The organism is Streptomyces sp. NPDC048461, assembly GCF_055587105.1.
In genome coordinates, this window is sequence record NZ_JBVJGW010000013.1 from 170,800 (window position 1) to 228,470 (window position 57,671).

Annotated in this window: 44 protein-coding genes (2 of these 44 only partly in view); 20 read left to right on the top strand and 24 right to left on the bottom strand. The window is 74.0% G+C overall.

The genetic code is table 11. The features are described from left to right. From ACZ6S8_RS23280 to sbnA, 7 genes are all read right to left on the bottom strand, one after another. Window positions 1–448, bottom strand: the beginning of a protein-coding gene (locus ACZ6S8_RS23280; RefSeq protein WP_469458620.1) for a GHMP family kinase ATP-binding protein. The gene continues 494 nt to the left of window position 1, outside the view; only the first 448 of its 942 coding nucleotides appear in the window; the start codon lies at window positions 446–448; its stop codon lies beyond the left edge, outside the window. After that, window positions 445–1,992 (bottom strand): lyase family protein, encoded by a 1,548-nt coding sequence (locus ACZ6S8_RS23285; RefSeq protein ID WP_469458621.1) that lies wholly within the window; start codon window positions 1,990–1,992, stop codon window positions 445–447. Before ACZ6S8_RS23285 ends, ACZ6S8_RS23280 begins: the two co-directional genes overlap by 4 nt. A gap of 107 nt (window positions 1,993–2,099) precedes the next feature. After that, entirely contained in the window at window positions 2,100–8,663 is a 6,564-nt protein-coding gene (locus ACZ6S8_RS23290) for an amino acid adenylation domain-containing protein (RefSeq protein ID WP_469458623.1), read from the bottom strand. A 119-nt stretch (window positions 8,664–8,782) separates the two neighbouring features. Further along, entirely contained in the window at window positions 8,783–9,640 is an 858-nt protein-coding gene (locus tag ACZ6S8_RS23295) for an AzlC family ABC transporter permease (protein ID WP_469458625.1), read from the bottom strand. 37 nt (window positions 9,641–9,677) lie between these two features. After that, a complete protein-coding gene (locus ACZ6S8_RS23300) occupies window positions 9,678–9,992 on the bottom strand; it encodes an AzlD domain-containing protein (RefSeq protein WP_469458627.1) in 315 nt (104 codons plus the stop codon). Window positions 9,993–10,008: 16 nt separating this feature from the next. Further along, a complete protein-coding gene (locus ACZ6S8_RS23305) occupies window positions 10,009–13,140 on the bottom strand; it encodes an amino acid adenylation domain-containing protein (RefSeq protein ID WP_469458629.1) in 3,132 nt (1,043 codons plus the stop codon). Between the two features lie 10 nt (window positions 13,141–13,150). After that, window positions 13,151–14,179, bottom strand: a complete 1,029-nt coding sequence (gene sbnA / locus ACZ6S8_RS23310) for a 2,3-diaminopropionate biosynthesis protein SbnA (protein ID WP_469458630.1) — start codon at window positions 14,177–14,179, stop codon at window positions 13,151–13,153. 838 nt (window positions 14,180–15,017) lie between these two features. Here sbnA and ACZ6S8_RS23315 point away from each other — a divergent pair. From ACZ6S8_RS23315 to ACZ6S8_RS23345, 7 genes are all read left to right on the top strand, one after another. Continuing rightward, window positions 15,018–15,314 (top strand): DUF2087 domain-containing protein, encoded by a 297-nt coding sequence (locus tag ACZ6S8_RS23315; protein ID WP_469458632.1) that lies wholly within the window; start codon window positions 15,018–15,020, stop codon window positions 15,312–15,314. A gap of 552 nt (window positions 15,315–15,866) precedes the next feature. Then, window positions 15,867–16,916, top strand: a complete 1,050-nt coding sequence (locus ACZ6S8_RS23320; protein ID WP_469458634.1) for a beta-ketoacyl-ACP synthase 3 — start codon at window positions 15,867–15,869, stop codon at window positions 16,914–16,916. 106 nt (window positions 16,917–17,022) lie between these two features. After that, complete coding sequence (locus tag ACZ6S8_RS23325) at window positions 17,023–17,271, top strand: phosphopantetheine-binding protein (RefSeq protein ID WP_469458636.1); 249 nt, start codon at window positions 17,023–17,025, stop codon at window positions 17,269–17,271. Further along, window positions 17,268–18,515, top strand: coding sequence for a beta-ketoacyl-[acyl-carrier-protein] synthase family protein (locus tag ACZ6S8_RS23330; RefSeq protein ID WP_469458638.1), 1,248 nt, complete (start codon window positions 17,268–17,270; stop codon window positions 18,513–18,515). Before ACZ6S8_RS23325 ends, ACZ6S8_RS23330 begins: the two co-directional genes overlap by 4 nt. A gap of 51 nt (window positions 18,516–18,566) precedes the next feature. Beyond that, a complete protein-coding gene (locus ACZ6S8_RS23335) occupies window positions 18,567–19,562 on the top strand; it encodes a 3-oxoacyl-ACP synthase III family protein (protein WP_469458640.1) in 996 nt (331 codons plus the stop codon). Between the two features lie 178 nt (window positions 19,563–19,740). Then, complete coding sequence (locus tag ACZ6S8_RS23340; RefSeq protein WP_469458642.1) at window positions 19,741–20,271, top strand: carboxymuconolactone decarboxylase family protein; 531 nt, start codon at window positions 19,741–19,743, stop codon at window positions 20,269–20,271. Between the two features lie 11 nt (window positions 20,272–20,282). After that, complete coding sequence (locus ACZ6S8_RS23345) at window positions 20,283–21,506, top strand: cytochrome P450 (protein ID WP_469458644.1); 1,224 nt, start codon at window positions 20,283–20,285, stop codon at window positions 21,504–21,506. Between the two features lie 19 nt (window positions 21,507–21,525). On the opposite strand, the gene ACZ6S8_RS23350 is transcribed toward ACZ6S8_RS23345, so the two are convergent. After that, window positions 21,526–23,451, bottom strand: a complete 1,926-nt coding sequence (locus tag ACZ6S8_RS23350; protein ID WP_469458645.1) for a hypothetical protein — start codon at window positions 23,449–23,451, stop codon at window positions 21,526–21,528. Between the two features lie 70 nt (window positions 23,452–23,521). Further along, the gene (locus ACZ6S8_RS23355; protein ID WP_469458647.1) at window positions 23,522–24,058 is read right to left on the bottom strand and encodes a hypothetical protein; all 537 of its coding nucleotides are present in this window, start codon (window positions 24,056–24,058) and stop codon (window positions 23,522–23,524) included. 302 nt (window positions 24,059–24,360) lie between these two features. Here ACZ6S8_RS23355 and ACZ6S8_RS23360 point away from each other — a divergent pair, with 302 nt between their 5' ends. Continuing rightward, window positions 24,361–26,256, top strand: a complete 1,896-nt coding sequence (locus ACZ6S8_RS23360; protein ID WP_469458649.1) for a PAS domain S-box protein — start codon at window positions 24,361–24,363, stop codon at window positions 26,254–26,256. A gap of 34 nt (window positions 26,257–26,290) precedes the next feature. Here the strand turns inward: ACZ6S8_RS23360 and ACZ6S8_RS23365 are convergent, their stop codons facing one another. From ACZ6S8_RS23365 to ACZ6S8_RS23385, 5 genes are all read right to left on the bottom strand, one after another. Next, window positions 26,291–27,718, bottom strand: coding sequence for a dihydrolipoyl dehydrogenase family protein (locus ACZ6S8_RS23365; protein WP_469458651.1), 1,428 nt, complete (start codon window positions 27,716–27,718; stop codon window positions 26,291–26,293). Window positions 27,719–27,759: 41 nt separating this feature from the next. Continuing rightward, window positions 27,760–28,176 carry a thioredoxin family protein gene (locus ACZ6S8_RS23370; protein WP_469458653.1) on the bottom strand — a complete coding sequence of 139 codons (417 nt, stop codon included), beginning with the start codon at window positions 28,174–28,176 and terminating at the stop codon, window positions 27,760–27,762. A gap of 83 nt (window positions 28,177–28,259) precedes the next feature. Then, on the bottom strand, window positions 28,260–29,699 hold the full coding sequence (locus ACZ6S8_RS23375; protein WP_469458655.1) for an aldehyde dehydrogenase family protein: 1,440 nt from the start codon (window positions 29,697–29,699) through the stop codon (window positions 28,260–28,262). Between the two features lie 272 nt (window positions 29,700–29,971). Continuing rightward, a complete protein-coding gene (locus ACZ6S8_RS23380) occupies window positions 29,972–31,171 on the bottom strand; it encodes a thiolase family protein (RefSeq protein ID WP_469458657.1) in 1,200 nt (399 codons plus the stop codon). A 264-nt stretch (window positions 31,172–31,435) separates the two neighbouring features. Further along, on the bottom strand, window positions 31,436–32,485 hold the full coding sequence (locus tag ACZ6S8_RS23385; protein ID WP_469458659.1) for a LacI family DNA-binding transcriptional regulator: 1,050 nt from the start codon (window positions 32,483–32,485) through the stop codon (window positions 31,436–31,438). 664 nt (window positions 32,486–33,149) lie between these two features. Between ACZ6S8_RS23385 and ACZ6S8_RS23390 the strand changes: the two genes are divergently transcribed. The 4 genes from ACZ6S8_RS23390 (at window position 33,150) to ACZ6S8_RS23405 (ending at window position 37,308) form a co-directional block, all read left to right on the top strand. Then, a complete protein-coding gene (locus ACZ6S8_RS23390; protein ID WP_469458660.1) occupies window positions 33,150–34,424 on the top strand; it encodes an MFS transporter in 1,275 nt (424 codons plus the stop codon). Between the two features lie 120 nt (window positions 34,425–34,544). Further along, on the top strand, window positions 34,545–35,240 hold the full coding sequence (locus ACZ6S8_RS23395) for an alpha/beta fold hydrolase (RefSeq protein ID WP_469458662.1): 696 nt from the start codon (window positions 34,545–34,547) through the stop codon (window positions 35,238–35,240). Window positions 35,241–35,332: 92 nt separating this feature from the next. After that, complete coding sequence (locus ACZ6S8_RS23400; protein WP_469458664.1) at window positions 35,333–36,727, top strand: amidase; 1,395 nt, start codon at window positions 35,333–35,335, stop codon at window positions 36,725–36,727. A 116-nt stretch (window positions 36,728–36,843) separates the two neighbouring features. Continuing rightward, window positions 36,844–37,308: a type II toxin-antitoxin system PemK/MazF family toxin gene (locus tag ACZ6S8_RS23405; RefSeq protein WP_469458666.1), complete on the top strand. Its 465-nt coding sequence runs from the start codon at window positions 36,844–36,846 to the stop codon at window positions 37,306–37,308. Between the two features lie 38 nt (window positions 37,309–37,346). Here ACZ6S8_RS23405 and ACZ6S8_RS23410 read toward each other — a convergent pair whose 3' ends face one another. Next, window positions 37,347–38,171, bottom strand: coding sequence for a TIGR02452 family protein (locus tag ACZ6S8_RS23410; protein ID WP_469458668.1), 825 nt, complete (start codon window positions 38,169–38,171; stop codon window positions 37,347–37,349). A gap of 106 nt (window positions 38,172–38,277) precedes the next feature. Between ACZ6S8_RS23410 and egtA the strand changes: the two genes are divergently transcribed. From egtA to egtD, 4 genes are read left to right on the top strand one after another with little or no spacing between them, the layout of a single operon-like run. Then, window positions 38,278–39,600: an ergothioneine biosynthesis glutamate--cysteine ligase EgtA gene (gene egtA, locus ACZ6S8_RS23415; protein ID WP_469458670.1), complete on the top strand. Its 1,323-nt coding sequence runs from the start codon at window positions 38,278–38,280 to the stop codon at window positions 39,598–39,600. Then, the gene (gene egtB / locus ACZ6S8_RS23420) at window positions 39,597–40,919 is read left to right on the top strand and encodes an ergothioneine biosynthesis protein EgtB (RefSeq protein WP_469458672.1); all 1,323 of its coding nucleotides are present in this window, start codon (window positions 39,597–39,599) and stop codon (window positions 40,917–40,919) included. The genes egtA and egtB overlap by 4 nt, the downstream gene beginning before the upstream one ends. Continuing rightward, window positions 40,919–41,695, top strand: coding sequence for an ergothioneine biosynthesis protein EgtC (egtC, locus tag ACZ6S8_RS23425; RefSeq protein ID WP_469458674.1), 777 nt, complete (start codon window positions 40,919–40,921; stop codon window positions 41,693–41,695). Before egtB ends, egtC begins: the two co-directional genes overlap by 1 nt. Beyond that, window positions 41,692–42,666, top strand: a complete 975-nt coding sequence (egtD, locus tag ACZ6S8_RS23430) for an L-histidine N(alpha)-methyltransferase (protein WP_469458676.1) — start codon at window positions 41,692–41,694, stop codon at window positions 42,664–42,666. The genes egtC and egtD overlap by 4 nt, the downstream gene beginning before the upstream one ends. On the opposite strand, the gene ACZ6S8_RS23435 is transcribed toward egtD, so the two are convergent. The 3 genes from ACZ6S8_RS23435 to ACZ6S8_RS23445 form a co-directional block, all read right to left on the bottom strand. Beyond that, window positions 42,549–43,487: a lysophospholipid acyltransferase family protein gene (locus tag ACZ6S8_RS23435; protein ID WP_469458678.1), complete on the bottom strand. Its 939-nt coding sequence runs from the start codon at window positions 43,485–43,487 to the stop codon at window positions 42,549–42,551. The two genes, egtD and ACZ6S8_RS23435, sit on opposite strands and share 118 nt — an antisense overlap. Continuing rightward, window positions 43,484–44,296: a GNAT family N-acetyltransferase gene (locus tag ACZ6S8_RS23440; RefSeq protein WP_469458680.1), complete on the bottom strand. Its 813-nt coding sequence runs from the start codon at window positions 44,294–44,296 to the stop codon at window positions 43,484–43,486. Before ACZ6S8_RS23440 ends, ACZ6S8_RS23435 begins: the two co-directional genes overlap by 4 nt. 199 nt (window positions 44,297–44,495) lie before the next feature. Beyond that, complete coding sequence (locus ACZ6S8_RS23445) at window positions 44,496–45,758, bottom strand: extracellular solute-binding protein (RefSeq protein WP_469458681.1); 1,263 nt, start codon at window positions 45,756–45,758, stop codon at window positions 44,496–44,498. A 165-nt stretch (window positions 45,759–45,923) separates the two neighbouring features. Between ACZ6S8_RS23445 and ACZ6S8_RS23450 the strand changes: the two genes are divergently transcribed. After that, complete coding sequence (locus tag ACZ6S8_RS23450; RefSeq protein ID WP_469458683.1) at window positions 45,924–46,139, top strand: dodecin; 216 nt, start codon at window positions 45,924–45,926, stop codon at window positions 46,137–46,139. A gap of 279 nt (window positions 46,140–46,418) precedes the next feature. Here the strand turns inward: ACZ6S8_RS23450 and ACZ6S8_RS23455 are convergent, their stop codons facing one another. Continuing rightward, a complete protein-coding gene (locus tag ACZ6S8_RS23455; protein ID WP_469458685.1) occupies window positions 46,419–46,910 on the bottom strand; it encodes a phosphatase domain-containing protein in 492 nt (163 codons plus the stop codon). Window positions 46,911–47,028: 118 nt separating this feature from the next. On the opposite strand from ACZ6S8_RS23455, the gene ACZ6S8_RS23460 reads away from it, so the two are divergent. Together ACZ6S8_RS23460 and ACZ6S8_RS23465 are read left to right on the top strand one after the other, a co-directional pair. Then, window positions 47,029–48,018: an MsnO8 family LLM class oxidoreductase gene (locus ACZ6S8_RS23460; protein WP_469458687.1), complete on the top strand. Its 990-nt coding sequence runs from the start codon at window positions 47,029–47,031 to the stop codon at window positions 48,016–48,018. A gap of 10 nt (window positions 48,019–48,028) precedes the next feature. After that, window positions 48,029–50,575 carry an excinuclease ABC subunit UvrA gene (locus ACZ6S8_RS23465; RefSeq protein WP_469458689.1) on the top strand — a complete coding sequence of 849 codons (2,547 nt, stop codon included), beginning with the start codon at window positions 48,029–48,031 and terminating at the stop codon, window positions 50,573–50,575. Between the two features lie 37 nt (window positions 50,576–50,612). Here the strand turns inward: ACZ6S8_RS23465 and ACZ6S8_RS23470 are convergent, their stop codons facing one another. The 5 genes from ACZ6S8_RS23470 to ACZ6S8_RS23490 all read right to left on the bottom strand — a co-directional run bounded on the left by ACZ6S8_RS23470 (window position 50,613) and on the right by ACZ6S8_RS23490 (window position 56,939). Continuing rightward, window positions 50,613–51,260, bottom strand: coding sequence for a hypothetical protein (locus tag ACZ6S8_RS23470; RefSeq protein WP_469458691.1), 648 nt, complete (start codon window positions 51,258–51,260; stop codon window positions 50,613–50,615). A gap of 63 nt (window positions 51,261–51,323) precedes the next feature. Next, entirely contained in the window at window positions 51,324–53,315 is a 1,992-nt protein-coding gene (locus tag ACZ6S8_RS23475) for a Stealth CR1 domain-containing protein (RefSeq protein WP_469458692.1), read from the bottom strand. 218 nt (window positions 53,316–53,533) lie between these two features. Then, entirely contained in the window at window positions 53,534–54,280 is a 747-nt protein-coding gene (locus ACZ6S8_RS23480) for a succinate dehydrogenase/fumarate reductase iron-sulfur subunit (protein WP_469458694.1), read from the bottom strand. After that, entirely contained in the window at window positions 54,277–56,232 is a 1,956-nt protein-coding gene (locus ACZ6S8_RS23485; RefSeq protein WP_469458696.1) for a fumarate reductase/succinate dehydrogenase flavoprotein subunit, read from the bottom strand. Before ACZ6S8_RS23485 ends, ACZ6S8_RS23480 begins: the two co-directional genes overlap by 4 nt. Window positions 56,233–56,234: 2 nt before the next feature. Next, on the bottom strand, window positions 56,235–56,939 hold the full coding sequence (locus tag ACZ6S8_RS23490) for a succinate dehydrogenase (RefSeq protein ID WP_469458698.1): 705 nt from the start codon (window positions 56,937–56,939) through the stop codon (window positions 56,235–56,237). Window positions 56,940–57,034: 95 nt separating this feature from the next. Between ACZ6S8_RS23490 and ACZ6S8_RS23495 the strand changes: the two genes are divergently transcribed. Then, window positions 57,035–57,671 carry the 5' portion of a LysR family transcriptional regulator gene (locus ACZ6S8_RS23495; RefSeq protein WP_469458700.1) on the top strand. The gene runs 251 nt beyond the window's last position, so 637 of the gene's 888 nt are visible here — the first part of the coding sequence; its start codon is at window positions 57,035–57,037; its stop codon lies beyond the right edge, outside the window.

The window sequence follows — 57,671 nt, forward strand, 5'->3', positions numbered from 1 at the left end:
GGTACATCACGCCGTCGGTGGGTTCGATCTGGCGCAGGAAGAACTCGATGGCCGCGCAGTCCGCCGTGCGCCCGAGGGCGTCGGCGACCGCCCGGGCGGTGGCGACCAGGTCCGCGGAGGAGCTGGCCAGCCCCTTGCCCTCGGGGAGTTCGCCGCGCAGGTCGAGGTGGCCGCCGCCCGGGACGCCGTACTCGCGCAGCATGAGCTGGACGAGCCGGCGGGAGCGGTGCTTGCGCGGCGGGAACACGGAGACGTCCGTGGCGTCCGGGTCGGCCGCGAAGGCGGCCGCCGCGCCCCGGTCGATGGGCAGGGTCACGAGGAAGTCGAGCTGCTCGGCCGACGTGGCCCCCTGGAGCAGCTCCCCGAAGGTGCCCGGTGCCCGGCCGGTGCCGACCCGCGCCGGGTCGGCGGCCCGGGCGGCCGGGGCCGTGCTGTCGGCGCGGGTCACGGCGAGGCCTCCTCGCGGACCGCCGTGCCGCCGAGGCCGAGGAGGGCGTCGACGCGCTTCAGGCCGGTCTCGACGGTGTCCCGGCGCGTGGCCCAGGCCGTGTCGAGGGACCGGTGCAGGGCGTCCTGGTCGTCGAGCAGGGCGCGCACCCGGTCGGGGTGGGCCGATCCGTCGGACGTCTTGCGGTACAGCTCGCCGTCCCCCTGGAAGGCCGTCGCGAGCAGGTCCTCGGGGGCCCGGAGGGTGAAGCCCTGCTCGGCCGCCGCGGTCCGCAGCAGTTCCGGTGCGCACCGGCGGGGCGGGAGGCCGGCGGCGTCGGCCGCGACGACGTAACGGCCGGCGATGACCTGGGCCTTGCGCCACGGCACCGACTCCCGGAGGGTCAGCTCGTTGGCGAGGGTGAATCCGCCGAGGAACTCCCGGTCGACGGCCTCGCGCATCCGCTCGGCGTCGAAGTCGAGGTTCTCGACCACCGCGGTGAACAGCCGCAGCGTGGTGCCGAGGGTGGTGAACATCGGCAGCAGGTTGGCTCCGGCCTCCTTCGAGACCTCGACCATGTTGCTGAAGGGCGTGGCGCGTTGGGCGAGGAGCATGTCGAAGTAGTAGGCGCTCAGGTGCGCGGACTTGCCCCGGATCCGTTCCAGGACGGGGTAGTTCTTCTTCTGCGGCATGGCCGACGAGATGCCGGACAGTTCGTCGGGCAGCACGATGAAGCCGTACGGGCCGCTGCCCCAGGTCATCAGGTCGCTGATGAACCGGCTCAACGAGGATCCGAGGAGGGATAGTTCGGCGGCGGTCTCCAGGACCCAGGCCCGCGAGGCCACGCCGGTCAGCGCGTGCGGCTGGGGGGCCACGCACCCGAGCAGCCCGGCCATCGCGTCGCGGTCCCAGGGCAGGTCCTGTCCCGTCATGGCGCCGGAGCCGAGCGGGCAGAGGTTGATCCCGTCGTACGTGGACAGCAGCCGGCCCAGGGTGTGCAGCATCTGCTGGGAGACGGCCGCCAGGTAGAAGCCGGGGGTGATGGTCTGGGCCGCCTGGAGGTGGGTCTGCCCGACCATCGGCAGGTCGGCGGTGCGTGCGGCGAGCCGGTGTACGGCGCGGGTGAAGGTGAGGAGGGCGCGGGCTCCGTCGTGCAGCAGCCCCCGCCCGAAGAGGAGTTGGGCGGTCGCCTGCATGTCGTTGCGGCTGCGGTCGACGTGCCAGGCGGTGACGGGCCGGCTCAGGCCCTGTTCGACGTACTGCTCCAGGGCGAACGCGATGTCGGACATGTTGGTCCGCGCGTCTGCGGTGATGCGGTCGCGGGTCGCGCGGTGCAGCAGCCGGCCTATCTCGGCGGCCTGCGGCTCCGTGATCAGGCCCATGCGGCGGTACTCGATCGCGAAGACCTTCTCGATCGTGGTGTACCAGGGCAGGAGGTGCTCGGCCTCGTAGCGGAACTGGGGCTCCAGCACCTCCTCGTGGAGCAGCAGGCTGGGGGTGCCGCTGATTCTGCCCGTGAGCCGGGCGGCCTCTCCCACCGGCGCCTGGTCGTGGGAAGGACTCATGTCTTCTCTCCGGTTTCTCAGGTGGGGGTTCCCGTTCGGGCGGTCGGACAGGATCCCCTGCCGCCGGGCGGGGCGGCGGGCTCCGCGGAGCCCGCCGCCCCGTGCGTTCAGCTGGTGCGCTCCAGGGCGGCCAGGTCCTGGCGGACCGTCTCGGCGAGGAGTTCCGGGCGGCTGGTGTTGAGGTAGTGGCCGCCGTGGTCGGTGACGACGAGGCGGCACTGCGGCACGAACCGCTCCCAGTTGCCGACGGCCGCGGTGTGGTCGCCCATCAGTGCGTCGTCGGTGGACAGGACCACGGTGGCGGGCGCCTTGAGGGCGGCGCGGCCGGGGTCCGAGAGCGCGAGGTGGAACCCGTGGGTGGCCTCGACCGTGTCGTAGCGGAACGACCTGGCGAGGTCGGTGCGCTCGGTCGCGGACAGCCGGTGGACCTCGTCGAGTCCGGTGTTGTCCGCCATCCAGTCCATGATCTCCTGCTCGCTCATGTGCACCACCTCGTTGGCGGCGTGGTCGGCCGGGTCCGTGGACCGCAGCAGCTTCGCCACGATCAGCAGCCGCCCGACGGGGTGGCCCTGCGCCTCCAGGGTCCGGATGAGGTGCATCGCCAGCGAGGCGCCGGCGCAGTGGCCCAGGACCAGCACGGGCCGGCCGGCGGCCTCCCGGGCCACCTCGTCGGCGAGCTGCTCGGCGAGGACGTCCACGGCGACCATCGGGCGGTCGTCGCCGACCGTGCGGCCCGGCAGTTCGGTCCCCATGACCCGGGCGGCGACGCCGTCGTCGGCGAGCTGCCGGGCCAGCGGCACGTAGCTGACCGCGCTGCCGCCCGCGAAGGGGATGCAGACGAGGAGGGCGTCGGTGGTGTCGAGGCGCGCACCGGCGGCCGCGGTGAGGTCGACCAGCAGGTCGCGGCGCGCGCCGTCGCGCTGGGAGAAGCTCGCCGCGATCAGTCGCGCGGTGGGCCGGACCAGCAGGTCGCGCAGGGCGATGCGGCCCTGGGAGGTGGCCGCGACCTTCATCGCGGCGATCGAGTGGCCGCCGATCTCGAAGAAGTTGTCGGTGACCCCGATCTCGGAGGGGTCCGCGCCCAGCACGGAGGCGAACAGGTCGCGGACGAACTCCTCGTCCGGGGTGGCGGGCTGCTCGCGCTCGGCGTCGCGCTCGGTGCTCAGCGGCCGGGCGGCCAGCACCTTGCGGTCGGTCTTCCCGTTGGAGTTCAGCGGGAAGGCGTCGAGGTGCACGAGGATCTCGGGGTGCATGTAGTCCGGGATGATCTCGGCGAGCTGCCGCTTGAACTCGGTGCGGTCGGGTTCGGCGGAGCCCGTGTAGAAGGTCACCAGCCGCTTCTCGCCGGCGACCTCGCGGGCCAGGGTCACCGCGGTCTCGACGCCGGGCAGCCGGTTGACCGCTCCGTCCACCTCGGAGAGCTCGATGCGGTACCCGCGGATCTTCACCTGGCCGTCGCGGCGGCCGGCGCAGTCGAGCAGCCCGCCGGGGAGCCACCGGCCGACGTCGCCGGTGCGGTACATCAGGGCCGACCGTCCGTCGAGCGTGTTGGGCTCGAACGCCGCGGCGGTGCGCTCGGGATCGTTGACGTATCCCAGGCCGACACCGGCGCCGGTCACGCAGATCTCGCCGTAGCTGCCGAGGGGGCGCGGACGGCCGTCGGTGCCCACGACGTGCAGGCTCGTGTTGACGATGGGCCGGCCGATCGGGACCCGGACCCCGTCGAAACCGCTGTCCATGAAGTGGTGGGTGACGTCGTCGGAGCACTCGGTCGGACCGTAGGCGTTGATCACCGGGATCGGGTAGCTCGCGAACCAGCGCCGGGTCAGGGCGGGCGGCAGCGTCTCGCCGTTGATGATGTTGAAGCGCAGGGCCGGCAGCGGCGCGGGGCGCTGCTCGACCTCCGTGAGCAGCGCGTCGGTGTACGAGGGCACCGTCTCCAGGATGGTGATGCCGTCCTCGGCCAGCGCGGTGAGGAAGACCGGCAGGTCCACGACGGTGTCGTGGTCGTAGATGACGGTGCGTCCGCCGACCAGCCAGACGACGAGCAGCTGCCAGACGGAGATATCGAAGCACTGGGTGCTGAGCTGGGCGACCCGGTCCTCGGCGGTCAGCTTGAGGTCGACGACCTTGGACAGCAGGTGGTTGAGCATGCCGGAGTGGCGCACCGTGGCGCCCTTGGGGTCGCCGGTGGATCCGGAGGTGAAGATGATGTAGGCGGTGTCCCCGGGCGCCGGCCGGGCGGGGAGCGCGGCCGCGGCGCCCTCGCCGGCAGCCCGGAGCGTCACCACGGTCAGTCCGTCGACGCGCTCGCGCAGGTCGGCGCCGATCCCCGGGGCGTCCCCGGCCTCGGCGACCAGGAAGCGCGAGCCGCTGCGCCGCAGCACGGCGGCGATCCGCTCGGCCGGGAAGCCGCGGTCCTGCGGGAGGTAGACCGCGCCGATCTTGAGCAGGGCCAGCATCGTGAGCGACCAGTCGATGCCCCGCGGCAGCACGGTGGTGACCACGTCGCCGGGGGTCACGCCGGCCTCCAGCAGCTGCGCCGCGTACCGGTCGGAGGCGAGGTCGAGGGCGGCGTAGTCGAGCTGCTCGGACCCGTGCTCCAGGGCGATCGCGGCCGGGGTCCGGCGGACCTGCTCGGCGAAGGCGTCGAGGAAGGTGCCGTCCGGCAGCGGGTACGCGGGTCCCTCGGACATCGACGCCAGCAGGGCCTGCTCGCGGGCTCCGATGAGCGGGGTCGCCGTCCGGTCCGCCGCCGGGTCGGACACCAGGGCCCGCAGGGCGTCGAGGTAGTAGCCGCCGACGCGCTCGACCTGCTCGGCCTCGTAGACCGCGTGGTGGAAGTGCAGGCTCAGCAGCACCTCGTCGCTGACCGCGTCCTGGGAGAACTCGGCACGGAAGGGGAACTCGCTCTGCACGTTGACGATCGAGCGCACCAGCTCGAAGCCGTCACGGGCGGTGAGGTCCTTGAGCACGTGGAAGTGCGTGAAGTTGAAGACGGTCTCGAACAGCGTCTCGCGGCTGCCGACGGCGCGCTTGATCTCGGCCATCGGGAACCGCCGGTGCGGCAGCAGGCCCGCCTCGGCCGCGTAGACGGCGTGGACCAGGTCCTCCCAGCTCGTGCCGAGGTCGCGGACGCGGAACGGCAGGGTGTTGAGGAACAGCCCGGCGATGTCCTGTCCGCCCTCGACCTCCGGGCGGCCCGAGTGCTCGTATCCGGTGATGACGTCCGAGGTGCCGGCGACGAAGGCCAGTACGCCGACGTGGGCGGCCAGCAGCACCGCCTTCACCGGGACCCGCAGGGCGCGGGCGGTCGCGAGGACGGCGTCCGAGAGGTCCTCGGGGAAGACGACGTCGTGGATGCCCACGCCGGTGCGCAGGGGGTCCGGCTCGGTGTACGGGGTGATCCGGGTGCTCTCGGCGCCGTCCATCACCTCCAGCCAGAACCCGCGCTGCTCGGGCGAGGCGACGGCGGCCTGTTCCAGGGCCACGTACTGGCGGTGCGACATGACCTGCCGGGAGCCGCCGTGCGGCTCCTCGCCGTCCAGGACCGCGAAGTACGCGGAAAAGACGTCGCGGTGGACGGTGTTGACGCTCCAGCCGTCCAGCGCTGCGTCGTGGTAGCTCAGCGAGTACTGGTACTCGTCGTCGGACAGCAGGTGGAGGTGCACCCGGACCAGGTCGGTGCTGCCGTAGTGGAAGCCGCCGCGGAGTTCGAGCTCGGCGTACCGGCGCAGGTCCTCCTCCTGCTCCCCCGCCGACCGGCCGCGCAGGTCGAAGACGCGCAGCGGGGTCGGGGCGCTCGCGTGGACCAGCTGCAGCGGGGTGCTGAAGCCGTTCAGGTGGAAGGAGGTGCGCAGCAGGGAGTGCCGGCGCACGACCGAGGCGACCGCCCGCTCGAAGAGGTCGGTGTCGACGGTGCCGCGGATCCGGTAGCTGAGGATGTCGTGGTACATCCCCTCGGTGCCGCCGCGCAGGGCCTCGTAGATCAGGCCGACCTGGAGCTGCGACATGGGGTAGGCGTCGACGATGTCCGCGGGGAGCAGCGCCCGGTCCTCCGCGGCGACCAGCGCGAAGGGCTCGACGTCGGGCTCCGGCGCGTCGGGCCGGGCGGCGACGACGCGGTCGGCGAGCTCCGCGATGGTGGGGTGGCCGAAGAGCTCCTGGAAGGTGAAGTCCAGACCGGCGGCCCGGGAGCGGGCGAGCACGGTGATGAACTTGATGGAGTCCCCGCCGAGGGAGAAGAAGTTGTCGTCCACGCCGACCGTGTCGAGGCCGAGGACCTCGGCCCAGATTCCGGCGAGCTGCTGCTCGACCGGTGTCCGCGGGGCCCGGTGGGCGGCGACGGGTCCCCCGTCGAGCTGCGGCGCCGGCAGCCCGGAGACGTCGCGCTTGCCGTTGTGGCTGGTGGGGATCGCGGGGACCTCGATGAGGTGCTGCGGGACCATGTACGAGGGGAGTTCGGCCTCCAGGGCGGCGCGCAGGACGGTCGCGTCGAAGCCGTCTCCGGTGACGACGTAGGCCACCAGGAGGCTGTCGCCCGCGTCGGTGGGCCGCGCGACGACCGCGCTCTGGAGCACTCCGGCGGTCCGCTGGGCGACGTGTTCGATCTCGCCGAGTTCGATGCGGTAGCCGCGGATCTTCACCTGGGTGTCGAGGCGACCGAGGTACTCCACGGTGCCGTCGGCGAGCCACCGGGCCAGGTCGCCGGTGCGGTAGCGGCGCTCGCCGTCCTCGCCCGTGACGAAGCGCTCGGCGGTGAGCTCGGGGGCGTGCAGGTAGCCGCGCGCGAGTCCGGTGCCGGCGATGCACAGCTCGCCGGGGGTGCCGATCGGGGCGTGGTCGCCGGACCGGGTCCTGACGCTGAGGCGGATGTTGCTGATCGGGCGGCCGATCGGCACGGACCGGGTGGTGTCGAGGCCGGCGCAGGGCTGGTGGGTGACGTCCACGGCGGCTTCGGTGGGGCCGTAGAGGTTGACGAGCTCGCGCCCGCCGCCCAGGAGCTCGTCGAACTGCCGGACCTGGTCGACGGCGAGGGCCTCGCCGCTCGCGAAGATCCGGCGGACGCGGGAGAGCCGTTCCCGCTCGCCCGTCGCGCCGACGAAGCCGAGGAAGGCGTGGAGCATCGAGGGGACGAAGTGCAGGGTGGTGGCCCCGGTCTCCTCGATCCGGCGGATGATCCGCTCCGGGTCGCGCTCGTCGCCGTTGGGCAGGGTGGCGACCGCCGCACCGGCGAGGGACCACCAGAAGATCTCCCAGACGGACACGTCGAAGGTGAACGGCGTCTTGTGGAGGATCACGTCGCCCTCGTGCAGCGGGTACGCGCTCTGCATCCACCAGAGGCGGTTGACGATCGCCCGGTGCTCCACCATCACGCCCTTGGGGCGGCCGGTCGACCCCGAGGTGTAGATGACGTACGCGACGTCGTCGGGGCCGGTGACGGGCTCCAGGTCCCCGTCGGGCTGCGCGGCGACGGCGGGGTCGTCGAGCAGCAGCACCCTCTGCTCCCCGGCGACGGCGGCCGTGTCCGGGGTGGCGACGACGAGGGCCGCGCGGCTGTGCTCCAGCAGGTACGCGATCCGGTTGGCCGGCAGCGTCGGGTCGACCGGCAGGTAGGCGCCGCCGGCCTTGAGGACGGCGAAGATGGCCGTCAGGAGCTCGGTGGAGCGCGGGACGCACACGGCGACCGGGCTGCCCGGCTCCACCCCGGAGGCGCGCAGGGTGCGGGCGAGGCGGTTCGCGGCGGCGTTGAGCGCGCCGTACGTGGTGCCGTCGTCGACGACGGCGACGCGGTCCGGCTCGGCGGCGGCGCGTTCCTCCAGGAAGCCGTGCAGGAGGCGGTGGTCGGGGAAGGGCGCGGCGGTGTCGTTGAACGCCCCCTCGATCCTCGCCAGTTCGGCGGCGTCCGGGCGGAGCAGGGGTCCGACGGCGAGCGCGGGGTCGCCGACCAGGCCGGCGAGCGCACGGGCGTACGCGACGGCGAGGCGGTGGCCGGTCGCGGCGGTGAAGTGGGCCGGGTCGTAGTCGAGTTCGACGCGGGGTGCGAGGCCGTCGGCCGGCAGGTGGAGGTCGAAGAGCAGCGGGCTCCCGGTGGCGCGGGCGTCCTCGGCGGTGAGCGCTCCGTCGAGCGAGACGACGAGGTCGCTCGGTCGGGCGTCGAGCTGGTCGAGCAGCTGCCGGACGGGGATGTCCAGGTTGGCCGAGGCGGCCAGGTAGGCCGCGCGGACGGTGGTGAGCAGCTCGCGGCCGGACTCCTCACCGGTCACGGCGAGGCTCAGCGGGACGGTGCGGTCGAGGCCTCGGACCGCGTCCCGGTCCCGGTCCCGGTCTTGATCCTGGCCCTGGTCCTGGTCTTGGTCCTGGTCCGTCCGCAGGGGGGCGGGAGCGAAGACGGTGACGGAGGGGAGGTCGGTGCTGCGGGCCGCGAGGAGCGCGAGGGCGCTCGCGCCGATGACGGCCTTCAGGACGGCGTCGCCCTGGGTGATCCGGGCGACGGCCCGCGCGGTGTCGGGGTCCAGGGCGACCGTGATGCGCTCGGCGGGCGGGGCGCCGTGGTGGGCGTGGTCGCGTATGAGCACGGTGGGCTCGGCCCAGGCGCTCTGCTGCGCGTCCCAGAACTCGGCCTGTGCGGGGTGGGCGGTACGGGCCTGCTGCAGGTGGAAGATGCTCATCTCGAAAGTTCCGGTCTCGACCGGGGGCACGGCTGGGGGCGGCCCAGCCCGCCCCGCTGCTGCGGATGGGGAAGGGTGGAGAAATGGCCCGGCGGGGCCCCGGTGGCGGCGCGGGGCCCTCAGCGCGGACTGCTGCCGATCTCTCGGTCCGGTGCGTCCTCGCACGACGCCTCGGCGGACTGCGAGCCCGCGCCCTGCGGCGCGGTCGGCTGTGGCCGCGGTGGCGGCTGGGCCGGGTCCGGCTCCGCCGCCTTCGGGTCGGGGGCGGGGACGACGCGCGCCTTGCTCTCCAGGAAGGCCGCCACCGAGGTACCGACGAGCGTGGCGAGGAACAGGCCGCTCTGGTACGGCAGATGGCTGAGCAGGAGGCCGCCGGCGCCCGCGATGAGCCCGATGAACAGCGCGCGGCGGGTGGTGAAGGAGGAGACGACCAGCCCGATGTACGAGGCGTAGACCGCGAAGTCCAGGCCCCACGAGCTGAGGTCGGCGAGGGTCTGGCCGAAGATCCAGCCGCAGAGCGTGGCGAGGTTCCAGGCGACGTAGATGGCGACGGCGTTGCTCAGCACGTACCAGCGCCGGTTGTCCTGCTCGGGCGCGGGTTCGCCGAACCGCTTGGCCGCGAGGGCGTAGACGGCGTCGGTCATGCCGAAGGCGATGGCCGCGCGCCAGAACACGGGCATGGGCCGTACGTACGGCGAGAGCGCGGCGGAGTAGAAGACGTGCCGCAGGTTGATCAGCAGGACCGTCATGACGGTCAGCGGCCAGGCGGCACCCGAGGTGATCATGCCGAGGCCGATCATCTGGGCGGAACCGGAGTTGACCACCAGGCTCATCAGCATGGTGTTGACCACGTCCAGGCCCTGCGCCTCGGCGAGCGCGCCGAACAGCAGGCCGAACGGCACCGCGCCGATGATGACGGGGACGGCGGCCAGGGCGCCTTGCAGTGCCTCACCCCCGCGGCTGTGTCGGGGCAACATCAATTCGACCTCGTTCCGGAGGGAGGGCGGAGCTGGTTCACAGCGCGAACTTGGTGACCATGAAGCCGGCCATGGCGACCGCGAACACCAGGAAGAAGGCGTCCCGCTTGAAGGCACCCACCGTGAACCCGCAGACGGCCCCCACCAGGTACGGGGCGACCGTCTTCGGGTCGCCGGCCTCCCCGGCCAGCACCACCGACGGGACGATGATCGCCATCAGCACCGCCGGCATCACGTAGGGCAGGGTGCTGCGGATCCGGGTGGGCAGGTGCTCGGGGCCGATCGGTCCGAAGAGTGCGTAGCGGACGGCGAACGTCACCGCCCCGCAGAGGATGATGGTCAAGGGGGTCATCAGAATCTCGCCTTGGTCAGAAGGAGAAGTCGGCGGCCTCGAGGACCCGCCCGGGTCCTTCGGCCGCCTCCGGCAGGACCGGAGCGTGCGGGTCGAGCGACAGTTCGCGGAGCGCGTCGAGGACGCGGTCCAGCAGGAAGGCGGCGGAGGCCCGTTCGAACAGGGCCGTGGAGTACTCCAGTTCCAGCGTGAAGCGGTCCGGCTTCTGCCAGGCCTGGAGGTTGAGGTCGAAGCGGCAGGTCCCCGGGTGCGGCAGTGAGAGCGTCGCTCTGCGGCCGTGCTTGCGGAAGCTGTGGAAGTCGATGTCCTGCAGGGCGAAGAACACGTCGAACAGGGCGTTGCGGCTCAAGTCCCGCGGCAGGTCCAGCCGTTGCACGAGGTCGACGAACGGGTACTCCTGGTGGTCCAGGGCGTCCCGGTGCTCCGCCCCCAGGTCCCGCAGCAGGTCGACCAGGCCGGCGCCCGTGCGCGGTCGGGCGCGCAGGACCACCGTGTTGACGAACATGCCGACCACGGATTCGAGGTCCGGGTGCGGCCGGCCGCCCATGGGGCTCCCGACGGCGATGTCCCGCTGCCCGCTCAGCCGGGCGAGCGCCGCGGTCCAGGCGGTCAGCAGCACGGCGAAGGGGGTCAGCGACTCCCGGGCTGCCACCGCCCGTACGTGGGCGGTGTCCTCGGGAGACAGGTCCACCGTCACCACGGCGCCCGCCGTCGACCGCAGCGCGGGGCGCGGCCGGTCCGTCGGCAGGTCCAGCGGCGGTACCGGGTCGGCGAACTTGGCCAGCCAGTACCGTTCGGCCTCCTCCGCCTCCGGGGCGCGGGTGCGGGCGTCGGCCCATTCGGCCGCGGCGGCGTAGTCCACCGCCGGGGCGTCCGGTTCGAAGCCCGCGTAGAGCTCGAAGAGCTCGTCCACCAGGAGCCGCAGCGAGATCCCGTCGAAGACGATGTGGTGGACGTCGAGGTGGAGCACGTCCTCGCCGGAGGGATGCCGTTCGAGGAGTGCCCGCAGCAGGGGCGGTTCGCCGAGGTCGAAGGGCCTGACCCAGTCGGGGGCCGCGCCGTCGACGATGGTGAGTTCGGCGGTCGCGGTGTCCTCCGCCCGCCGTACGACGCCTCCGGCCTCCGTCGTGAACCGGCTCCGCAGGGCGTCGTGCCGGGCGATCAGCCGGTCGAGCGTCGCGCGCAGGCGGTCGGGATCGAGCGGGCCCCCCGCTTCCACCCGGACCGGGATGTTGTAGACGAGGCTGTCCGGATCGAGCTGCCAGAGCGCGTGGAGGGCCCGCTGCTGCGGGTGGAGCACGCCGCTTCCGCCGGCGGCCGGGATCGGCGCCAGCCCGGTGGCGGCCGCCCCCGCGACCGCACGGGCCATGGCGCCGAGGGTCCGGGCGGCGAAGAGGTCGCCGAAGCCGAGCCGTACGCCGGGGTCCCGGGCGAGGCGGCCGATGAGGGCTCCGGTGGCGATGGAGTTCCCGCCGAGTTCGTAGAAGTCGTCGTCGAGGCCGAACGCTTCCGCATCCAGGCCCAGTACGTCGGCCCAGTGACGGGCCAGTGTCAGCTCGTCGGGGGTGGCCGGGGCCGCTCCGGCACCGCTCCGCAGGGGCGGCGGGGGCAGGAGCGAGCGGTCGACCTTGCCGTTGGCGTTCAGGGGCAGCCGGTCCACCGGTACCAGGTGGGCCGGGCACATGTACGACGGGAGCCGCCTGCGCAGCACGTCCAGGACGGCCTGCCGGTCGTGCCCGGGGGCGAGCACGACGTGGCTGACGAGCTGTTTGGCGCCGCCGGGGCCGACGTCGACGCCGGTGTGGCTGTCGGTGAGACCGGGGATCTCCAGCAGCGCGTTGTCGATGTCGCCGAGTTCGATGCGGTGTCCGCGGATCTTGACCTGGCTGTCCGTCCGGCCGTGGAAGGAGAGGACGCCGTGGGCGTCGCTGCTCACGAGGTCGCCCGTGCGGTAGTGGCGCACGCCGTCCACCAGGACGAACTTCTCGGCCGTCAGCTCGGGGTTGCCGAGGTAGCCCCGGGCCAGGCCGGTGCCCGCCGTGTAGAGCTCGCCGATCTCCCCGGCGGGAACCGCCCTGCGGTCGGCGTCGAGGACGGCGACGGTCGTCCCGCTGATGGGGCGGCCGATCGGGATGGACGTCTCGTAGGTCCGCTCGACGGGGAAGACGGTGGTGAAGGTGGTGTTCTCGGTGGGGCCGTAGCCGTTCAGCACGCGCAGGGCCGGATGGGTCCGGCGCACGAGGTTGACGTGCCGGCAGGAGAGCACGTCACCGCCGATCAGGAGGGTCCGCAGTCCGGCGAAGAGGCTGACGTCCTCGTCCACGAGCTGGTTGAACAGCGGGGAGGTGAGCCACAGGACGGTGGTGCCCGCGTCCTGCAGGGCCGCCTTGAGGAGCGCGGGCGTCAGCAGCACGTCCTGGTCGACGATCTGGAGGGCGGCGCCGTTGAGCAGCGCTCCCCAGACCTCGAAGGTGGCGGCGTCGAATTCGAGGGCGCCGGTCTGCAGGAACCGCTCGTCCGCGGAGAACGCGAAGTAGTCCGCGTCCCGTACCAGGCGTACGACACCGGCGTGCTCGACCATGACGCCCTTGGGGCGGCCGGTGCTGCCCGAGGTGTACATCACGTAGGCCAGCGGCGACCCGGAGGCACCGGCGGGCCGGTGGGGCGCAGTACGGGGCGCGGAGACGGGCGGGGCCGGAGCGGGCGGGACGGGGGCCGGAGCGGGCGGGACCGGGGAGTCGAGCTCGCCGAGTTCACGGACGGCGGTTCCGTCCGGCGCGACCCGCGCCAGGGACTCCCGCAGGCCGGTGCCGCACAGCACGACGGGGGCCCGAGAGTCCCCGAGGATGCGCGCGATGCGCTCTTCGGGATAGGCGGGGCTCACGGGCAGGTAGGCGGCTCCGGCCAGCACGGTCCCGAGCATGGCGACGACGGCGTCGGCGGAGCGGTGGAAGGCGATGGCGACGAGCGTCTCCTCGCCGACGCCGAGCGCGGCGAGACCGTCGGCCACCGCGGCTGCACGCGCGTGGAGTTGGCGGTAGGTGAGCCGTTCGGCGCCGTGGGCGAGGGCCGGCGAATCCGGAGTGCGCTCGGCCTGCGCGGTGAACAACTCGTCAAGCCGGGCCGGAGAGTTCGATGTGGTGGGCATTCTCGACTCCTTACCCCTGGGCGAATTCGGCGACGGGGGCGGCGACTTCCCGCAGCGGCTCGAACGTTCCGATGTCGCCGTAGTGCATGCGGACCCAGCCCTCGTCGTAGACGGTGTCGAGGTACCGCTCACCGAAGTCCGGAGATATGGCGACCGCGCGGGCGTCGGGGCGCTCGGTGCGGAGCCGCTGCCAGGCGCCGTGGAGCACGGTGCCGGTCGAGCCGCCGAAGAGGAAGCCCCGGCCGGCGAGGAAGCGGCACATCCGGATCGTGTCCGCCTCGTCGACCATCACGACTTCGTCGATGACGCGCCGGTCGGCGATGGCGGGCGGCTGGCTCGACCCCAGTCCGGGGATGAGCCTGCGTCCGGGCGGGCCGCCGAAGGTGATGGACCCGGTGCTGTCGACGGCGACCACCCGGGCGGGGTGGCCGATCGCCTTGAGGTAGCGGGCACAGCCCACGAGGGTCCCGGTGGTGCCGGCGCCGACGAACAGGAACTCCAGGTCCGGGTAGTTCCGGATGATCGCCGGGCCGGTGGTGTCGTAGTGGGCGCGCCAGTTGTTCTCGTTGGAGTACTGGTTGAGCCAGACGAGGTCCGGGTCGGCGGCGCAGGCGTCCTGGACGTACCGGATCCTGCTGCCCAGGAAGCCGCCGTTCTCGTCCGGGTCCGAGACCAGGACGACCTCGGCGCCGAGCGAGCGCATGAGGTGGACGTTCCGCTCGTTGCACCGGATGTCGGTGACACAGACGAACCGGTACCCCCGGTCGGCGGCGATCGCGCTGACGGCAATGCCGAGGCTGCCGGAAGAGGACTCGATGATCGTGGAACCCGGCTTCAGCCTGCCGTCTCGTTCGGCCGCCGATATCATCGCAGCCGCCGCTTTGGCTTTGACCGATCCGAAGAAATTGAATCCTTCACACTTCAGCGAAAGATTGTGCCCCAGAGCGGGGTGAAGGTCGACGAATATCTCATCGAGAATGAGGTCCTGCGGTGCCCTGACCTCAACGCCGGAATAGCTCTGATGAGCCTGTGAAATCATAAAGTGATTCCTAAAGATATCCACCGATATCACTCGGCAGACGACAGTCCTGCGCCATTATTCGAGGAAAACCACTACCGGAATGCAATGACGGGGTAAAACCAGCCTGATGGCCGATCGCGGGTGCTGCGATGCGGATGAGCGCACCGAGCCATGACGGTCGCGGGCCACGTGGAGAGACGGTAGCGGACACAAGACGCAAAGGCCAGCGCACACTATTGGAGGAATCTCCAATGAGGGGAGGGTCACACTCGCGACCCCAAATGCCGGAGATCCTGGCTTTGAGATCTTTGGGAACGCTTGTGCCGCTATGCCGCCGGAGAGAACGCGCAGGTGCGGCTTGAAATCACCCCCCGCACACAGGGGCCCAGGCCGGGGCATCTGCGGCAGATCGACCGCCGGCGCGACCGGTCTACGCGAGTAGTTTCATGGGGAAACTAATGGCAAAACGGACTTCCGTGACGAATAATTCAAAAAGATCTTACGGTCGCACCGCGCACCGGGTGGCGAATACGAGCCACCGCCCGTCTCATTTTCGGCGGCGTGAATTGAGCGCCCCTTCGCTCGTCTGAGAACGCCGTGTTTCCTATCGGAACCGTATGTTCCGAGTCAATGAATCCCCGCCTCGCCCGCGCGGCGGGGAGCCCGTCTCAGGCGACGCGCGCGTCCGCCCTCCGGTCCGATTGCGCGCGTCGGTACGCGGCGGTGCGGGGCGGTGAGGGCGGTGCGCGGACGGCGGCCCACCCGCGGAGCACGTCGAGCCGGGGAGAGCGCGTCGAGCCGGGCGGCCGGGAAAAGCCATTGCCCCGCGATCCCGCGCCGGGAGAGGCTCGCCACCATGGCACAGAGCACCGGACCCGCCCCGCACGCATCCCGCACACCGCACGGAGTCGGCGACCTCTTCTCCGCCGACGGCCGCCTCATCGCGATTCCCCGCAAGGTCGCGCGCCGCCAACAGGTGCTGACGCACCTCGCGGAGACCCTCTTCGCGGTCGGACGGGAGTACACGGAGCCGGAGGTGAACGACGCCCTGCGCACCGTGCACGATGACTGCCCGGCACTCCGGCGCTACCTCATCAACGCGGGCCTGCTCACCCGGACCCGCGACGGCGGCAGCTACCGCCGGGCAGCCTAGGCCGTCTCTTCGGAACTTGCCGGGCCCTCGGCGGCCACTCGCCGCGGCGCCCTCGGGAGTGATGCCCGGACCACCGGTCCGGGCATCTCCGTGTCTGCGGGCCGGACACGCACGTCCGGCGCGCCGTGCCCCGGGCGCCGGGCGCCGGGCGCCGGGTGCCGGACAGCGGCGCCGGCACCGGCGGGCCGCCGGGCGTTCAACACGTTCAACAGGCTGCCCCGGCCCGTCCCGTTGCCCCGCAGGGGCCGGCGGGGTTGACAGTGACGGGATCGGTCCGCCGGTCCGGGCGCGCCACCGGCGTCAGCGGGACGCCTGGACAGCGGTACCGAATTCAACCTTTAGGGCGACACACCGATGGCCCAGCGGCCGTAACGTTTCTTCCTTCGCGCCCCTGAACTGCACCGATGGCGCCGCGCCGCGCGCCCCGCACATCCGTTCCCTCGTGCAGCCGCACCGCCCGTGATCTTGACCCGCCCTACAGTCGTGCCGCTCCCCCAAGATCACTCCTGAGAGACGTGCGTGACTTCCCCCTTGCCTTGCGCAGAAGACCAGTTGGCACCCTTCCTCACCCGGCCGGCACCGTCGGCGGCGGTGTTGGAGGGCATCGCCGGGTACGTCCCCGCGGGTGTGGTCGCCAACGCCGGACTCCCCTCCGCCTGGGGCATCGACGACGCCTGGGTGCACCGCCGTACCGGCATCCGCGAGCGGCGGCGGGCCGGACCCGGCGTCTCCACCGGCGACCTCGCCCTCGAAGCGGGCCGCCGGGCCCTGACCGTGGCGGGCGGCGCCCCCGTGGACACGGTGCTCGTCGCCACCTCCACCCCGGACCGGCCGATGCCCGCCATGGCTCCTCGACTGGCGACCCGGCTCGGCCTCGGCGGCGCGGCGGCCTGGGACGTCAGCGCCGCGTGCAGTGGCTTCGTGTACGGGCTGGCGACGGCCGCCGGAGCGCTGCTCTCCGGGTGCGCGGACCGGGTCCTGCTCGTCGCGGCCGAGGTGTACTCCACCCTCCTCGACCCCGACGACCGCTCCGCCGGCATCGTCTTCGGCGACGGCGCCGGGGCCGTGGTCCTGCGCCGCGGCCGGCTGGGCGAGCCCGGCAGCGTCCTCGCCTTCGACCTCGGCAGCGACGGCGCGGGTGACGAGCTGATCGAGGTCCGCGGGGGCGGCGCACGGGAGCGGGCGGCGCCGGCCGCCTACGGACCCGGCGACCTGTACTTCCGCATGCGGGGCCGTGAGGTCTTCCAGCACGCCGTGACCCGCATGACCCAGTCCTCCCGGACCGTCCTCAAGCACGCGGGCTGGTCGCCCGAGGACGTGGACCGCTTCTGCGCCCACCAGGCGAACGCCCGCATCCTGACCGCCGTCGGCGAGCGGGTCCCGATCCCGGGGCCGCGCCACGTGACCAACATCGAGCGGGTCGGCAACACCGGCGCCGCCTCCATCCCCCTCGCCCTCGCCGACGCCGCCTCCCGCGGTGAACTCCACTGCGGTGAGCGGGTGTTGCTCACGACCTTCGGTGCCGGACTCACCTGGGGGTCGGCGGCCGTCCTCTGGCCGGAGCTCGGCCGCCCGGTCCCCGGCGTCGAGCCGGCCTCCTGAGCGCCCGCACGACCGACCCCGCACGACACCACCCCGACACCACCCCGTCACGACCTCTCCCTCCCTCTCCTCCCCCCTCCTCACCGTCCCGGAAGGACGTACCGCCATGCCCCCTGTCCAGACCGTCGTCACCGCCGTACTCACCGAGAAGTTCGAGGTGGCCCCGGAGAGCGTCCTGCCCGACGCCACTCTCGAAAGCCTCGACCTGGACTCCCTCGCCCTCGCCGAACTCGCCCTCGCGCTCCAGGAGGAGCTCGGCGTCAAGGTCGAGGAGCACGAGGCCGCCAAGCGCACCACCATCGGCGAGCTCGTGGCCGCGCTCCACGCCAAGCGGGCCGAACGGGACGCCCTGTGACCGCTGTTCCGCGTCAGGGCGCCGTCACCGTCACCGGCCTGGGCATGATCACCCCGGCCGGTGCGGGGCGGGAGGCCACCTGGGCGGGCGTACGTCGGGGCCGCTCCACCGCCGCCACCGATCCCGAACTCAAGGGCTGCCCGGTCGACTTCTCCTGCCGGATCCCCGCCCTCACCCCCGAGCAGGGCCGGATCGGCGGTGGCAAGGCCTGGCGGATGGGCCGCTTCACCCAGCTCGCCGTCCTCGCCGCACGCGAGGCGGTCGCTGATGCCGGCCTGGACCCGTCCTCCTGGGAGGGTGCCCGCGTCGCCGTCGTGATCGGCTCCGGGCTGGCCGGGGCGGCCCACCTGGAGACCCAGACCCTGCGCCACCACCAGGGCGGTCCCGACCTGGTGTCCCCCTCGCTCGTCCCGATGCTCATCCCCAACATGGCCGCCGGGGAGGTGTCAGCGGACCTGCGCGCCCACGGCCCCTCCCTGGCCACCGAGACCGCCTGCGCCTCCGGGGCGACCGCCCTGGCCGTCGCCCGCGACCTGCTGCTCTCCGGCGCCTGCGACATCGCGGTGGCGGGCGGTGCGGAGGCCGCCGTCACCCCGGTGGTCACCACCGGGTTCGCCCGGATGGGCGCGCTGTCCGGCCGGACCGACACACCGGAGCTCGCCTCCCGGCCCTTCGCCGCGGACCGCGACGGCTTCGTGATCGCCGAGGGGGCCGCCGTACTCGTACTGGAACGCACGCGGGACGCGGCGGCCAGGGGGCGGCGAGGCTACGCGCAGCTCGCCGGGGCGGGCCTCACCTCGGACGCCCACCACCCGACCGCCCCGGCGCCCGGCGGGGAGTACGCCGAGGCAGCGCTGCGCTCGGCCCTGGCGCAGGCCGGCCTGTCCCCGGCCGACGTCGACCACGTCAACGCCCACGGCACCTCCACCCCCCTCAACGACAGCGCCGAGGCCGCGCTCATCGCCCGTGTCCTGCCGCACGGGCCCAGCGTCACCGCGCCCAAGGGCGTCCTCGGGCACAGCCTGGGCGCCGCCGGGGCGGTCGAGGCGGCGCTCACCGCACTGACCATCCGGGACGGGCGCGTCGCACCCGTCGCCAATCTCACGGCCGCCGGAGCGGCCGGTGGCGGTCACGCCATCGACTGCGTCACCGGCGCCGAGCGCGAGCAGCAGGTGGGCGCCGCGGTCAGCCACTCGTTCGGCTTCGGCGGGCACAACGTGGTGCTCGTGCTCACCGCCCCCTGAGCCCCCACGCCACCTCCCCCGTCCCCTCCACCACGAAAAGGCCCCGCACCCTTGGCCGTTCACAGCGCCATCGTCCACGCCACCGTCCACGTGCCCGAAGAGCGGCAGAGCGTCGCCGCGGTGGAGGACCGCTTCCGCGCGAGCAGCCCCGGCGTCCCGCTGTCCCGGGGCGTGCTCCAGCACATGTACGGGCTGGCCCAGCGCACCGTGGCCCCGCCCGAGGAGCAGCCGTCCGACCTCGCCGTCCAGGCCGCGCGGACCCTGCTCGACGAGACCGGCACCCGTCCCGGCGACGTGGACCTGCTCCTGTACGCCGGCATCCTCGCCGACATGGAGGAGCCCGCCACCGCGCACGTGGTGGCGGCCAAACTCGGCCTGGGATGCCCGGTGTTCGACCTGAAGAACGCCTGCAACGGGGTGCTCAACGCGCTGGAGGTGGCCGACGCGCTCATCCGCGCCGGTCAGTACCGGCGGGTCCTGGTCACCAGCGCCGAGGTGAGCACCCGGGAGAGCCGCTGGAGCGTGACCGACCCGGGCGAGGTGCTGAACGCGCTGCCGAGCCTGAGCACGGGCGACATGGGTTCGGCCGTCCTGGTGGCGAAGAGCGGCCGGCCGGGCATCCTCGGGTCCCGCTTCTTCGCCAACTCCTGGGGCTGGGAGGCCGCGACGCTGCCCAACCCGTACGCCAACCACCGCCGGATGGGGCAGCTGGAGATCGACTCGGCGCAGCTGGTGGCCTCCTTCGACGGGATGCCGGCGAAGGTGCGCGGCGCCGTCGCCGACATGGGGGTGTCGGTGGACGCGTTCGACCTGGTCTGCGTCCACCAGCCGTCCGTGCCGTTCACCCGCATCGCCTGCGACTGGGTGGGGGTGGACCCGGACCGCATCCTCGTCACCTTCCCGGCGCACGGCAACGTCGCCACCAACACCATCCCGCTCCAGCTGGCCACGGCCCTGAAGTCGGGGCGGCTGGGTGCGGGCGACCTGGTCGGCATGTTCGGGTTCGCCAGCGGCGCGAGCGCCGGCGTCGTCGTCTGCCGGTGGTGAGCCGATGACCGGAACCCACCCCCGCGCCGTACCCGCAGGCCCCGCCGCACCCGGGGACCCCTCCGCGACCGCACCTGCACCCGCACCCGGAGAGCCCGTACGCCCCGAGTCCCCCGTCGGCCCGGCGCGTCCCGCGCGTCCCGCGCCACCCGCGCCACCCGCGCCACCCGCGCGCATCGTGCCCCTGCCGCCCGAGCAGTGGCCGGCGCAGTTGCGCGACGTCCTCGCGGCCTCCCACAAGGACGGTCCCGGCCGCGTCAACCTCTTCGGGACGCTCGCGCACCATCCCGCGCTGGCCCACGCCTGGCTGGCCCTCGCCCGGGTCCTCACCCACGAGGGGACCCTGACGGACCGCCACCGCGAGCTGGTCGTCCTGCGCACGGCCCACCGCCGGGGCGGCACCTTCGTCTACGAACGGCACCGCGCGGTCGCCGGGGACGCCGGGCTCACCCCGTCGGAGACCTCGGCCACCGCCGCCGCCCCGTCCTCGCACCCGTGGGCCGCGGACGACCTCGCCCTCCTGGAGGCATGCGACGTACTGGCCGACGGAGCGCCGGTCCCCCAGCCCCTGTGGGACCGGCTCGCCGGCGCCCTGCGCCCCGACCAGCTGATCGAGCTCCTGCTCCTCGCCGGCCAGTGCGCCACCATGTGCGCCACGCTCGGCGCCCTCCACACCCCGCCCGACGGCGGCCGAACCCCCTCCGGATGAGATCCGCCACCATGACGACGACCACCGCCCCGAGCGCGCTCTCCCTCCCCGCCCCGTACGGAAGCTGCCCCTACGACCCGCCGCCCGGCTACACGGCGGCGGCGGCCCGGGGACCCGTCAGCCGGTCCGTCCTGCCCGACGGCTCCCCGTGCTGGCTCGTCACCGGCCACGAGGAGGTCCGCGCCGTGCTGGCCGACGCGCGCTTCAGCGCCGACGCCCGTACGCCCGGTTTCCCCTTCCTCTCGCCCGGCCAGCGTCAACTGGCCACCGCGCAGCCGAGTTTCATCCGCATGGACGATCCCGAGCACGCGCGGCTGCGCCGCATGGTCGCGAAGGACTTCCTGACCCGCCGGGTGCGGGAGATGCGCCCCCGCATCCAGGAGGTGGTGGAGTCGGCGGTGGACGCCATGACGGCGGACGGCCGGCGCCGCGCCGATCTCGTGGGGGACTTCGCCCTGCCCGTTCCCTCGCTGGTCATCTGCCTGATGCTGGGAGTGCCGTACGAGGACCACGGACTGTTCCAGTCCCTCAGCCGCACCATGCTCGACAACACCACCGGACCCGAACGGGCCTCGGCGGCGCACCGGGAGCTGATGGGCTACCTCGCGCGGCTCGCGGAACTGAAGCGCGACACCCCCGGGGACGACATCCTCAGCCGGCTCGCGGCCCGGCCGGACCTGACCCCGCAGGAGACGGCCTCGCTCGGCTTCATGCTCCTGATCACCGGCCACGAGAGCACCACCAACATGGCCGCCCTGTCCGTCCTCGCCCTGTTGCGCAGCCCGGACCAGGCCGCGCTGCTGCGGGCCGATCCGGGCCTGGTGCCGGGCGCCGTCGAGGAGTTGCTCCGCTACCTGACGATCATCCACCTGGGCCTGGGCCGGGCGGCCAGGGAGGACGTGACGGTGGGCGGTGCGGAGATCCGGGCCGGCGAGGGGGTGATCTGCATGCTGTCCACCGCCAACCGGCAACCGGAGCTGTTCGCCGCCGGCGCGCCGGATGGGGCGTGCCCCGCCGGGCTGGACGTCACCCGCGACGCCCGCCGCCACCTGGCGTTCGGACACGGGGCGCACCAGTGCCTGGGTCACACACTGGCGCGGGTCGAGCTCCAGGTCGTCCTGGAGACGGTGCTGCGCCGGCTGCCGGGGCTGCGGCTCGCCGTGCCGGAGGACCGGCTGGTCTTCCAGCGCGACACCATCGTCTACGGACTGCGGGAGCTCCCCGTCGCCTGGTGACGGGGAGCTCTGCACGGCCTCAGGCCGGGGTGGTTCCCGGACGCCTGCGGCGGACCAGCGCCCAGCCGGCCGCCGTGAGCACGACCGCGCCGCCCGCGAGGGACGCCACGGCCGTTCCGGTGGAGGCGAGCGCGCCACCGGCGGGCGTGGTGCCGGCACCGCCGACGGAACCGCCCGCCGAACCGCCGCCCGCCGAACCGCCGCCCGCCGAATCGCCGCCGACCGAACCGCCCGAGCTGCCGGAGCCGTCCGACCCGCCCGCCGTCGACGCGCCGCCGACGCTGTCCGTCCCGCCGGTGGATCCGGCGCCGCCGGTGACCGCGTCACCGCCCGTACCACCCGTACCGCCGGTGCCTCCGGTACCGGCGGAGGTTCCCGTGCCGCCGGTGCCTCCCGTGGTTCCCGTACCGCCGGTCGTCGGGCCGCCGCCGGTCGTCGTCCCCTCCGCCGGCGTCACCGTCAGCGTGACGGGGGTGGTGCGGCTGGTGCCGCCGGCGTTGTGGAACTCCGCCCGGAAACGCTTCCCGTTGTGGGCGGCCCCGGCCGTGAAGGCGTACGTCGGCGCGGTCGCGCCCGGTACCGGTGCCCAGGTCCGGCCCCCGTCGGCGCTGACCTGCCAGGCGACCCCGGGCGCCGGGGTCCCCTCGGCCCGCGCGGTCAGCGAGACCTCGGCCCCCTCGGCGACCGACTGGTCGGTGGGCCCCCGCACGATCGTCGGGGACACGGACCGTTCCAGCCTGGTGATCCGGCCCTCGGCCGGGTCGGTCGCGAAGACCGCGCCGGCGCCGGGCTCGACGGCGAGCGACGCCGACCCCGACTGGAGGTGGTTCCCCGGCAGTACGACCGGCTTCGCCACCTCGCGCAGGTCAGCGGAGCGGTGCACGGTGAGGGTGCCGCTGTTGTCGCTGCCCGGCTGCGAGGTGTCGCCCGCGTCCTGCCACACCACGAACGCCTCGCCCGTGACCGCGTCGAACCGCGCCGCCCGGGGCATGTCGTCGCCCTTCCGCGTGCCCAGCCGCCCGCCCGCCGCGTCGTGGACCACGACGGAGGTGTCCAGTCCGACCCAGACCGCGCCGGTTGCGGGGTCCACCTCGGTGAACCCGCCGAAACCCTCGCCCGCGGGGAGTTCGACGGTGGCGGCCACGGTGAAGGAGGCGGTGTCGACCCGGTACATCCGGCGGTTGCCCAGGTCCGTGAACCAGACGGCCCCGCGCGCCGCGTCGAGGGCGAACTCCTCTCCTCCGTCCAGCGTCAGGGTGCGCTTGACCGCCGCCGTCGCGATGTCGACCTCCGACAGGACGGAGCCCTGCGCGACCAGCACCGTCCCGGGCGTGACCCCCGGCGCGGCGTCGGTGACGGTCCCTCCGGGCACCCACGCGCCCGCCGCGGCGGCGTCGCCTTCCTTCGCGGTGCCGATGCCGCGCAGCGGGTAGGCGAAGACCACGCCGTCACCGGGCAGCGGGGAGATCAGCTGCCGGACCGGGCGCCGGCTGAGCGTTCCCGTCGCCCCGGGGGCCTGGCTCACCGTGCCGCGCAGCCGGCCGTCCCCCGGATCCAGGACGTGGAGCCCGCTCTCGTTGACGTCGGCGGTGTCCGCCAGGTCCTCCGAACCGACGTACAGCTTCTTCGAGTCCGGGTGCAGCATCAGGTCGCGGGGCTTGCCCGCGGTGGTGAACTGCGCGGCCGCCCGGTACGCGACGGTGCCCTGCGGCACGTCGACGCCCTCGCCGCCGCCGTACGGGGTGGTGAGCCGTCCGGCGTGCGCGTCGCCCCCGGGGACGATCCACCGCGAGGCCTCGGCCGTACCGGACGGGCCGGCGGTCCGGCCGGAACCGGCGGCGTTCGCCGCGCTGCCGGCAGCCGCGGAGACCGAGGCGAGCACGAGCACGAGCACCGCGGAGGCGGCGCCCGCGCGGGCGGGCGTGCGGGGGTGGTGGAGTGTCATGGCGTCCTCGTCGACGGGGCCGGGACCCGCGCCGGCGCGCGGGTCCCGGCGGGCGGCACGGGCCGGGGGCTCAGTTGAAGGTCACCGGGACGTGGACGTCGTACGTGCGGTTCGAGGAGTTGAAGTGGTCGGCGCGCGTGACGACGGCGCACTCGACCGTGTCGCCGCAGACCTGGCCGTTGCCCAGGTCCGCCTTGACGTGGATGGTGACGGTGAAGGTGCCGCCGGCGCCGAACTTCGAGGTGTTGGGCAGGGTGCCGCCGAAGGAGTTGTTGATCCAGTGCGAGGCGCCGGTGGTGCCGGCCTGGTCCGAACCGCCCAGACACGGGGTCGGCTTGTTCGCGCCCTGCGCCCCGTTCACCGCGCAGAGGCCCACGTATATGCCCTTGGCCGTGTTGAAGCCGCTGCCGGTGACCGTGACGTTCTGTCCCGCCGTGGCCGCGGTGCCGGGCGCCGTGACGCCGAGGTGGTAGGTCGCGCCGTCGGTGACCGTGCGCGTGGAGGTCGCGGCGGACGCGGAACCGGCGACGCCGAGGGCGAGCGCCACGGCGGCCGAGGTGGCGACGGTCGCACGGAGGGCGGTGCGGGACAGGAGGGCAGCACGCATCACAGGAACACCTTTCAGGTGCGGGAGGTGAGCAAGAACTGAGGTAAGGCTAACCTAAGATCGATCAAGGTTGAACCCCTCCTTCGCGCCGCTCCGCGCATGGGCCGCCCACCTGCGTGGACGTCAAGTCCATGACCTGCCAAGCGAGTTGCCGAATGCCGCACCGGATCCCCCGTGGACGACACCCGGCGTCCGCTCACACCCGGTCAATTGGGCACGGTTTCCGGACAACCCGCGGGCCGGGGAGCGGGGACGTGGTCGGATGTTCGCTTCGGTGGTATTCGGCGAGTGCGAGGCGCGAGATGACGACCACGACCGAGGAGCCCTTCCGCGCCCTCCTGGAGGCAGCGCCGGACGCGATGGTGATCGTGGACGACGCAGGGACGATCCGGCTGGTGAACGCACAGACGGAGGCCCTGTTCGGCTACTCCCGGCAGGAACTCCTGGGCCGGCCCATCGACGTCCTCGTCCCCGAGCGCTTCCGGGGACACCACCCGCAGCACCGGACGGGGTACGCGGCCAGCCGCCAAGTACGCCCCATGGGCGCCGGACTGGAGCTGTACGGGCTGCGCCGCGACGGACGCGAGTTCCCGGTCGAGATCAGCCTCAGCCCGCTGGAGACCGCCGACGGCCTGCTCATCTCGGCGGCCGTACGCGACGTCAGCGAACGCCGGGCGGCGGAGGAGCTGTTCCGCGCGCTCCTGGAAGCCGCCCCCGACGCGATGGTGATCGTCGACGACCGGGGCACGATCCGGCTCGTCAACGCCCAGACGGAGGCGCTCTTCGGCCACACCCGGGCGGACCTCCTGGGGCAGCCCGTCGAAGTGCTCGTACCGGAGCGGTTCCGCGGGCACCACTCCGCCTTCCGGCAGGGCTACTTCGTCAACCGCCAGGTCAGACCCATGGGCGCCGGGCTGGAACTGCACGGCCTGTGCGGCGACGGGCGCGAGTTCCCGGTCGAGATCAGCCTCAGCCCCCTGGAGACCTCCGACGGCACGCTCGTCTCCGCGGCCATCCGCGACGTCAGCGACCGCAAGGCCGCCGAGGAGAAGCTCGCCGAACTGTACGAACAGCAGCGGCACGTGGCCCTCACCCTGCAGCGCAGCCTCATGGGCTCACCGCCCGAGGTCCCGGGCATGCCGACGGCCAGCCGGTACTTCCCGGCCCGGCAGGGCGCGGGGGTGGGCGGCGACTGGTTCGACCTGATCCCGCTGGGCGGCGGCCGCGTGGGCGTCATGATCGGCGACGTGATGGGACGCGGGCTGGAAGCCGCAGCCGTCATGGGACAGCTCCGCTCCGCGTCGCACGCCCTGGCCAAGACCGGGATGCCGCCCTGGCAGCTGATGCGCGCCCTCGACGCCGTGGTCAGCGAACTCCCGGACCAGTTCGTCACCTGCTGCTACCTGGTGGTGGACGCGGACGCCGCGGAGCTGACCGTGTGCTCGGCCGGACACCTTCCGGTCCTCCTGGCCACCCCGGACGGGCACGTGAGCCGGCTCCCGGTGGACGTCAGCGTGCCGCTCGGCGTCGGCGAGGTCCCGCACGACGAGAGCCGCCACACCGTGGAACCGGGCTCGGTGCTCGCCCTCTACACGGACGGGCTCGTCGAAACGCCGGGCAGCGACATCGAGGAGCAACTCGACATCCTCTCGGCCGCGTTCGAGAAGGCGTTCGACAAGGCGCCGGCCGACGCGGGCGGTCTCGGATCGATGGCCGACGCCGTCCTCGGCGAGATGCTGCCCGACGCGGACGAGAACACCGACGACGTCACCCTGCTGCTCGTGCGCGTCCCCGACTCGCCGGTGACCTCGCAGACCGTGGTGCTGGCCCCGCTTCCGAGCAGCGTCGGCGAGGGGCGGCGGTTCCTGCGCTCCACCCTCGCCGCGTGGGGCACCGGGGACGACCAGCTGTGCGATACGGCGTGCCTGCTCGCGTCCGAGCTCCTCTCCAACGCGGTCAACCACAGCAGCGGACCGGTCCGGCTGCGGCTTCGCCAGGCGGGCCGGGAACTCAGCATCGAGGTGTGCGACGGCAGCCCGGTCCTCCCCCAGGCGCGGTTCGCACCCCCGGACGCCGAGTCCGGCCGGGGCCTGCTCCTCGTCGACTCCCTCGCCGCCTCCTGGGGCACGCTGCCCACGGCGGAGGGCAAGGCCGTCTGGTTCTCCCTGCCCCTGCCCGCCCCGCGCCGGACCACGTGACGGGGGCGGGGCGGGGACGGCGGGCCGCCGGGCGTCAGCCCCGGTACGTCTCCAGCAGGCGCAGCCAGACCTCGCTGATCGTGGGGAAGGCCGGAACCGCGTGCCACAGGCGCTCGATCGGGACCTCCGCCGCGACCGCGATCGTCGCCGCGTGGAGCAGTTCGGCCGCTCCCGGGCCGACGAAGGTGGCGCCCAGGAGGACCTCGCGGTCCAGGTCGACGATCATCCGGGCCCGGCCGCGGTAGCCGTCCGCGTACAACCCCGCGCCGGAGACCTTCGACAGGTCGTAGTCGACGGCGCGCACCCGGTGGCCCGCCCGCTCCGCGTCGGCCAGGGAGAGGCCCACGGCCGCGGCCTCCGGGTCGGTGAAGACCACCTGCGGCAGCGCCTGCGTGTCGGCGGTCGCCACGTGCGCGCCCCAGGGGGCGGCGTCCAGCGGGTCTCCCGCCGCGCGGGCCGCGATCGCCGCGCCCGCGATCCTGGCCTGGTACTTGCCCTGGTGGGTGAGCAGCGCCCGGTGGTTGACGTCCCCGACGGCGTACAGCCAGTCGTGGCCCGGCACCCGGCAGCCGTCGTCGACCCCGATCCACTGCCCGGCGGGCAGCCCCACCGTGTCCAGGCCGATGTCCTCCGTCCGCGGCGCGCGGCCCGTCGCCACCAGCAGCTCGTCGCCCTCCAGCCGCTCGCCGCCCTTCAGCACGACGGTGACGGGCCCGGTGGAACCGTCCCGTTCGACCGACTCGACGGACACGCCCGTACGGACCTCCGCGCCCGCCTCGCGCAGCGCGTCGGCGACCAGCTCACCGGCGAAGGGCTCCATCCGCGGCAGCAGTCCCGCCCCGCGCACCAGCACCGTCACCCGGGACCCGAGCGCCTGCCAGGCGGTGGCCATCTCGGCGGCCACCACGGACCCGCCCACGATCAGCAGCCGCCCGGGCACCTCCCGCGCGGAAGTCGCCTCGCGGGACGTCCAGGGACGCGCATCGGCCATCCCGGGCAGGTCGGGGACGAGCGCCCGGGTGCCGGTGGCGACGACCACCGCGTGCTTGGCGGACAGCACGTGGTGCTCGCCCTCCGGGCTGGTGACGGCGACCTTCCGGACGCCGTAGAGCCGGCCGTGGCCCCGGTACACGTGCGCGCCGATGGAATCGAGCCAGTCGATCTGACCCTCGTCCTTCCAGTCGCCCGTCCAGTAGTCGCGGTGCGCGAACACCGCCGCCGCGTCCAGCGGCCCCTGCACGGCCCCGGCCAGCCCCGGCACCCGGCGGGCGTCCGCCCGGGCGAGCGCCGGGCGCAGCAGCGCCTTGCTCGGGACGCACGCCCAGTACGAGCACTCCCCGCCCACGAGCTCGCTCTCCACCACCGCCGTGCTCAGCCCGGCGGCGCGGGTCCGGTCGGCGACATTCTCGCCGGCCGGACCCCCGCCGAGGACCACGACGTCGTACTCCACCGCTTCAGTCATACGGACCAGTGTCACCGCTGGTCGGGCGCCGCGTCACGCACTCAGGCCTCCGGCGTGCCGGACCCCTGGCCGTCCGCGGCGCCCGCGCCCCGGGCGGCCTGCTGCTCCTCGGCGATCTTGGCCCGTACCTCGTCCATGTCGAGCGCGCGGGCCTGCCCGATGATGTCGGTGAGGGCAGCCTCCGGCAGGGCGCCGGGCTGCGCGAAGATCGCCACCTGGTCGCGGACGATCATCAGCGTCGGGATCGAGGTGATGTCGAACGCGGCGGCCAGCTCCTGCTGCGCCTCGGTGTCGACCTTGGCGAAGACCAGGTCCGGGTGGGCCTCGGAGGCCTTTTCGTAGACCGGGGCGAACGCCAGGCACGGCCGGCACCAGCCCGCCCAGAAGTCGATCAGCAGGAACGGGTTCTCGCTGACCGTCTGGTCGAAGTTTTCCTTGGTGAGCTCGACTGTAGCCACGGTGTCCAAACCTCCTGATGAGAGCCGTCTGCCTGCTTGAACGAACGACCCGCCCGCATCATTCCGCCCGGGGTCGACACCCCCTAGAACGGGTGGTCCGCCGGACTCGTGCGGGCCGTGGTCCAGCGCAGTTCCGTGAAGGCGTCCAGGTTGGCCTCGCCGCCGAAGCGGGCGCCCGTTCCCGACGCGCCGACCCCGCCGAAGGGCGCCACGGCCTCGTCGTTCACCGTCTGGTCGTTGACGTGCGCGATCCCGGTCGGGATGCGTCCGGCCAGCTCCAGCCCGCGCCCCGCGTCGCGGGTCACGATGCCGAGGGAGAGGCCGTAGGGACCGGTCGAGGCCAGCTCCACCGCCTCCTCCTCGGTCGCGAAGGACCGCACGGGCGCGACGGGACCGAAGACCTCCTCGGCGTACGCGGGGGTGTCGTCCCCGACCCCCGCCAGCACGGTGGGCCGGTAGAAGAGCTCCCGGTGGGTGCCGCCCGCGACGAGCTTGGCCCCCCGCGCGGTGCTCGCCTCCACCAGGGCGTGTACGCGTTCCACCTGGCGCCGGTCGATCAGCGGACCGAGGTGCACCTGCTCGCGGTACGGGTCGCCCACTGCCAGGGCCTCGGCGCGCGCGACGAGCCGCTCGACGTACTCGTCGTACAGCGAGGCGTGGACGAGGTGGCGTCCGGCGGTCATGCAGATCTGACCCTGGTGGAAGAAGGACCCCCAGGAAGCCTGCGCCACGGCCGCCTCGACGTCGGCGTCGCGCAGGACGACGAGGGCGGAGTTTCCGCCCAACTCCAGGTGGGCGCGCTTGAGGTGACGTCCCGCCAGCTCACCCACCGTCCGGCCGGCCGCGGTGGACCCGGTGAACGACACCACGCGTACCCGGGGGTCGGCGACCACAGCGGCGCCGGTCTCGGCGCCTCCGGGCAGGACGTGCAGCAGCCCGCCCGGCAGGCCGGCGGCGGCGAAGACCGCGGCGAGGGCCAGACCGCCCGACACGGCGGTGCGGCGGTCCGGCTTGAGCAGGACGGCGTTGCCGAGAGCCAGCGCGGGCGCGACCGAGCGGATCGACAGGATGAGCGGGGCGTTGAACGGCGCCACGACCCCGACCACCCCGGCCGGCACCCGGCGGGTGAACGACAGCCGGGGTGCCTCGCTCGGCAGCACCTGTCCGGTCGGGCGCGAGGCCAGGGCGGCGGCCTCGTAGCACTCCTGGGCGGCGACGTGCAGTTCGAAGGCCGCCTTGCCGGGTATCGACCCCGATTCGCGTACCAGCCACTCCCCCAGCTCGTCGGCGTGGGTGGTGAACAGGTCCCCGGCGCGGCGCAGTACCGCGGCCCGCTCCAGGTGGATGGTGCGGGACCAGTCCCGCTGGGCGGCCCCGGCCCGTACGGCGGCCTCGGCCACGTCGGCCGGGGCGGCGAGCTCGAAGGTGGCGAGGGTGCGGCCCGTGGCGGGTTCCACGACGGGGGCGGCGCCGCCGGTGAGGGTGGGTCCGTCCTGCCAGAGCGTCGGATCGAGGAGCGGCATGGCGCGGGGCCTCCGGTGGGGATGGTCGGGGCGGGGGGCGGCAGCACGCGCCATCGTGTCAGACCCGGGGCTCCACTTCTGTTCAGTTATTGGGCAGTTGACCCGGGCACGTGACCGGAAACGATCGCGACCCGCGACCCGCGACCCGGGCGCCGGTTCGGCGCCGGTGGTCGCGGCGCCGGTTCAGAGCCTGCGGCGCCGGTTCAGGGGCTGCGGCGCCGGCGCCCGTTCGAGGCCCGGCGCCGGTGACTGCCCCGAGGGCCCCGGGCGGCTCAGCGTTCCAGGACCAGGGCGATCCCCTGGCCGACGCCGATGCACAGCGCCGCCATGCCCGTACCCGACCCCGCCGCCGCCAGCTGGTGGGCGACCGAACCGGCCAGCCGGGCCCCCGAGGCGCCGAGCGGGTGGCCGATCGCGATGGCCCCGCCGCGCGGGTTGACGACGGCGGGGTCCAGCTCGGGCCACTCGGCGAGGCAGCCCAGCGCCTGCGCCGCGAAGGCCTCGTTGAGCTCCAGGACGGAGAGGTCCGCCAGACCGCGGCCGGCCTTCTCCAGGGCCCGCCGGACGGCCTCCACCGGGCCGAGCCCGAACAGCTGGGGCTCGATCCCGGTGACCGCCGACGCGCTGATCCGCGCGAGCGGCTCGCGCCCGGTGGCCGCGAGGCCCGCCTCGTCGGTCAGCAGGAGGGCGGCCGCGCCGTCGTTGAGCGGGGAGGCGTTGGCGGCGGTGACCGTGCCGGAACCGTCCGTCCGGAAGGCCGGCTTGAGCCGGGCCAGCGCCTCCGGCGTGGACCCCTCCCGCACGCACTCGTCGCGCGCCAGGTCCACCCCCGCGTACGGGACGACCTCGCCGTCGTAGAGCCCGCCGGCCCAGGCCGCCGCGGCCTTGCGGTGGCTCTCCAGGGCGAAGGCGTCCTGCGCCTCGCGGGTGATGCCGTACTTCTCGGCGATGAGTTCGGCGCCCTCGCCGAGCGAACCGGTCCACTCGGCGGGCATCCGCGGGTTCGTCATGCGCCAGCCGAGGGTGGTGGACCACATCTGCTGGTGACCGGCGGGGTAGGCCCGCTCGGGCTTCTGGACCACCCAGGGGGCCCGGCTCATCGACTCGACGCCGCCGGCGATGGCGACGGAGGCGTCACCGAGGGCGATCGCGCGCGCGGCCTGGATCACGGCTTCGAGACCGGATCCGCAGAGCCGGTTGACGGTGACGCCGGGGACCGTCACGGGCAGCCCCGCGAGCAGCACCGCCATCCGGGCAACGTCGCGGTTGTCCTCGCCCGCGCCGTTCGCGTCACCGAAGACCACGTCGTCGATGCGCGCCGGGTCGAGGTCGGGCGTACGGTCCACCAGGGCCCGGACCACGCGGGCGGCGAGGTCGTCCGGCCGGACTCCGGCGAGGGCCCCGCCGAACTTGCCGATCGGGGTGCGGACGGCGTCGACCACGTAGACGTCGCGGACGGTGCGGCTGCTCATGGGGGCTCTCCTGGGCGGATCCGGACGGACAGGCGGGTGGAGCGGGGCCGGAGCCGGGTGGCGCGGCACGCGGTGCCTTCGTGGGTACCGGGGCGCACGGCCGGGTGCGCCCGGTGGGGCGCGCCCGCAGTCTCCGTCCGCACGTCACCGCCTGTCAACGGCCTCCGGGCGGTCGGGCGCCCGGGAACCGGGCCGTGGCACGGAGGGCCGGGTGCGCGCCCCGGCCGCAGACGTGGGGCGCACGGGGCGCACGGGACGCAGGGATCAGGTCGACTCGCGCCGGATGGCCTTGGCCGCCATCAGGTCGTGCCGCTGCGTAACCTCAGACGGCTCGCGCACCGCGCGGTCCACGAGCGAAGCGAGGTGGTCGCCGGTCGGCATCTCGATCTGGACCGTGCTCAGCCGGGGCCGCAGCAGCCGGCCGATGAGCAGGTCGTCGGCCCCGATGACGGCGACGTCCTCGGGGATGCCCAGCCCCTCGTCCTGGAAGGCGCGCATCAGCAGCATCGCGTACTCGTCGTTGTAGGCGAAGGCCGCGTCCCTGCCCAGCCCGCGCCAGCGGGCCGCGAGCGCCGCCGCGGACTCCTCCGAGTAGGCCATCGGGAAGGTCTCGATCTCCGCGCCGGCCACGGACCGCGCGCCCTCCAGCCGGGGCCCGGAGAACAGCTCCAGGCCCTCCTCCTCCGGCACGACGACGCCGATCCGCCGCCGCCCGCGCTCCACGAGGTGGGCGGCGGCACGGGCGCCGACCTCGCGCTGGTCCATGACGAGCGCGTGCGCACCCGGCACGCCGAGCGGACCCATCGATATCACCGCACGGGCGCCCGCGCGCTTCAGGGTGGCGACGTTGTGCGCGGAGAGCGTGATCTCGCCGAGGGAGATCACCGCCACGGGGCGCAGTTCCGCCCACGCACGCGCGGCCTCGTCGCCGGTGAGGCCGAGGCTCCCGTACTGGACCACGGTGTAGTCGAGGCGGCGCAGGGCCCACTGGAGCTCGTTCAGGAAGGTGCTGTACAGCGGGCCGACCGGTACGTGCGAGGTCGGGAGCAGGACGATCCGGGTGTGTCCGGCGCGCAGGCTGCGGGCGGCCGCGTGCGGGACGTAGCCGAGCTCTTCGGCGGCCCGGCGGACCTTGACCCGGGTGGGCTCGCTGATGCGGACGGCTTCCGCGTTGTTCAGCACATACGAGACGGTGGCGCGCGACACACCGGCGAGGCGGGCCACGTCGGCGCTGGTCGGAACGGGAGGCGGCGGCGTGGGAGCCGGCCCGGCGGCCGGTGCCGGCTGCTTCGGCGACTTCGGTGACTGAGACATTGCCGTGGCATCCTTCCAGACCGCTCGCGCCGGTTGCACCGGGGGCCCGGCGGATGGCCTGAAAGGCATGCTACACAGCGATGACACGCGTCATCGGCCCGCGGTGCCAGGCACGGGGCATCCGCCCGCACCACCTGCCCCGGAGGCCGCGACACCTGCCCCTCCCCACCCCGCGCCCCGCACGGCCGCTCCCCCCTCCCGCCCGACGCGGCGGCTCAACTCCGCGCCGCCCCAAGGGCGTCGAACCCCGACGGCCCGAACGCCCGCCCGAGCACGTCCGTCGGGGCGGGCCGAGGGCGGCAGCGCGTCCGGCGGTGGCCTGAACCGTCCGGCCCACAGGGCACCTTGGCCCGTCCACCCCCGCGAGCCGTGGGGCACCGACAGCGAATCCGGCCAACCGGGCACGCGGCGGGGTGCCGGCGGGCCACGGAAGGCCGGAGCCGCGAGCGGACGCGACGGGGATCCCACCCCGGACCGGAACCTGGATCCCACCCCGGACCGGAACCCGGGTCGGAGCCGCGTAACGGTCCGGTCGCGGGTCTAGCGGAACCCGGAGCGGCTGGGATACACAGTGTTCACACACCGCGCTGACACGTGTAACCAAACGGTCATCCGCCCGTCACCGTCACCCCTCATCCGCTCACGCCTGCCTCGGAGGTCCCCCGTGGCCACAACCGCACCCGAGCCGCTCACCGGCAGCACCGATGCCGGCACCCCGGAAACCGTTCCGGCACCAGTCCCCGGCGCCGAGCCCGGCCGCGGCCTGCTCCCGCTCCTGCTCATCGGCAACAGCGCCATGTACGCCCTCTACATCGGCGTCGCCGGAGTCCTCCTCGCCCTCCAGGTGGAGGACATCGACCCGGCCAGGAAGGTCGCCAACTTCGGCTTGATCGCCGGTGTTTCGGCCGTCTTCGCCACCGTCTTCAATCCCGTCGCCGGCGCCCTCTCCGACCGCAGCGGACGACGCAACCCGTGGATCCTGGGCGGCGGCCTCGCCGCCGTGCCGGCCATGTTCCTCCTCGGCCTCGCCGACACGATCCTGCTGATCACCATCGCCTGGTGCCTCGGTCAGGCCGCCATGAACGTCTACCAGGCCGCCCTCACCTCCGTCGTCCCCGACCGCGTGCCCGTGACCGCCCGCGGCAAGGCCTCCGCGGCCGTCGGACTCGGGCTGCCCTTCGGCTCCACCCTCGGCGCGCTGATCGGCGCGGCCTTCTCCGAGGACTACCGCACCGGGTACCTCGTCTTCGGCGCGCTCGTGGCGGGCGCCGCCGTGCTGTTCACCGCCTGCACCCGCGAGGAGCGGCTCCCCGCCCGCGCCCCGCTCCCGGTCAAGGCCCAGCTCTCCGCGTTCGCGAGCGCCCTCGGGGACCACGACTTCCGGTGGGCGTTCATCGGGCGGGCGCTGCTCGTCCTCGGGTACTTCGCGGTGAGCGGCTACCAGCTGTACATCCTCCAGGACCACACCGTGCTCCCGGACGGCATGAAGCCCGAGGCCGCGGTGGCGGTGCTGATGCCGCTGACCAGCGTCGCGATGGTCGTCTCCACCGTCCTCGGCGGCTACCTCTCCGACCGGTTCGACCGCCGCAAGCTCTTCGTCGGCGCCTCCGCCCTGCTGTCGGCCGTCGCCCTCGTGATCCCGGCCCTGTCGACCAGTTGGACCGCGATGCTGACGTTCGCCGTCGTCAACGGGCTGGCCTTCGGCTGCTACATGGCCGTGGACACCGCACTCGTGACGATGGTCCTGCCCAAGGCCGAGGACGCCGCCCGCGACATGGGCGTACTGAACATCGCCAACGCGGGACCGCAGATCATCGCCCCGTTCATCGCCTCGGTGGTCGTCTCCCTCAGCGGCGGTTACACCGCGCTGTTCGTCCTGGCGGCGGCGCTGGCCGTGGCCGGGGCCCTGGCGGTGAAACCGATCCGCAGCGTGCGCTGAACCGGCCCGGGCACCCGGCGAACGGCCCGAACACGGCCGACACCCCACTCCCCCGCTCCGCCGCACCCCGCACCCCGCACCCCGCACCCCGCACCCCGCACCCCGCAAGAAGGGCACCCCGTGCAACTCCACACCCACACCTGGGGCGAAGGCGACCGCGTCGCCCTCCTGATCCACGGCATCATGGCCGACCACCGCACCTGGCGCCGGGTCGGGCCGGCCCTCGCCGACCGCGGCTACCGCGTCATCGCCGTCGACCTGCGCGGCCACGGGGCCAGCCCCCGGGGCGCGTACGCCCCGGAGCTCTACGCGGACGACCTGGCCGAGTCCCTGCCCGCCGGCGCCGAACTCGCCATGGGCCACTCCCTCGGCGGCCTCACCCTGTCCCTCGCGGTGGACCGGCTCCGGCCGCAGCGCGCCGTCTTCTCCGATCCCGCCTGGCACCTGGCCCCGCCCGCCGAGGGGTTCGGGCCGGAGGTGCTGGCGCAGTTCAAGTACGCGCCCAGGGAGCAGATCCGGGCGATGAACCCCCGCTGGGCGGAGGCGGACGTCGATGTCGAAGTCAAGACGCTGGCCCTGTGGGACGAGGCGACGGCGCTCGGCCTCTCGGCGCTCCTCGGCAGCGACCTGCTGCCGGCCGCGCCGGTGGTCCCGTCCCTGGTCCAGCTCGCCGACCCGAGCACCCTGATCTCCCCGGAGCGTGCGGCGGTCCTCAAGAGCCGCGGTTTCGAGGTCCGTTCGGTGGCCGGCGCCGGACACACCATCCACCGGGACGACTTCGAGGGGTTCATGGCCTCGCTGGAGGGGTGGATCTAGCCTCACCGACCGCTCCCCGTTACCGTCTTCCTACCGATCGGTAATGGGGAGTGGTCACGGTGCCGGATTCGCCTTCGCCTTCGTCTTCGCCCGTGCTCACCTCCGCCGGGGCGGGCCTCGTGGAGATGGCGGCCGCACTCGCCGAAGGAAGCACCTCCGCGCGCCGGTTGACCGAGGAGGCCCTGCGCCGGATCGCGGCGGCGCAACCCCGGCTCAACGCCTTCCGGACCGTACGCGCCGAGGCCGCGCTCGCCGAGGCGGACGCCGCGGACCGGCGGCTGGCCGCGGGCGAGCGGCTGCCCCTGCTCGGCGTTCCGCTCGCCGTCAAGGACGACATGGACCTCGCCGGGGAGCCGACCGCCTTCGGCTGCGCCGGAACCTTCGTCGCGAAGGCCGCGGACAGCGAGGCCGTACGCAGGCTCCGCGCGGCCGGCGCCGTGATCGTCGGTAAGACCCAGACGCCGGAACTGGGCCAATGGCCCTTCACCGAGGGCGCGGCCTTCGGCCGGACCCGCAATCCGTGGAACACCGACCACACCCCCGGGGGCTCCTCGGGCGGCTCCGCGGCCGCCGTGGCCGCGGGGCTGGTCCCCGCGGCGCTCGGCTCCGACGGAGCGGGATCGGTGCGGATCCCCGCGGCCTGGACCCACCTCATCGGCGTGAAGCCGCAGCGCGGGCGGATCTCCACCTGGCCGGAGCCCGAGTCCTTCAACGGGCTCACGGTCAACGGCGTGCTGGCCCGCACGGTCGCCGACGCGGCGCTGCTGCTGGACGCCGCGGCCGGCCAGCACGCCGGGGACCTGCACCGTCCCGCCGGGATCCGCGCCGTCGAGGCGATCGGGCGGGCGCCGCGGCGGCTGCGGATCGCCCTGTCGTTCAGGATGCCGTTCACGGCGACGCCGAAGTCCCTCGACCCGGAGGTTCGTTCGGCGGTGGAGCGGCTGGCCGGGCGGCTGGAGTCCCTGGGCCACGAGGTGGTGCCGGAGGACCCCCGGTACGGACCGATCGGCCTGACCTTCGTGCCCCGGGCGACCGCGGGCGTACGGGACTGGGCGGCGCGGGTCCCGGACCGCGCGCTGCTGGACCGGCGTACGCACGAGGCCGTCCGCACGGGCCGGGTCCTGGGCGGTCTGCCCCTGCGGCTCTCCCGCCGGTCGGAGGCGGGCCTGCGCCGGCGGGTGGGTGAGATATTCGGCCGCTACGACGTGGTCCTGACCCCGACGACGGCCACGCCACCGCTGCGGATCGGCGCGCTGGAGGGCCTGGGCGCGATGGCGACGGACCGGGCGATGATCGCCGCCTGCCCGTACGCCTGGACGTGGAACGTCCTGGGCTGGCCGGGGGTGAACGTCCCTGCGGGCTTCACCAGGACCGGCCTGCCCCTCGGCGCGCAGCTCCTGGGCCCGGCCCACTCGGAGCCGCTGCTCCTGTCCCTGGCCGCCCAGGCGGAGGCCGCCGCCGCCTGGTCACCGGCCCGCCCGTCCTGAACCCGCGGTACGGAGGCGGCGACGCGCTCCCCCGGCCGGACCGGGCCGCCAGCCGGACCGGGCCGCCGGCCGGGAGGCCGAGCGACCGGGCCGCGAAGGCGGGTACCCTCCGCGCCATGACGGCACTTTCACCTCACGGCGGCAGCCACCTCGACCAGCCCGGCCGCGACGGGCACACCGCGACGGCCGAGGCCGATCCGCGCGCCATCGGCCCCGTGCGCACCGAGTACGCACCCGACCCCGACGGGGATCCCGACCCGGGCGAGATCGTGTGGACCTGGGTCCCCTACGAGGAGAACGACGGCCGCGGCAAGGACCGCCCGGTGCTGGTCGTGGCCCGGGAGCCGGGCGGGCGGACCCTGCTCGCGGTCCAGCTGTCCAGCAAGCGGCACGACAACGACCGGGAGTGGGTGCCGATCGGCACGGGCCCCTGGGACGGCGCCGGGCGGGAGTCCTGGGTGGCCGTGGACCGGGTGCTGCGCGTGCACGAGTCCGGGATGCGGCGCGAGGCCTGCGCTCTGGAGCGGGCGCGGTTCCGGCTCGTCGTCGACCGGCTGCGCGAGCGCTACGGCTGGCAGTAGCGCGCACGGGCGACGGCGTCGTCCCGCCCGCGCCGCGGTCAGGCCGGGAAGGCCCGGGCGAAGGCGGCGCGGGGCCCGGGGTCACGGTCCAGGATGCCGAACACGACCCGTTCGAACGTGTCCGCGAACCGGCCGGTCAGGAGGGCCCGGAAGGCCTCGGCCACCTGACCGGGGTCGTTCCGGAACACTCCGCACCCCCAGGCCCCCAGCACCAGCCGCCGGTAACCGTGCAGCGCGGCGACCTCCAGGACGCGCTCCCCGCGCCGCAGCAGGGCGCCGGGGATCTCGGCGGCCCGCTCGGGCTCCTGGCGGCGGATCGTGCCCGCGTTCGGCGCCGGGGAGGTGAGGAAGCCGGCCCGGAAGGGGATCTCCAGCAGCGCGCCCCGGTCGTCGCGGAAGACGGGGACCCCGGGCGAGTGAATCACCCGGTCGGTGTAGAACGTGCTGCGCTCCGCGCGGTGCACCGCGTAGTACTCCGGCGCCTCCAGCAGGGTCTCGTACAGGGCGGAGGCGCGGCACAGGGCCTCCTCCTGGGCCTTGGCCCCGCGGACGTAGCCGCCCCCGGGATTCCGGGCCGAGGCGAAGTTCAGGACCGCCACGGACGCGGCCCGGGAGCCCTCCGTCGCGCGCCTGCGGGCCGCCACCGTGCTGCTCTCCCCCGTGACCTCGAACGCGGTCGGACCGCCTCCGCCCAGTGACAGTTCGCCTGGAATGACAGGGTTTGGTCCATATATTCTGGTTCCTGCCCTGGCTTCCGCCAGGGCGGCGGCCAGGGAAACCTGCCGTCCCGACCGCGCCCGGTAGTCGCCGGACGCCAGGACCTCGGAGTTCTCCCGCGCGATCGCGCGCAATCTGCTGCTCACACCTCATCCTGGGCGCCGCGGCCCTTGGAAACAAAGGAATTTGTGCCCCAGGGGCGGGTAGGCACCGGTGATGTCACGGCCGACGACAGGAGACGAGGACCCGTTCATGTCGCACGACTCAGCCGTTCCCGCACCACAGGCCCCGCACACCGCAGCGCCGCCCCCCGGCGCGCCCCTCACCGAGACGGAGGCCGAGGACCTGCTCCACGGCATCTGTTTCAAGACCGGCCCGCCACGGCTCATCGGCGCCGAGCTCGAATGGCTCGTCGTGGACGCCGAGCGCCCCGGGCTGCCCGTGCCGCCCGAGCGGCTGCGCTCCGCGCACGCCGCCGCCCGCGCCCTGCCCCTGCACTCCTCGGTGACCGTCGAGCCCGGCGGCCAGCTGGAGCTCAGCTCCGCCCCCTCGGCCTCCCTCAGCGGGTGCGTGGACGACCTCCAGTCCGACCTCACCGCCGTCCGGGCCGCGCTGCTCTCCCGCGGCCTGGTCCTGCGCGGCCTCGGTCAGGACCCGCGCCGCCCCTACCACCGGCTGCTGCGCAGCCCGCGCTACGAGGCCATGGAGGCCCACTTCGACCGCACCGGCCCGGCCGGCCGGGCCATGATGTGCGGCTCCGCGTCCGTGCAGGTCTGCGTGGACGCCGGCCAGGAGGAGCCCGGCCTCTTCGGCCTCGGCCGCCGCTGGCGCCTCGCCCACCTGCTCGGCGCGGTGCTCGTGGCCGCGTTCGCCAACTCCCCCGGCCCGGAGGCCCCGTACGCCGGCTGGCGGTGCGCCCGCCAGGGGAACTGGGCCGACATCGACGGCCGGCGCGCCCTCGCCCCGCCGATGGATGCCGCGCCCCGCTCCGGGTGGGTCCGCCAGGCACTGGACACCGAGCTGATGTGCGTGCGCTCCTACGACGGCGACCCGTGGTCGGTGCCCCGCGGGATGACCTTCCGGGACTGGCTGCGCGGCGGCGGGCTGCCGGGGCTGCGGCCGCCGGACGCCGAGGACCTCGACTACCACCTCAGCACGCTGTTCCCGCCCGTCCGGCCCCGCGGCCACCTCGAACTGCGGATGATCGACGCCCAGCCCGGCGACGACGGCTGGCTGGTGCCCCTGGCCGTCGTGCACGCGCTGTTCGACGACCCGGAGGCGGCGGAGACGGCGTACCGGGTGGCGAAGGCGCTGGCGGACTCGTACGGCCACGGCCCCGCGCCGCGCAACCCGCTCTGGCGGTCCGCCGCGCGGCACGGCCTGGCCGACCCCGAACTGCGGGGCGCCGCGACCGCGTGCTTCCGGGCCGCCGCCGAGGCCCTGCCCCGGCTCGGCGCGAGCACCCGCGTGCGGGACACCGTCGCGGCCTTCGCCGACCGGTACGTCCTGCGCGGCCGATGTCCGGCCGACGACCCGGCCGGGCAGCGGCTCGCCGGAGCGGAGGTCCGCCCGTGACCACCGAAGCGCCCCACACGCCCCCCGTGGACCTGCGGGAGCGGGCGGCCGCCGCACTGACCGCGGCCCGCGCCCGTACGGCCGCGCTCACCGACCCCGTCAGCGAACCGGACCTGGTCGCGCAGCATTCGCCCCTGATGTCGCCGCTGGTCTGGGACCTGGCGCACATCGGGAACATGGAGGAGCTGTGGCTCCTGCGCAACGTCGCGGGCCGCCCGTCCATGCACCCCGAGATCGACCCGCTGTACGACGCCTTCGAGCATCCGCGCGCCGAACGGCCGAAGCTGCCGCTGCTGGCCCCCGAGGAGGCCCGCCGGTACGCGGCCGAGGTGCGCGGCCGCGTCTTCGACCTGCTGGAGCACACCCCCTTCGAAGGCACGGCGCTGCTCGACTCCGGCTACGTCTTCGGCATGATCGCCCAGCACGAACAGCAGCACGACGAAACGATGCTGATTACCCATCAGCTCCGTTCGGGCGCACCCGTCCTGACCGCGCCCGAGCCCGACGCCCCGTTCGATCCCCCGGTCACCGCCGAAGTCCTCGTACCCGGTGGTCCCTTCACGATGGGCACGTCCGCCGAGCCGTGGTCGCTGGACAACGAACGCCCCGCCCACATCCGGGACACCGCAGCGTTCTGGATCGACACGGCGCCGGTGACCAACGCCGCGTACGAGGCGTTCATCGCGGACGGCGGCTACGAGGACCCCCGCTGGTGGGCCCCGGCCGGGTGGGAGCAGATCCGCGCGCACGGCATCGGCGCCCCGCTGTTCTGGCGCCGGGAGGACGGGCGGTGGCTGCGCCGCCGCTTCGGGGTGACCGAGCCGGTACCGGCGGACGAGCCGGTGCTGCACGTCAGCTGGTTCGAGGCGGACGCCTACGCCCGCTGGGCGGGACGCCGGCTGCCCACCGAGGAGGAGTGGGAGAAGGCCGCCCGGCACGATCCGGCGACCGGCCGCTCGACCCGCTACCCCTGGGGCGACGCCGACCCGACCCCCGCCCACGCCAACCTCGGCCAGCGCCACCTGCGCCCGGCCCGGGCGGGCAGCTACCCCGCCGGGGCCTCCGCCCTCGGGGTGCGCCAGCTGATCGGCGACGTGTGGGAGTGGACGGCCTCCGACTTCCTGCCGTATCCGGGGTTCCGGCCCTTCCCGTACCGGGAGTACTCGGAGGTGTTCTTCGGCCCGGAGCACAAGGTGCTGCGCGGCGGCTCCTTCGCGGTCGACGAGGTGGCCTGCCGCGGCACGTTCCGCAACTGGGACCTCCCGGTGCGCCGGCAGATCTTCTCCGGGTTCCGCACCGCGCGGGACGGTGGGGCCTGATGTGCCGTCACCTCGCCTACCTGGGGCCGGAGGTGGCCCTCGGTAGGCTGTTGAGCGAGCCCCCGCACTCCCTGGTGCACCAGTCCTGGGAACCCCGCCGGCAGCGCAACGGCACGGTCAACGCCGACGGGTTCGGCGTCGGCTGGTACGCAGAGGGCGACCCGGTACCGGGCCGCTACCGCCGGTCCGGCCCCGTCTGGGGCGACGAGACCTTCACCGACCTCGCGCGCGTGGTGCGCAGCGGCGCCCTGCTGGCCGCCGTACGGGACGCCACGATGGCCGGGGCCGACGGCGAGGCCGCGGCGGCGCCGTTCGCGGACGGGCCGTGGCTGTTCAGCCACAACGGCGCGGTCCGGAACTGGCCGGACTCGGTGGCTCCGCTCGCGGCCTCCCTGCCGCCCCGGGAGCTGCTCCAGCTGTCCGCGCGGACGGATTCGGCGTTCGTGTGGGCGCTGGTCCTGCGCCGGCTGCGCGACGGGGACGACCTGGGCACGGCGCTCGCCGAGCCGGTCCGGGAGGTGACGTCGGCGGCGCCCGGCTCCCGGCTGAACCTCCTGCTGACCGACGGGTCGGCCATCGCCGCGACGGCCTGGGGCGATTCGCTCTGGTACCTGGCCGATCCGGGGGCCCGCCGCACGGTGGTGGCCTCCGAACCGTACGACGACGACACCCGCTGGTGCGAGGTGCCCGACCGGACCTTGCTGACCGCCACCCGCACCCGGGTCGAACTGACCCCTCTCAAGGAGTCCCCGCTCGGGGAGAAGGAGCGCTCGTGAGTGACTTCCAGTTGACCCGGACCCTCGACGAGAACGCCGCCGAGACCGCGCTGCGCGCGGACGTCCGGCACGGGCTGACGGGCACCCCCAAGGCGCTGCCGCCGAAGTGGTTCTACGACGCGCGGGGCAGCGAGCTGTTCGAGGAGATCACCCGGCTGCCCGAGTACTACCCGACGCGGGCCGAGCGGGAGATCCTGCTGGAACGGGCCGGTGAGATCGCCTCGGCGAGCGGCGCCCGGACCCTGGTGGAGCTGGGCTCCGGGTCCTCGGAGAAGACCCGGCACCTCATCGAGGCGATGCCCGGGCTGGACACGTACGTACCGGTGGACGTGAGCGAGAGCGCCCTGAGGGGAGCCTCGGAGTCGCTCCTGAAGGAGCATCCGCGACTGCGGGTGCACGCGCTGCTGGCCGACTTCACGCGGGCCCTGCGGCTTCCGGAGTCCCCCGGGCCGCGGCTGGTGGTGTTCCTCGGCGGCACGATCGGCAACCTGCTGCCTCCGGAGCGGGCGCTGTTCCTGGCCTCCGTCCGGGCGATGCTCTCGCCGGGGGACGCGCTGCTGATGGGGACGGACCTGGTGAAGGACGAGGCCGTGCTGGTGGCGGCGTACGACGACGGGCAGGGGGTCACGGCGGAGTTCAACAAGAACGTCCTGTCCGTCGTCAACCGGGAGTTGAACGCGGACTTCCACACCGCCGACTTCGAGCACGTGGCGGTGTGGAACCGGGAGCAGGAGTGGATCGAGATGCGGCTGCGGGCCCGGTCGGACCTGCTGGTGAAGATCCGGGCGCTGGACCTGGTCGTGCCGTTCGCGGCGGGCGAGGAGATCCTGACGGAGATCTCCGCGAAGTTCCGTCAGGAGGGCGTGCGCAAGGAACTGGCTTCCGTTGGACTGGAGTTGACCCAGTGGTGGACGGACGCGGCGGGCCGCTTCGCGCTGTCCCTGTCGGTCGCCCACGCCCCGGCCCGCTGAGCGGGGATCCCCGCTAGCGGCGCCGGGCCCGCGGCGGCTGCGACGGCCGCCTGAGCCGCCGCCGCGAGGTCCCGCCGGTCCGCGTACCGGCCCGGCGGGATCCGCGGCAGCAGACTGACCTCGGCCCGCACGCCGCGGGCCCGGGCGATGCGCCAGAGGGATGCGGTCAGCGGATCGTCGCCGACGAAGGCGGGCTCCCCGGCCGGCGCCCCGTCGCCCCGCAGGTACGCGAGGTGCACGGGCTGCACGGGGACCCGCGCGTCCAGGGCCGCCTGGAACGCGGCCCTGCGGAAGGGTCCCCGGGCGCGGCCGCACCAGGTGGACCCCTCGGGGAAGACGGTGACCCGGCCTCCGGCCAGCAGGGCCGCGGTGATGCTCCCTATGGTGGCGGGCAGGGCGCGCAGCCGGTCGCGTTCGATGAACAGGGTTCCGGCCCGCCGGGCGAGGCGGCCGATGACCGGCCAGGTCCGGAGGTCGCTCTTGGCCAGCATCCGGGAGGGCAGGACAGCCAGGACGAGCGGGATGTCCAGCCAGGAGATGTGGTTGGCGACGATCAGGCGCCCGCCGTCCGGACCGGGGCTGCCGTACGGGGTGACGCGCATCCCGAAGGCCCGTACGAGGGCGGTGGCCCAGGCGCGCACCGCCGCGTCCCGGGCCGCGGCGGGCAGCAGCCGGACCGGCGGGGCGCACAGGACGCCGGCGAGGACCAGGGCCGCGGCGGCGGCCAGCCGGAGCACCGCGCGCGGCAGCCCCGCGGTGCCGCCCCGGTGGCCGGCGCAGGCCTCGGGGGTGCACGGCGAGGTGGGCAGCCAGGCGCTCATGCGGCCGGGGCGAGCGAGAGGAAGTGCTTGAGGTAGCGCGGGTTGGTGCGGCGCAGGGAGAGCAGGACGTACAGGTCGGCGCAGCCGAACTCGGCGTCGAGGGCCGGCTCGCCGCAGACCCAGGCGCCCAGGCGCAGGTAGCCGCGGAGCAGCGGGGGCACCTCCATCCGGTCGGGGTGGGCGATGCCCGCGGGGTTCCAGGGGAGGTGCGGGGTGACGCGGTACTCCTCGGGGGCGAGGTGGCGGGCCAGGGTGGTCTCGCGGGTGGCGGCGGCCAGGGTCCCGCCGTCGGCGAGGGGGATCGAGCAGCAGCCGGCGAGCCAGTTGTGCCCCGAGCGGTCCATGTAGCGGGCGAGGCCGGCCCAGATGAGGGCGATGACGGCGCCGTTGCGGTGGTCGGGGTGGACGCAGGAGCGGCCGACCTCGACCAGGTCGGGGCGGATCGGGCCGAGGGCGGAGAGGTCGAACTCGCCCTCGGAGTAGAGGCGTCCGGCGACCGCGGCGCGTTCCGGGGGCAGCAGCCGGTAGGTGCCGACGACCTGGCCGGTCTCCTGGTCGAGGACGAGGAGGTGGTCGCAGTACGCGTCGAAGGCGTCGGCGTCGAGACCCGGCTCCGGGCCGTCGAGGCGGGCGCCGAGCTCTCCGGCGAACACCTGGTGGCGCAGACGCTGGGCCGCGCGCACCTCGTCCTCGTCGCGGGCGAGGCGGACGGCGTAGCGGGGGGCGTGAGCGGGAGCCGGAGCCGGTGCCTCGCGGAAGGCGGCCGGGGCGCCGGTGAGGGGGGACGGGGACAGGGGTGCGATGGTCATGGCGACTCCTGAGCCGGACACGGTGAGCCGGGCCGGCGGGTGTGCGGCCTGGCTCCTTACTTCTTCCGTGGCGGGCTGGATTCGACATGGCCGCGCCGAGGCCCCCGGATGTGCGGACGCTGAACTCGGCGGTGGGCGGCGTCCCGGGGCGCCGGCGGGCACCCCGGGGACGCCGCACCGGGCGGCGGCGGCGCGGTCCTCAGCGTCCGGGGGCGAGCAGCCGGGTGATGGTGTCGGAGGCCGATCTGGCGGCCTCCTTGGGGTCCTGGCCGGTGAGGACGGCCGTCATGTAGGGCTTGATCGGGTTGTCGGCCTCGACCTCCGCCCACCGGGCGGAGTTCGGCGTGGCCCGGCCCTGGGCCGCACCGGGGGCCATGGCCGCCGCGCCCTCGTTGCCCTCGACGACGTGCGCCAGGGTGGTCCGGTTCGGCACGTAGCTCATGGTGCGGGCGAGCTCGGTCTGCCACTTCTCGCTGACCAGGGCGGTGATCACGTCCACCGCGTGGGCCCGCTGCCCGGTGTTCTCGGGGATGATCAGGTCGGAGCCGCCGGTGAAGACGGCGCCCGGCTTCTCGGAGGTCTTGCCGGGGATCGGGAAGAAGCCCAGCTTGTCCTTGAGGGCCGGGTTGGCCGCCTCGATCTCCTTGACCTGGCTGGGCGGGGCGATGATCTGGGCGACCTGGCCGCGGGCGAACACCTCCGACTGCGGGGGCGTCTCCTCGTCCGCGTCCTTGGGGCCGTCGCCGAGCGCCTGGAGCTGCTTGTAGAACTCCATTCCGGCCAGGGCCTTGTCGTCGTGGAGCGCGCCCGTCCACGTGCCGCTGTTCTCGACGGCGAGCTCGCCGCCCTCGTCCCAGACGAACCCGGCGAGGACGTACCAGTTCTGGCCCGCGAGGTAGATGCCCTGCTGGTCGCCCTTGTCGAGCCGCTGGGTGGCCTGCATCCACTCCTGGCGGTTCTTGGGCACCGCCTTGACTCCGGCCCCGGCGAAGAGGTCCTTGTTGTAGATCACCACCCGGTTGGCCGCGTACCAGGGGACCCCGTACTGGGCGCCGTTGACGCTGCCGGGGTCGGAGAGGCCCTTGAGCCAGTCCTTGTTGCCCCATTCGCGCAGGCCCTCCAGGGTGAGTTCGGAGAGCCCGCCGACCTCGATGTAGCGGGCCACCTGGGTGTTGCCCACCTCGATGACGTCGGCTCTCTCCTTGCTCTTGCCGGAGAGGACTCCGGTCACCTTGTCGCCGATGCCGGTCCAGTCCTGGATCTTCACCTCCAGGTCGACGTCGGGATGCTCGCGTTCGAACGACGCGGTGAACTTGCCGATGAAGTCGTCGGAGGCGCTGCCCTTCATCAGCCAGAGCGTCACCTTCTGGGGCCCTGCGGCCGAGTCGGCCAGCTGGCTGCAGCCCGTGAGGGCGGTCGCGGCCGCGAGGGCGGTGCACACGGCAAGGAAGCGCATCTTCACGAAGGTCACCTTCTGGGAACGGGGCTCAGATGGCTTGAAATTGGCATAGACCAATAGGCGGGTCAAGAGGGTTTGGCCCGGGACTCTTCGCACAAAGTTCGCGGAGGATGACGAACTGGGGCACCGTGGAACAAGGCAACAGCCACCCAGTGTCGGGAGACCCCCATGTCCAATCACACGTACCGGGTGACCGAGATCGTCGGCACTTCCCCCGACGGCATCGATCAGGCCATCAGCAACGGGATCACCCGGGCGGGGCAGCACCTGCGCAATCTGGACTGGTTCGAAGTCGTGCAGGTGCGCGGGCACATCGAGAACGGCGAGGTCGCGCACTACCAGGTGGGCCTGAAGGTCGGCTTCCGCCTCGACGAAGACGCCTGAGGCCCGGCCCCGGCCGCCCGGCCCGGCGCCCGGGGCACCCGAGCCCGAGCGGCACGGACCCGCCCGACCGTACGGCGCTCCCGTGCGGGCACGCCCCCCGGGGCTCACCCCGCGAGGCGGCGCCGGCGCCGGTTCGCGGGGGCCGCGTACGCCGCTCGGGTCCGCCCCTGGGGCACGGCAGGCTCCGGGCGCGGCCACGCGCTGGTGCGAGCCCTGGGGTGCGGCCCGTTCCGGTGTGAGCCCTCCGGCCCGCTCCGGCGCACGTCTCCGGCGCGAGCCTCAGGTGCGCCCCTCGCCCTCCTGGGCCGCCTTGAGCTCCGGCGCGTCCGCCGCCCAGTCCGCCAGGACCACCCGGAAGCCCGCGGCGCGCGCAGCCCCGCACACCAGCTCGTCGTCGTCGACGAGCATCCGCACCTCGCGGCCCCGGGCGAGCCGCTTCAGCACCTCCAGCTTGGTCTGCCGGGCCGGGCGGCGGTCCTGGTTCCCGCGCATCCACAGCGTCCCCTCGGGCAGGCCGTGCCGGGCGAGCCAGCCGACCGTGTCCTTCCGGCACCGCTCGGGGCGGCCCGTCAGGTACACCACCTCGCACTCCTGCGCGCTCTCCAGAGCCAGCGCCACCCCGCGCGCGAGCGGCGGATCGGCCGGAGCCGCGCCGAAGAAGCCGTTCCAGTCCCGCGGCCGGCCCTCCAGGAAGTGCTGGCGGTGGGCCGTGTCGGCCAGGGTGTTGTCGATGTCGAAGACGGCCAGCGGCCGCGCGGTGCTCTCGGTCATCCCGCCACCCTAGGGCGCGCCCCGGCGAAGCCGGCCGGGAGGGCGAACGGCCCGCGGCCGGGCATCACGACTCACGACGGCCCGGGAATCCTCGCGGCCGCCCGGCGTTGACACGAGTGTGATCCGAACCGTTTCGATACTCGACCGGTCGCGCACCCGCGAGGGCCACCCCGCCCCGCAGGCGCTGCGCGACACCGTGGACCTGGCCCGCACGGCCGAGGAGCTCGGCTACCACCGCTTCTGGGTCTCGGAGCACCACAGCGTGCCCGGCGTGGCGGGTTCCGCCCCCACCGTGCTCGCGGCAGCCGTCGCCGGCGCGACCCGGCGGATCCGGGTCGGCACCGGCGGGGTCATGCTGCCCAACCACCAGCCGATGGTGGTCGCCGAGCAGTTCGGCGTACTGGAGTCCCTCTTCCCCGGCCGGATCGACATGGGTCTAGGCCGCTCCGTCGGCTTCACCGACGGGATCCGGCGCGCCCTGGGCCGCGACACCGGGGACGCCGACCGGTTCGAGGAGCAGCTGACCGAGCTGCTGGGCTGGCTCGACGGCAGCCAGGCGGCCCACCCCGAGGTCCACGCGCGTCCCGCGGAGGGGCTGCGGATCCCCGCCTTCGTCCTGGCCACCGGCGCAGGGGCCGGGATCGCCGCCCGGGCCGGGCTGCCGCTGGTCGTGGGCGACCTGCGCTCCCGCGACCGGGTCGCGGAGGCCGTCGCGACCTACCGCGGGCAGTTCCGGCCCTCTGCGTGGAGCCCCGAACCGTACGTCGTGGTCTCCGGGACGGTCGCGGTGGCCGCCACCGCGGAGGCGGCCCGGCGGATCCTGGTGCCGGAGGCGTGGTCCGTGGCGTACTCCCGCACCCGGGGGAGCTTCCCTCCGCTGCGGCCGGCCGAGGAGGTCGAGGCGCTGGAGATGTCCCCCAAGGAACGGGAGCTGTACGAGGGAGCCCTCGCCGGGCACGTCCACGGCACCGAGGAGCAGGTGGCGGCGGAGCTCTCCGAGGTGGCCGCCCTGACCGGAGCCGACGAGCTGCTGGTCACCACGTCCACGTACGACCGGACGGCGCTGCTGGACTCCTACCGCGGGCTGGCCCGGATCGCAGGCCTCTAAACTGGGACGAATGCACCCGCCCGCGTCCGCGCCCCTCCCCGCCGGTCCCCCCGCACGCGATCCCCGCGCCCCTGATGCGGGCACCGCGGATCCGCGGGGCTTCGATCCGCGCGGCCTCGGTCCGCAGGGCCAGGATCCGCGGGGCTTCGACCCGTACGTCCGTGTCCGGGGCGCCCGGGAGCACAATCTGCGCGGCGTCGACGTGGACGTCCCGCGCGACGCGCTGACCGTGTTCACGGGCGTCTCCGGTTCCGGCAAGAGCTCGCTCGCCTTCGGCACGCTCTACGCGGAGGCCCAGCGCCGGTACTTCGAGTCGGTGGCCCCGTACGCCCGGCGCCTCATCCACCAGATCGGCGCGCCGAAGGTCGACTCCGTCACCGGGCTGCCGCCCGCCGTCTCGCTGGAGCAGCGCCGCTCCTCCCCCGGCTCGCGCTCCTCGGTGGGGACGGTGACCCTGCTGTCGAACTCGCTGCGCATGCTGTTCTCCCGGGCCGGCACCTATCCCCCGGGCGGCCGGCACCTCGACTCCGACGCCTTCTCCCCCAACACCGCGGCCGGAGCCTGCCCTTCGTGCCACGGCATCGGCCGGATCCACCGCACGAGCGAGGAACTGCTCGTCCCCGATCCGGACCTGTCGATCCGTCAGGGGGCCATCGCTGCCTGGCCCGGCGCCTGGCAGGGCAAGAACCTGCGGGACGTCCTCGATGCGCTGGGACACGACGTGGACCGGCCCTGGCGGGAGCTGCCCGCGAGGGACCGCGAGTGGATCCTGTTCACCGAGGAGCAGCCGGTCGTGACCGTGCACCCGGTGCGCGACGCCGACCGGATCCAACGTCCTTACCAGGGCACCTACATGAGCGCCCACCGGTACGTCATGCGGACGTACGCCGACAGCAAGAGCGCCGCCCTGCGGGCGCGCGCGGAGAAGTTCCTCACCGACTCGCCGTGCCCCGCCTGCGGGGGGCGCCGGCTGCGGCCGGAGGCACTGGCGGTCACCTTCGCGGGGTACGGCATCGCGGACCTCGCGGGGATGGCGCTGTCCGAGCTGGACGCCGTACTGGCCGCCGCCCCCGCCTCCCCGGACGCGGGCTCCGATCCCGCGTCCGGAGAGGCGGCGCGGGTGCTCGCGGAGGACCTGCGCTCGCGCATCGGACCCGTCACGGAACTGGGTCTGGGCTACCTGAGCCTGGACCGCACCGCGCCCACCCTGTCGGCGGGCGAACTGCAGCGGCTGCGGCTGGCGACCCAGCTGCGCTCGGGGCTGTTCGGGGTGGTGTACGTGCTGGACGAGCCCTCGGCCGGGCTGCACCCCGCCGACGCGGAGGCCCTGCTCGGCGTGCTGGACCGGCTCAAGGCGGCCGGGAACACGGTGTTCGTCGTGGAGCACCACCTGGACGTGGTGCGGCACGCGGACTGGCTGGTGGACGTGGGGCCGCTGGCCGGGGAACACGGCGGACAGGTGCTGTACAGCGGCCCGCCCGCGGGCCTGGCGGACGTACCGGGGTCCGCCACGGCGCCGTACCTGTCCGGGACGGTCCCGGCGGACCGGGCGCGCCTGCCGGTGCGGACGGCGACCGGGTCCGTGCACCTGAGCGGGGTCGACCGGCACAACCTGCGCGGCGTGGAGGTCCGGTTCCCGCTGGGGGTGTTCACGGCGGTGACCGGCGTGTCCGGGTCGGGGAAGTCGACCCTGGTGAGCCAGGTGCTGGCCCGGGAGGTCGGCGAGCGGCTGGCCGACCCGGACTTCCCCGTACGGCGGCTGGTGGCCGTCGACCAGAAGCCGATCGGGCGCACCCCGCGCTCCAACCTGGCCACGTACACGGGCCTGTTCGACGTCGTGCGCAGGCTCTTCGCCGCGGCGCCGGAGGCACGGGCGCGCGGCTGGAAGGCGGGCCGGTTCTCCTTCAACGTGCCGGGCGGCCGGTGCGAGACCTGCCAGGGCGAGGGCTTCGTCTCGGTGGAGCTGCTGTTCCTGCCGAGTACGTACGCCCCGTGCCCCGCCTGCGCCGGAGCCCGGTACAACCCCGGGACCCTGGAGGTCCGGTACGGGGGGCTGGACATCGCGGAGGTCCTCGGCCTGACGGTGGAGGCGGCGGCGGTCTTCTTCGCCGAGGAGCCGGCGGCCGCGCGCAGTCTGCGGGCCCTGGAGGACATCGGGCTGGGCTACCTGCGGCTCGGGCAGCCCGCGACGGAGCTGTCGGGCGGCGAGGCCCAGCGGATCAAGCTGGCCACGGAGCTGCAGCGACTGCGCCGCGACCACACCCTGTACGTCCTGGACGAGCCGACGACGGGCCTGCACCCGGCCGACGTACGGGTGCTGCTGCGGCAGCTGCACGGGCTCGTCGACGCCGGGCACTCGGTGGTCGTCGTCGAGCACGACATGGCGGTGGTGGCGGGCGCGGACTGGGTGGTCGACCTGGGCCCGGGCGGCGGTACCGAGGGCGGCCGCGTCGTGGCGTCGGGCACCCCGGCGGAGGTGGCCGCGGCCGGGGTGGGCCGCACGGCACCGTACCTGGCGCGGGCGCTGGCGGAGGGCGGCAGCCGGGACGCCCGGTGACGACGCGGCCGGGTGCCGGCGCGGCCCGGTGCCGGCGCTACGCGTCGCCGGCCAGCAGGTTCTGCGGCAGCTCGCGGAAGCTCCACAGGCCCCGGCGGCGGGTGAACATCCAGACGAGGTCGTAGCGGTCGGGCCAGGCGGCGGGTACGCCGACGACCTGGTGGGCGCCGAGGGCCCGGACCAGACGGGGGATGCCGGCCGGTTCCCAGCAGACCAGGGCGGGCATCGGGGCGGCCAGCAGGGCCCGGGCGAGCACGGGCTCGGCGCCGACGGCGAACTCGGCGCGCACCGGTGTGCGCAGCGCGGTGGCGAGGGCCGTCACCGTCTGCCGGCACCGCTCGGGGGCGGCCTTGCCGCCGGCCGCGAAGACGGCGGCGGGACGCGGCAGGGAGGAACGGGCCGAGGGCGGGAAGAGGCGGGGCAGCTCCTCGGCGCGCCGCAGGCCGCGGCCGGACAGCGAGCCGGGGTGCTCGACGCCTTCGTCGTCCTCGGCGGTGTCACCGGCGTACGGCTTCTCCGCGTGCCGGATCACCATGACCAGGGCGTCCTGTGGGCCGGCCGGCGGGCCGGGGGCCGGGCCGCCGGGCTGCTCCTCGGACGTGCAGCCGGCCGCGGCCAGCGGGGCCAGGGCGGCGGCCAGCACGGTACGGCGACGCGGTCCGGACCCGGTGGGGGCATGTGGCATGGGGCCCACTGTCGCCCATGGCCGGGGGCAGGCCGGGGCGCGGCGCGGTGCGGGCGGCCCCGGTCAGCCGATCGGCGCAGGCGGGAGCGGGGGCGCCGCGGGGTCGCGGGGCGCGGGAGCGGGCGTCCCGGCGGCCGGCGAGGTCGTGGCCGCCGGGAGCGTCACGGCGGGGACGGCCTCGGGGGCGGCTTCCGGGCAGGGCCCGGGCGTCGCCGGTTCGGCTTCGGGCTTCGCCGGTTCGGCCTCGGGCTTCGCGGGTTCGGCCGGTCTCTCGTACGGGGACGGGACGGGGAAGTAGGCCTCCAGGAACGCGGTGACCGCGCGCTGCTGGGCCTGGGGGGAGAGCCGCGTACCGGCGTCGTCGGCGAGGCAGAAGGCGTCGGACCCGCGGTGGTGGACCATGTCGCCCAGGCGTTCCAGCTCGTCGGCCCGTCCGGTGGACACGTACTCGGCGGCCAGCTCGCCTTCGACCGCGTGGCCGTCCGCGAGGGCCAGGTGGACCGCGAGGGTGACGGGGGCGATGTCGGTGGCGCTGCGGAACACGGACCGGCTGGTGGCGGTGAGGCCGCCGGGCAGCCGCTCCTCGAGGTGGTCGAAGAGGGAGCGGCTGAGGGGGTAGGGGGTGTGGGCCAGGATCCGCGGATAGGTACGGCCGACGGCGGATTCCACGGCCCGGCGCGTGGCGCGCTGGGAGAGGGTGAAGACGTCGTCCTCGGCGTCGGGGGAGCTGGGCGGTACGGCGCGGTCGTCGTGGAAGACCTTGGGGAGCCCGGAGGGGAGGAAGAAGTTCTGCGGCCGCTGCGAACGGCCGAGGAAGATGTCGTCGTTGAAGTAGACGAAGTGCTCGGCGAGGCCGGGTATCCGGTGCAGCTGGGTCTCGATGGCGTGCGAGTTGAAGACCGGCAGGACCTCGGGTTCGGCGAACAGGTCGCGGTGGTCCACGACCGTGATGCCCGGGTGGTCGGCGGCCAGCCACGCGGGGACCTGGTCGTCGGTGACCAGGAAGACGTGCCGGATCCAGGGGGCGTGTGCGGCGATCGACCGCAGGCAGTAGCGCAACTCGCCGCGGTCGCGGTAGCGGTGCTCGCCGCGGTCCACGGCGGGCGCGCCGGCGGCGTCCGGGGCGGCGGCTGCTCCCGTGCCGGCGGCTTCCCCGTCGGTCGGCCGCTGCGCCGCGGTGGCCGCTGCCGCGGCGGCGGCCGCCTGCTCGCGGCGGCGGCGCCAGGCCGGGTCGGAGGCGTCCACCCAGGTGATGACGGCGTCGATCGGGAAGTCGATGTCGTCGGGGAAGCGCCGGGCCAGGGCGTCCACCACGGGGTACTCGCGGTCGCCGACGCGATGGGTGCCGGTGGCGGCCAGGGAGGGCACCCACCAGCCGAACGGCGTCTCGCGCAGCGAGGCGACCCCGCCGGCGCCGGAGTCGGAGGCGTCCCAGAACTCGAGGTCGCAGCCGTGGTCGGAGCCGAGGTGGAGGGTCCGGCCGGAGGTCACCACCGGCTGGTGGAGGCGGATGCCCTTGACCCCGGGGCGCGGTGCCCCGTCCTCGGCGGCGGCTTCCGCCGAGGCCACGGCCGCGGGGAGCGATTCGGCGAGTACGGTGGCGAGCACCCCGCCGTCGCCGAGGAGTTCGGCGTACACGGGCCGGCCGGCGAAGGCTTCGGCGCAGGCTCGGAGCGCCGCGTCGCGGCAGCCGGGGGCGATGGCCACCCGGTGGCTCAGTCCTCCGTCGGGGACGAGGCCGTAGCCGATGTCCGCCGCTTCCAGCGCCTCGGCGGCGGCCCGGAGGTTCGCCGTGCGCAGCCCGGCGGGCAGCACGTCGTCCCGTACGACGGTCAGCCGGCCCCGGTAGCGGACGACGCCCTCGGTCTCGGCCAGGTCGGCCAGGATCTCGTCCTCGCGGCCGGGCCGGCGCGGCGCGGCGGCCGCCCGGTCTCCGGACCCGGTGCGCTCGCGCTCGTGAGCGGCGGGCTGGTGCGGGACGCCGCCGGGTTGCCCCAGTACGCGGGCGAGGCGCCGGAGCCCCGCCCAGTTGAGGTACCGGCGGATACCACTCATCTTCTACACCTCGGGGTTCGCGGACGCGACAGGCCTTCTGCCAGGTCCGGCAGCCCCCGAAAAGCCAACGTCAGCATAAGCCGACACATACGGCGGATGGACGGGACTTCCGCCTCCCGGTTGTTTCTCATCCGACTCTCATGCCCCTCCCGCCGGGGATCCACCGGGCCACCGGGACGTTTCCGGGGCTCCGGCGGGCAACTGCCGGTCCGCGGCGGTCAGCGCGGCCCCTTGCGGAGCGCCCGCAGCCACTCCTTGTTCATCGCGGCGATCGAGGGCAGGGGGATGCCCTTGGGACAGGCGGTGGCGCACTCCCCCGCCAGGGTGCAGCCGCCGAACCCCTCCTCGTCCATCGTGGCCACCATGTCCAGGACGCGGGTCTCCCGCTCGGGCGATCCCTGCGGGAGGACGTTGAGGTGGTTGATCTTGGCCGAGGTGAAGAGCATCGCCGATCCGTTGGGGCAGGCCGCCACGCACGCACCGCAGCCGATGCACTCCGCGTGCTCGAAGGCGTGGTCGGCGTCGTGCTTGGGCACGGCGGTGGCGTGTGCCTCGGGGGCGGCTCCGGTGGGGGCGGTGATGTAACCGCCGGCCTGGATGATCCGGTCGAAGGAGCCGCGGTCGACGACGAGGTCCTTGACCACGGGGAAGGCGGCGGCCCGCCAGGGTTCGACGTCGATGGTGTCGCCGTCGGCGAAGGACCGCATGTGCAGCTGGCAGGTGGTGGTGCGCTCGGGGCCGTGGGCGTCGCCGTTGATGACGAGGCTGCACGCGCCGCAGATGCCCTCGCGGCAGTCGTGATCGAAGGCGACCGGGTCCTCGCCGCGCAGGATGAGGTCCTCGTTGAGGGTGTCGAGCATCTCCAGGAAGGACATGTCCTTCGAGATGCCGTCGACCGCGTAGGAGGCCATGGCGCCGGGGGCGTCGGGGTTCTGCTGGCGCCAGACGCGCAGGGTGAGCTTCATGCGTAGCTCCGCTGGGTGGGGTGGACGTACTCGAAGACGAGGTCTTCCTTGTGCAGGACGGGCGCGCTGCCGGTGAACTCCCAGGCCGCGGCGTACGAGAACTCCTCGTCGCGGCGCTCGGCCTCGCCCTCCGCGGTCTGGGACTCCCCGCGGAAGTGGCCTCCGCAGGATTCCGCGCGGTGGAGGGCGTCGAGGCACATCAGCTCGGCGAGCTCCAGGTAGTCGACGATGCGGTTGGCCTTCTCCAGGGACTGGTTGAACTCCTCGCCGCGGCCGGGGACCTTGATCCGCCGCCAGAACTCCTCCCGGATCTCCGGGATCCGCTGGAGCGCCTTGCGCAGGCCCTCCTCCGTCCGGGCCATGCCGCAGTACTCCCACATCAGCTCGCCGATCTCCCGGTGGAAGGAGTCCGGGGTGCGGTCGCCGTCGACGGCGAGGAGCTTCGCGAGGCGCTCACGGGTCTCGCGGACGGCGGCCGCGGTCTCGGGGTGCGTGCCGTCGACGGCTTCCCGGTGGGGGTGGCGGGCCAGGTAGTCGTTGATGGTGGAGGGCAGGACGAAGTAGCCGTCGGCCAGTCCCTGCATCAGGGCGGACGCGCCGAGCCGGTTGGCTCCGTGGTCGGAGAAGTTGGCCTCGCCGATGGCGAAGAGGCCCGGGACGGTGGTCTGGAGGTCGTAGTCGACCCAGAGGCCGCCCATCGTGTAGTGGACGGCGGGGTAGATCCGCATGGGGACCTCGTACGGGTTCTCCGCGGTGATCCGCTCGTACATCTCGAAGAGGTTGCCGTACTTCTCGGCGACCTTGTCCCGGCCCATGCGGCGCATGGCGTCGGCGAAGTCGAGGTAGACGCCCTGGCCGCCGGGGCCGACGCCGCGGCCCTCGTCGCAGACGTTCTTGGCGGCGCGGGAGGCGATGTCGCGGGGGACGAGGTTGCCGAAGGAGGGGTAGATCCGCTCCAGGTAGTAGTCGCGCTCGGACTCGGGGATGTCCGCGGCGGGGCGGTCGTCGCCCTCGGCCTTGGGGACCCAGATGCGGCCGTCGTTGCGCAGGGACTCGCTCATCAGGGTGAGCTTGGACTGGTGGTCGCCGGTGCGCGGGATGCAGGTGGGGTGGATCTGCGTGAAGCAGGGGTTGGCGAAGTACGCTCCGCGCCGGTGCGCCCGCCAGACGGCCGTGGCGTTGGAGTTCATGGCGTTGGTGGAGAGGTAGAAGACGTTGCCGTAGCCGCCGCTCGCCAGCACCACCGCGTCGGCGTGGTACGGGGTGATCTCGCCGGTGACCAGGTCGCGGGCCACGATGCCGCGGGCCACCCCGTCGACCACGATCAGGTCGAGCATCTCGGTGCGCGCGTGCATCTCGACGTTGCCCGCGGCGATCTGCCGGGAGAGCGCCTGATAGGCGCCGAGGAGGAGCTGCTGTCCGGTCTGCCCGCGGGCGTAGAAGGTGCGGGAGACCTGGACCCCGCCGAAGGAGCGGGTGTCGAGGAGGCCGCCGTACTCGCGGGCGAACGGGACGCCCTGGGCCACGCACTGGTCGATGATCTCGACGGAGATCTGGGCGAGCCGGTGCACGTTGGACTCGCGGGCCCGGAAGTCCCCGCCCTTGACGGTGTCGTAGAAGAGCCGGTGCACGGAGTCGCCGTCGTTGCGGTAGTTCTTGGCCGCGTTGATGCCGCCCTGGGCGGCGATGGAGTGGGCCCGGCGCGGGGAGTCGGAGAAGCAGAACTGGACCACGTGGTAGCCCTGTTCGGCGAGGGTGGCGCCGGCGGCGCCGCCCGCCAGGCCGGTGCCGACGACGATGACCGTGTGCTTGCGGCGGTTGGCCGGATTGACCAGCTTGGCCTCGAAACGGCGCCGGTCCCAGCGTTCCGCGATCGGGCCGTCGGGAGCCTTGGCGTCGGCCAGGGGGGCACCGGTGGTGTAGGCGGCGAAGCCGCTGTCGTAGGGGCTCATGGTCAGCTCACCACTCCGGTCATGACGGCGACGGGGACGGACACGAAGCCCGCGAAGAGGACGAGGGCCAGGGCGTTGGCCAGGAACTTCAGCGTCCGGTCGCGCCGCGCGCTGCCCGCGCCGAGGGTCTGTGCGGCACTCCAGAAGCCGTGGCGGACGTGCAGGCCCAGGGCGGCCATCGCCACGAGGTACACGGTGTTGCCGTACCAGGTGGAGAAGGTGGAGAGGACGTTCTCGTAGGGGTGGCCGGCCCACGCGCGCTCGTTGACGGTGAGCGTCGTGAGGTCGAGGAGGTGCCAGACGATGAACAGGGCCAGGATGATGCCGCCCCAGCGCATGGTGCGGGTGGCGTAGCTCGCGCGGCGGCGCTTGTGGGCGTACTTGACCGGTCGGGCCCTGATGTCCCGCCGGCTGAGCTGGTACGCGGACACGGCGTGGGCCACGACGGCCGCCACCAGTACGACCCGGACGATCCACAGCGCCCACTCGTAGTGCAGGAACGGCGCTCCGAGGGTGCGCAGCCAGTGGGCGTAGCCGTTGAACTCGTCCGCACCGAAGAAGATCTTGAGGTTGCCGAGCATGTGCACGACGAGGTAGCCGAGCATGACGAGGCCGGAGACCGCCATGACGGTCTTCTTGCCGACCGACGAGTCCCAGATGGTGCGCGTGGTGGACGGCCGTCGGCCCGTCCGCGTTGCCAGAGCCATGCCACCGACGGTAAGGACCTAGGTCCCGAAAGGTCCAAGACATGATGGAGCTCCTCTCGATAGCCCTCCCCTATGGAGGGGCGTAGCCTGGGCGGATGCAGTTCCAGCAGCTCCTGTACTTCGTGGCCGTGGCGGAGACCCGGCACTTCACCCGGGCCGCGGAGCGGGTGCACGTGGCCCAGCCCTCGCTCTCCCAGCAGATCAAGGCGCTCGAGCGGGAGCTGGGGGCCGAGCTGTTCAGCCGGGCCCGGGGCAACATCGCGCTCACCGACGCCGGCGAGGCCCTGCTGCCGCTGGCGCGGCGGATCCTGGCGGACGCGGACACGGCCCGGCAGGAGGTGCAGGAGCTGGCCCAGCTGCGGCGCGGCCGGGTCCGGCTGGGCGCCACCCCGAGCGTGTGCACGGGCCTGCTGCCGGACGTGCTGCGCGCCTTCCACGCGGCGCATCCGGGGATCGAGCTGCTGATCGAGGAGAGCGGCTCCCTCGACCTCGTACGGGAGCTGGCGCGGGGGGCACTGGACCTGGCGCTGATCGCGCTGCCCCTGCCACCCTCGGCTCCGGCGCTGACCACGGTGGAGTTGCTGACGGAGGACCTGGTGGTGGTGTCCTCGTCCGAGCTGCCGGCGCCCGGCGGAGGCGGGGAGCTGACCATCTCCGGGCTGCGGGACGAGCCGATGGTGATGTTCCGGCACGGCTACGACCTGCGGGAGATGACGGTGACGGCCTGCCGGG

Coding starts and splice junctions, on each gene's coding strand:
- ACZ6S8_RS23455 (WP_469458685.1), bottom strand. CDS start 46,910: ATGACCGAGAGCACCGCGCGGCCGCTGGCCGTCTTCGACATCGACAAC.
- ACZ6S8_RS23295 (WP_469458625.1), bottom strand. CDS start 9,640: ATGTTGCCCCGACACAGCCGCGGGGGTGAGGCACTGCAAGGCGCCCTG.
- ACZ6S8_RS23350 (WP_469458645.1), bottom strand. CDS start 23,451: ATGACACTCCACCACCCCCGCACGCCCGCCCGCGCGGGCGCCGCCTCC.
- ACZ6S8_RS23480 (WP_469458694.1), bottom strand. CDS start 54,280: ATGAAGCTCACCCTGCGCGTCTGGCGCCAGCAGAACCCCGACGCCCCC.
- ACZ6S8_RS23325 (WP_469458636.1), top strand. CDS start 17,023: ATGCCCCCTGTCCAGACCGTCGTCACCGCCGTACTCACCGAGAAGTTC.
- ACZ6S8_RS23490 (WP_469458698.1), bottom strand. CDS start 56,939: ATGGCTCTGGCAACGCGGACGGGCCGACGGCCGTCCACCACGCGCACC.
- ACZ6S8_RS23375 (WP_469458655.1), bottom strand. CDS start 29,699: ATGCCGCTCCTCGATCCGACGCTCTGGCAGGACGGACCCACCCTCACC.
- ACZ6S8_RS23485 (WP_469458696.1), bottom strand. CDS start 56,232: ATGAGCCCCTACGACAGCGGCTTCGCCGCCTACACCACCGGTGCCCCC.
- ACZ6S8_RS23470 (WP_469458691.1), bottom strand. CDS start 51,260: ATGCCACATGCCCCCACCGGGTCCGGACCGCGTCGCCGTACCGTGCTG.
- ACZ6S8_RS23405 (WP_469458666.1), top strand. CDS start 36,844: ATGACGGCACTTTCACCTCACGGCGGCAGCCACCTCGACCAGCCCGGC.
- ACZ6S8_RS23475 (WP_469458692.1), bottom strand. CDS start 53,315: ATGAGTGGTATCCGCCGGTACCTCAACTGGGCGGGGCTCCGGCGCCTC.
- ACZ6S8_RS23355 (WP_469458647.1), bottom strand. CDS start 24,058: ATGCGTGCTGCCCTCCTGTCCCGCACCGCCCTCCGTGCGACCGTCGCC.
- ACZ6S8_RS23285 (WP_469458621.1), bottom strand. CDS start 1,992: ATGAGTCCTTCCCACGACCAGGCGCCGGTGGGAGAGGCCGCCCGGCTC.
- sbnA (WP_469458630.1), bottom strand. CDS start 14,179: ATGATTTCACAGGCTCATCAGAGCTATTCCGGCGTTGAGGTCAGGGCA.
- ACZ6S8_RS23305 (WP_469458629.1), bottom strand. CDS start 13,140: ATGCCCACCACATCGAACTCTCCGGCCCGGCTTGACGAGTTGTTCACC.
- ACZ6S8_RS23435 (WP_469458678.1), bottom strand. CDS start 43,487: ATGAGCGCCTGGCTGCCCACCTCGCCGTGCACCCCCGAGGCCTGCGCC.
- egtA (WP_469458670.1), top strand. CDS start 38,278: ATGTCGCACGACTCAGCCGTTCCCGCACCACAGGCCCCGCACACCGCA.
- egtC (WP_469458674.1), top strand. CDS start 40,919: ATGTGCCGTCACCTCGCCTACCTGGGGCCGGAGGTGGCCCTCGGTAGG.
- ACZ6S8_RS23345 (WP_469458644.1), top strand. CDS start 20,283: ATGACGACGACCACCGCCCCGAGCGCGCTCTCCCTCCCCGCCCCGTAC.
- ACZ6S8_RS23365 (WP_469458651.1), bottom strand. CDS start 27,718: ATGACTGAAGCGGTGGAGTACGACGTCGTGGTCCTCGGCGGGGGTCCG.
- ACZ6S8_RS23315 (WP_469458632.1), top strand. CDS start 15,018: ATGGCACAGAGCACCGGACCCGCCCCGCACGCATCCCGCACACCGCAC.
- ACZ6S8_RS23450 (WP_469458683.1), top strand. CDS start 45,924: ATGTCCAATCACACGTACCGGGTGACCGAGATCGTCGGCACTTCCCCC.
- ACZ6S8_RS23465 (WP_469458689.1), top strand. CDS start 48,029: ATGCACCCGCCCGCGTCCGCGCCCCTCCCCGCCGGTCCCCCCGCACGC.
- ACZ6S8_RS23300 (WP_469458627.1), bottom strand. CDS start 9,992: ATGACCCCCTTGACCATCATCCTCTGCGGGGCGGTGACGTTCGCCGTC.
- ACZ6S8_RS23385 (WP_469458659.1), bottom strand. CDS start 32,485: ATGTCTCAGTCACCGAAGTCGCCGAAGCAGCCGGCACCGGCCGCCGGG.
- ACZ6S8_RS23380 (WP_469458657.1), bottom strand. CDS start 31,171: ATGAGCAGCCGCACCGTCCGCGACGTCTACGTGGTCGACGCCGTCCGC.
- ACZ6S8_RS23360 (WP_469458649.1), top strand. CDS start 24,361: ATGACGACCACGACCGAGGAGCCCTTCCGCGCCCTCCTGGAGGCAGCG.
- ACZ6S8_RS23290 (WP_469458623.1), bottom strand. CDS start 8,663: ATGAGCATCTTCCACCTGCAGCAGGCCCGTACCGCCCACCCCGCACAG.
- ACZ6S8_RS23440 (WP_469458680.1), bottom strand. CDS start 44,296: ATGACCATCGCACCCCTGTCCCCGTCCCCCCTCACCGGCGCCCCGGCC.